Annotated in this window: 40 protein-coding genes, 1 tRNA gene and 1 pseudogene; 26 read left to right on the top strand and 16 right to left on the bottom strand. The window is 67.9% G+C overall.

What is annotated here, in order from left to right:
• Positions 1-76: 76 nt before the first annotated feature.
• Positions 77-256 carry a DUF4236 domain-containing protein gene (locus V6U86_RS31525; protein WP_101365273.1) on the bottom strand — a complete coding sequence of 60 codons (180 nt, stop codon included), beginning with the start codon at positions 254-256 and terminating at the stop codon, positions 77-79.
• A gap of 247 nt (positions 257-503) precedes the next feature.
• Between V6U86_RS31525 and V6U86_RS33455 the strand changes: the two genes are divergently transcribed.
• The 7 genes from V6U86_RS33455 (at position 504) to V6U86_RS31495 (ending at position 5,959) form a co-directional block, all read left to right on the top strand.
• A complete protein-coding gene (locus V6U86_RS33455) occupies positions 504-581 on the top strand; it encodes a putative leader peptide (RefSeq protein ID WP_349881247.1) in 78 nt (25 codons plus the stop codon).
• A 131-nt stretch (positions 582-712) separates the two neighbouring features.
• Complete coding sequence (locus tag V6U86_RS31520; protein ID WP_334509802.1) at positions 713-1,744, top strand: ABC transporter substrate-binding protein; 1,032 nt, start codon at positions 713-715, stop codon at positions 1,742-1,744.
• Entirely contained in the window at positions 1,741-2,586 is an 846-nt protein-coding gene (locus V6U86_RS31515; RefSeq protein WP_334509800.1) for an ABC transporter ATP-binding protein, read from the top strand. The genes V6U86_RS31520 and V6U86_RS31515 overlap by 4 nt, the downstream gene beginning before the upstream one ends.
• Positions 2,579-3,445 carry an ABC transporter permease gene (locus tag V6U86_RS31510; RefSeq protein ID WP_334509798.1) on the top strand — a complete coding sequence of 289 codons (867 nt, stop codon included), beginning with the start codon at positions 2,579-2,581 and terminating at the stop codon, positions 3,443-3,445. Before V6U86_RS31515 ends, V6U86_RS31510 begins: the two co-directional genes overlap by 8 nt.
• An 11-nt stretch (positions 3,446-3,456) precedes the next feature.
• Positions 3,457-4,791: an LLM class flavin-dependent oxidoreductase gene (locus tag V6U86_RS31505; protein ID WP_334509796.1), complete on the top strand. Its 1,335-nt coding sequence runs from the start codon at positions 3,457-3,459 to the stop codon at positions 4,789-4,791.
• Positions 4,788-5,351, top strand: coding sequence for a flavin reductase family protein (locus V6U86_RS31500; protein WP_334509794.1), 564 nt, complete (start codon positions 4,788-4,790; stop codon positions 5,349-5,351). The genes V6U86_RS31505 and V6U86_RS31500 overlap by 4 nt, the downstream gene beginning before the upstream one ends.
• The gene (locus V6U86_RS31495; RefSeq protein WP_334509792.1) at positions 5,348-5,959 is read left to right on the top strand and encodes a malonic semialdehyde reductase; all 612 of its coding nucleotides are present in this window, start codon (positions 5,348-5,350) and stop codon (positions 5,957-5,959) included. The genes V6U86_RS31500 and V6U86_RS31495 overlap by 4 nt, the downstream gene beginning before the upstream one ends.
• Positions 5,960-5,971: 12 nt before the next feature.
• Here V6U86_RS31495 and V6U86_RS31490 read toward each other — a convergent pair whose 3' ends face one another.
• Positions 5,972-6,427, bottom strand: a complete 456-nt coding sequence (locus V6U86_RS31490; protein ID WP_030333674.1) for an RrF2 family transcriptional regulator — start codon at positions 6,425-6,427, stop codon at positions 5,972-5,974.
• 7 nt (positions 6,428-6,434) lie between these two features.
• A complete protein-coding gene (locus tag V6U86_RS31485; protein ID WP_334509788.1) occupies positions 6,435-7,427 on the bottom strand; it encodes a helix-turn-helix transcriptional regulator in 993 nt (330 codons plus the stop codon).
• Between the two features lie 202 nt (positions 7,428-7,629).
• On the opposite strand from V6U86_RS31485, the gene V6U86_RS31480 reads away from it, so the two are divergent.
• A complete protein-coding gene (locus V6U86_RS31480; protein WP_334509786.1) occupies positions 7,630-8,406 on the top strand; it encodes a glucose 1-dehydrogenase in 777 nt (258 codons plus the stop codon).
• Between the two features lie 114 nt (positions 8,407-8,520).
• On the opposite strand, the gene V6U86_RS31475 is transcribed toward V6U86_RS31480, so the two are convergent.
• Positions 8,521-8,952 (bottom strand): SsgA family sporulation/cell division regulator, encoded by a 432-nt coding sequence (locus V6U86_RS31475; protein ID WP_007457244.1) that lies wholly within the window; start codon positions 8,950-8,952, stop codon positions 8,521-8,523.
• Between the two features lie 294 nt (positions 8,953-9,246).
• On the opposite strand from V6U86_RS31475, the gene V6U86_RS31470 reads away from it, so the two are divergent.
• Positions 9,247-9,888: a PGPGW domain-containing protein gene (locus tag V6U86_RS31470; protein WP_442935036.1), complete on the top strand. Its 642-nt coding sequence runs from the start codon at positions 9,247-9,249 to the stop codon at positions 9,886-9,888.
• 50 nt (positions 9,889-9,938) lie between these two features.
• Positions 9,939-10,010: transfer RNA gene (locus V6U86_RS31465), tRNA-Val, on the top strand.
• Positions 10,011-10,243: 233 nt separating this feature from the next.
• Here V6U86_RS31465 and V6U86_RS31460 read toward each other — a convergent pair.
• Positions 10,244-10,858, bottom strand: a complete 615-nt coding sequence (locus V6U86_RS31460) for an aminoglycoside phosphotransferase (RefSeq protein WP_334509781.1) — start codon at positions 10,856-10,858, stop codon at positions 10,244-10,246.
• Positions 10,859-11,150: 292 nt separating this feature from the next.
• On the opposite strand from V6U86_RS31460, the gene V6U86_RS31455 reads away from it, so the two are divergent.
• The 5 genes and pseudogenes from V6U86_RS31455 to V6U86_RS31435 all read left to right on the top strand — a co-directional run.
• Positions 11,151-12,980, top strand: a complete 1,830-nt coding sequence (locus tag V6U86_RS31455; protein WP_334509779.1) for an N-6 DNA methylase — start codon at positions 11,151-11,153, stop codon at positions 12,978-12,980.
• Complete coding sequence (locus tag V6U86_RS31450) at positions 12,977-14,224, top strand: restriction endonuclease subunit S (RefSeq protein WP_334509777.1); 1,248 nt, start codon at positions 12,977-12,979, stop codon at positions 14,222-14,224. The genes V6U86_RS31455 and V6U86_RS31450 overlap by 4 nt, the downstream gene beginning before the upstream one ends.
• Positions 14,221-17,157: a type I restriction endonuclease subunit R gene (locus V6U86_RS31445; protein ID WP_334509775.1), complete on the top strand. Its 2,937-nt coding sequence runs from the start codon at positions 14,221-14,223 to the stop codon at positions 17,155-17,157. Before V6U86_RS31450 ends, V6U86_RS31445 begins: the two co-directional genes overlap by 4 nt.
• Positions 17,157-17,507, top strand: a complete 351-nt coding sequence (locus tag V6U86_RS31440) for a M48 metallopeptidase family protein (RefSeq protein WP_334509773.1) — start codon at positions 17,157-17,159, stop codon at positions 17,505-17,507. The genes V6U86_RS31445 and V6U86_RS31440 overlap by 1 nt, the downstream gene beginning before the upstream one ends.
• A gap of 60 nt (positions 17,508-17,567) precedes the next feature.
• A pseudogene (locus tag V6U86_RS31435) lies at positions 17,568-17,747 on the top strand (IS256 family transposase); the annotation flags it as partial.
• Positions 17,748-17,919: 172 nt separating this feature from the next.
• Here the strand turns inward: V6U86_RS31435 and V6U86_RS31430 are convergent.
• The 5 genes from V6U86_RS31430 to V6U86_RS31410 form a co-directional block, all read right to left on the bottom strand.
• Positions 17,920-18,570, bottom strand: a complete 651-nt coding sequence (locus tag V6U86_RS31430; RefSeq protein ID WP_334509771.1) for a GNAT family N-acetyltransferase — start codon at positions 18,568-18,570, stop codon at positions 17,920-17,922.
• Between the two features lie 369 nt (positions 18,571-18,939).
• Positions 18,940-19,605, bottom strand: a complete 666-nt coding sequence (locus tag V6U86_RS31425; RefSeq protein WP_334509769.1) for a hypothetical protein — start codon at positions 19,603-19,605, stop codon at positions 18,940-18,942.
• Positions 19,606-19,637: 32 nt separating this feature from the next.
• Entirely contained in the window at positions 19,638-20,318 is a 681-nt protein-coding gene (locus V6U86_RS31420) for a GOLPH3/VPS74 family protein (protein ID WP_334509767.1), read from the bottom strand.
• Between the two features lie 11 nt (positions 20,319-20,329).
• Positions 20,330-21,343: an acetamidase/formamidase family protein gene (locus V6U86_RS31415; protein WP_334509764.1), complete on the bottom strand. Its 1,014-nt coding sequence runs from the start codon at positions 21,341-21,343 to the stop codon at positions 20,330-20,332.
• Positions 21,340-22,746 (bottom strand): APC family permease, encoded by a 1,407-nt coding sequence (locus tag V6U86_RS31410; RefSeq protein WP_334509762.1) that lies wholly within the window; start codon positions 22,744-22,746, stop codon positions 21,340-21,342. Before V6U86_RS31410 ends, V6U86_RS31415 begins: the two co-directional genes overlap by 4 nt.
• A 281-nt stretch (positions 22,747-23,027) precedes the next feature.
• Here V6U86_RS31410 and V6U86_RS31405 point away from each other — a divergent pair, with 281 nt between their 5' ends.
• From V6U86_RS31405 to V6U86_RS31395, 3 genes are all read left to right on the top strand, one after another.
• Complete coding sequence (locus V6U86_RS31405) at positions 23,028-24,260, top strand: helix-turn-helix domain-containing protein (RefSeq protein ID WP_334509760.1); 1,233 nt, start codon at positions 23,028-23,030, stop codon at positions 24,258-24,260.
• A 3-nt stretch (positions 24,261-24,263) separates the two neighbouring features.
• Positions 24,264-24,980, top strand: a complete 717-nt coding sequence (locus V6U86_RS31400; protein WP_334509758.1) for a creatininase family protein — start codon at positions 24,264-24,266, stop codon at positions 24,978-24,980.
• An 889-nt stretch (positions 24,981-25,869) separates the two neighbouring features.
• On the top strand, positions 25,870-27,057 hold the full coding sequence (locus V6U86_RS31395) for a S9 family peptidase (RefSeq protein WP_334509809.1): 1,188 nt from the start codon (positions 25,870-25,872) through the stop codon (positions 27,055-27,057).
• Here V6U86_RS31395 and V6U86_RS31390 read toward each other — a convergent pair.
• The gene (locus tag V6U86_RS31390; RefSeq protein ID WP_334509756.1) at positions 27,030-28,415 is read right to left on the bottom strand and encodes a helix-turn-helix transcriptional regulator; all 1,386 of its coding nucleotides are present in this window, start codon (positions 28,413-28,415) and stop codon (positions 27,030-27,032) included. The two genes, V6U86_RS31395 and V6U86_RS31390, sit on opposite strands and share 28 nt — an antisense overlap.
• A gap of 535 nt (positions 28,416-28,950) precedes the next feature.
• On the opposite strand from V6U86_RS31390, the gene fxlM reads away from it, so the two are divergent.
• From fxlM to V6U86_RS31365, 5 genes are all read left to right on the top strand, one after another.
• The gene (fxlM, locus tag V6U86_RS31385; protein WP_334509754.1) at positions 28,951-30,192 is read left to right on the top strand and encodes a methyltransferase, FxLD system; all 1,242 of its coding nucleotides are present in this window, start codon (positions 28,951-28,953) and stop codon (positions 30,190-30,192) included.
• Between the two features lie 12 nt (positions 30,193-30,204).
• Positions 30,205-30,360, top strand: a complete 156-nt coding sequence (fxlA, locus tag V6U86_RS31380; RefSeq protein ID WP_334509752.1) for an FxLD family lanthipeptide — start codon at positions 30,205-30,207, stop codon at positions 30,358-30,360.
• Between the two features lie 71 nt (positions 30,361-30,431).
• Positions 30,432-33,173 carry a lantibiotic dehydratase gene (locus V6U86_RS31375; RefSeq protein WP_334509750.1) on the top strand — a complete coding sequence of 914 codons (2,742 nt, stop codon included), beginning with the start codon at positions 30,432-30,434 and terminating at the stop codon, positions 33,171-33,173.
• 3 nt (positions 33,174-33,176) lie between these two features.
• Positions 33,177-34,247 carry a lanthionine synthetase C family protein gene (locus V6U86_RS31370; protein WP_334509748.1) on the top strand — a complete coding sequence of 357 codons (1,071 nt, stop codon included), beginning with the start codon at positions 33,177-33,179 and terminating at the stop codon, positions 34,245-34,247.
• 13 nt (positions 34,248-34,260) lie between these two features.
• The gene (locus V6U86_RS31365) at positions 34,261-35,058 is read left to right on the top strand and encodes a thiopeptide-type bacteriocin biosynthesis protein (protein ID WP_334509746.1); all 798 of its coding nucleotides are present in this window, start codon (positions 34,261-34,263) and stop codon (positions 35,056-35,058) included.
• Between the two features lie 262 nt (positions 35,059-35,320).
• Here V6U86_RS31365 and V6U86_RS31360 read toward each other — a convergent pair whose 3' ends face one another.
• Together V6U86_RS31360 and V6U86_RS31355 are read right to left on the bottom strand one after the other, a co-directional pair.
• On the bottom strand, positions 35,321-36,079 hold the full coding sequence (locus V6U86_RS31360; RefSeq protein ID WP_334509744.1) for a hypothetical protein: 759 nt from the start codon (positions 36,077-36,079) through the stop codon (positions 35,321-35,323).
• A 158-nt stretch (positions 36,080-36,237) separates the two neighbouring features.
• Complete coding sequence (locus tag V6U86_RS31355; protein ID WP_334509742.1) at positions 36,238-37,995, bottom strand: hypothetical protein; 1,758 nt, start codon at positions 37,993-37,995, stop codon at positions 36,238-36,240.
• 466 nt (positions 37,996-38,461) lie between these two features.
• On the opposite strand from V6U86_RS31355, the gene V6U86_RS31350 reads away from it, so the two are divergent.
• Complete coding sequence (locus tag V6U86_RS31350; RefSeq protein ID WP_334509740.1) at positions 38,462-39,232, top strand: endonuclease domain-containing protein; 771 nt, start codon at positions 38,462-38,464, stop codon at positions 39,230-39,232.
• Between the two features lie 673 nt (positions 39,233-39,905).
• On the opposite strand, the gene V6U86_RS31345 is transcribed toward V6U86_RS31350, so the two are convergent.
• Entirely contained in the window at positions 39,906-41,348 is a 1,443-nt protein-coding gene (locus V6U86_RS31345; RefSeq protein WP_334509738.1) for an argonaute/piwi family protein, read from the bottom strand.
• On the bottom strand, positions 41,348-42,799 hold the full coding sequence (locus V6U86_RS31340) for a DUF4365 domain-containing protein (RefSeq protein ID WP_334509736.1): 1,452 nt from the start codon (positions 42,797-42,799) through the stop codon (positions 41,348-41,350). The genes V6U86_RS31345 and V6U86_RS31340 overlap by 1 nt, the downstream gene beginning before the upstream one ends.
• Positions 42,800-43,278: 479 nt before the next feature.
• On the opposite strand from V6U86_RS31340, the gene V6U86_RS31335 reads away from it, so the two are divergent.
• Complete coding sequence (locus V6U86_RS31335; RefSeq protein WP_334509734.1) at positions 43,279-43,458, top strand: hypothetical protein; 180 nt, start codon at positions 43,279-43,281, stop codon at positions 43,456-43,458.
• Positions 43,459-43,548: 90 nt separating this feature from the next.
• Positions 43,549-44,007 carry a hypothetical protein gene (locus V6U86_RS31330; protein WP_334509732.1) on the top strand — a complete coding sequence of 153 codons (459 nt, stop codon included), beginning with the start codon at positions 43,549-43,551 and terminating at the stop codon, positions 44,005-44,007.
• Between the two features lie 123 nt (positions 44,008-44,130).
• On the opposite strand, the gene V6U86_RS31325 is transcribed toward V6U86_RS31330, so the two are convergent.
• A complete protein-coding gene (locus tag V6U86_RS31325; RefSeq protein WP_334509730.1) occupies positions 44,131-44,553 on the bottom strand; it encodes a hypothetical protein in 423 nt (140 codons plus the stop codon).
• Positions 44,554-45,448: the final 895 nt, after the last annotated feature.

Here is a 45,448-nt window from a genome sequence, read left to right as displayed (position 1 = left end):
ACTTCTGGGGTGGGGTGCGCAGACGCCGAGCGGGGTGCCGGTGAATCACCGGCACCCCGCTCGACCCCCGGGATGCTTACGACCGGGACTTGTCCTGCTTCCAGGACAGTGGACCCGGCAGGTCGACCCGGTGCGCCCGCGCCCTGGAGTTCCAGGACCAGCGACCGATCTTGATGCTCCACGAGGAGAAACCGTTCTCGGTGAAGTTCAGGATGAGCGGACCGAACTTCTTGCGCTTGCGAAACATGAGGCCCATCGGAGGACTCCCCTCGTCACCGTTTCCTACCGTGTCGAGATCGAACATTCCCGAACCGGCGAATTCTGAAACCCCCTCGCTGTCCGCCCTGGACGGTGGCCATCGCGTACCTGAATCTCTATCCACCAGATAGGTGTTGCGGCGCGGTAAACGCTGCTCGTGGCGCTTCGTAACATCGGCAGCGATAGAAGTCTCATCTTCTGGAAGGCCGTTGACGCCTCGTTCCGATCCCCGGCAGCATGGGGTCATGTCGCAGCGGGATGAGCTTCTCCTCACCGCTCGTGTGCACGTCGACCTGGTCCGGCACGCGAGCGCGCTCTGTTGAGCTGACCGGTCCATCCGGCTCGGCCCCAGCGCCGCACTCCCACCGCCCGCCCGCTCAACGCGGAGCAGCGTGCCCGCACGCCCTCATCCGGGCGTCCCCGCTCCCATCGTGGACAGATCAGGAGACTCCTCATGTCCCCACCCCGTCATGCCGTTCTGCGTACCCTCGCCGCCGCTGCCGCGCTGGTCGTGCTCACCGCCACCGCCGGCTGCGGCGGCGACGCCGCAGCCGGCGGCGCGCAGGCCGGCGAGCTGCGCTACCAGGGCTCGGTCGGTCAGGTCACCCTCCCCGAACTCGCCGCCGACCTCGGTTACCTCGGCGACGTCAAGCTCAAGTGGATCGGCAACGTCACCGGTGGCCCGCAGGACATCCAGGCCACCGCCACCGGGCAGAGCGACTTCGGTGGCGCGTTCAACGGCGCGATCGTCAAGCTCGCCGCCGCCAACGCACCGATCACCGCCGTGGTCAGCTACTACGGCTCGGACGCGCAGACCTTTCAGGGCTACTACGTGCTCGACGACAGCCCGATCCGCAGCCCCCGCGACCTGATCGGCAGGAAGGTCGGCATGAACACCCTCGGCGCGCACGCCGAGGCCGTGCTCAAGACCTGGCTCTCTCGCGGCGGTCTCACCCCCGCCGAGATCAAACAGGTCGAGCTGGTCGCCCTGCCACCGGTCAACACCGAGCAGTCGCTGCGTCAGCGACAGATCGACGTCGCGGTGCTCGGTGGGGTGATCCGGGACAAGGCGGTCGCCAGCGGTGGCATCCGCACCATCTTCACCGACTACGAGCTGCTCGGCGCCTTCAGCGGCGGCACCTACGTCTTCCGCGACGACTTCATCAAGCGCAACCCGGAGACGGTCAAGGCGTTCGTCACCGGGGTCGGCAAGGCCATCGAGTGGGCCCGCACCCAACCCCGGGAAACCGTGGTCGCCCGGATGCGGGACATCATCGGCAACCGGGGCCGCAACGAGGACCCGTCGCTGGTCGCGTACTGGAAGAGCAGCGGTGTCGCCGGCCGCGGCGGGGTGATCGACGAGCAGGAGTTCGGCACCTGGATCGACTGGCTCGCCGCCGAGGGCGAGCTCAAGGGCGACCGTCCGAAGCCAGACGACATCTACACCAACCGGTTCAACCCCTTCGTGGACGGTGGCAGCGCGTGAGCACCGACAAGATTCTCTTCGATCGGGTGAGCAAGACCTTCGGAGTCCGCGCCAGGCGGCGTGGCGGCGCCGGCGCGGTCACCGCGCTGGACGAGGTGACCCTCGGGGTACGCCCCGGCGAGTTCCTGGTCGTCGTCGGCCCCAGCGGCTGCGGCAAGTCCACCCTGCTCGACCTGCTCGGCGGGCTCACCGAGCCGACCGGTGGGCAGGTGCTCGTCGACGGTCGGCCGGTCACCGGTCCCGGCCTGGACCGGGGCATCGTCTTCCAGCAGTACGCGCTGCTGCCCTGGCGCACCGCCGCCGGCAACGTCGCGTTCGGTCTGGAGGCCAAGGGCGTGCCCCGGGCCGAACGCGCCGCCCTGATCGAGCACCACCTCGACCTGGTGGGCCTGCGCGGGTTCGCCGACCGCTACCCGCACGAGCTGTCCGGCGGGATGAAGCAACGGGTGGCCATCGCCCGCAGCCTCGCGTACGACCCGGACGTGCTGCTGATGGACGAGCCGTTCGCCGCCCTGGACGCGCAGACCCGCGACTCGTTGCAGGACGAGCTGGTGCGGATCTGGGCCCGCACCGGCAAGACGGTCGTGTTCATCACCCACGGCATCGACGAGGCCGTCTACCTGGGTCAGCGAGTGGCGGTGCTCACGTCCCGCCCCGGGCGGCTCAAACAGGTGATCGACATCGACCTCGGCGACCGGGACGCGGTCGAGGACGTCCGCTCCACCGACGCGTTCCGCCACCACCGCCACCAGATCTGGACCCTGCTGCGCGACGAGGTGCGGGCCGCCCAGGCGGCCGAGGGCACCGGCGTCCGCCACACCGAGGAGGCCCGCGTTGGTTGACATCGCCGAACGTCCCACCCGACTCGCCCGCCCACCCACCGTGCCCCCAGCAACGGCCGACCGTGCCACTCCCGGTCGTGCCAGTCGGCTGCTCGGCATCGGCGCGAAGGTGGTGCACCGCAGCGTCGCGGTCGCCGCGCTGGCCGCGATCTGGGAGGGCGCACCGAGGCTCGGGCTGGTGGACCGGGTCTTCCTGCCCCCGCTGTCGGAGGTGCTGGTGGCCTGGTGGGAGCTGCTGCGCAGCGGGCAGCTCGCCGAGCACGTGGGCGCGAGCCTCACCCGGTCGCTGGCCGGGCTCGGCCTGGCGGTGCTCACCGCCATCCCGCTCGGGTTGCTGATCGGCTGGTACCGGCCGCTCGCCGAGTTGCTCAGCCCGCTGCTGGAGGTCTTCCGCAACACCGCCGCGCTGGCCCTGCTGCCGGTGTTCGTGCTCATCCTCGGCCTGGGGGAGACTTCCAAGATCGCACTGGTGCTGTACGCGTGCTCCTGGCCGATCCTGCTGAACACCATCGCCGGGGTGAAGGGCGTCGACCCGCTGCTGATCCGGTCGGCCCGCTCGATGGGGCTCAACCACCTGCGGCTGTTCCAGAAGGTGATTCTGCCGGCCGCCGTGCCGACCATCTTCACCGGCGTCCGGCTGGCCGGGGCGTACTCGATCCTGGTGCTGGTGGCCGCCGAGATGGTCGGCGCGAAGGCGGGGCTCGGCTACCTCATCAACTACGCGCAGTACAACTTCGCGATCGCCGACATGTACTCGGGGATCATCACGATCTCCGCCATCGGCCTGGTCGTCAACCAACTCCTCGTCGCCCTCGAACGTCGCTTCTCCACCTGGCGCGTCGACGTCACTGCCGGATAGGACGGACACCAATGACCCGTACCCTGCACCTCAACGCGTTCCTGATGGGCGTCGGCCACCACGAGGCGGCCTGGCGGCACCCCCGCACCGACCCGCGTCGGGTCACCGACGTGCGGCACTTTCAGGAGCTGGCCCGCATCGCCGAACGCGGCACCCTCGACTCCCTCTTCCTCGCCGACGGTCTCTCGGTCGGGCCGAACCCCCGACACAACATCCAGGCCGTCTTCGAGCCACTGACCCTGCTCGCGTCGCTCGCCGCGGTGACCGAACACATCGGTCTCATCGCGACGGTCTCCACCACCTACAACGAGCCGTTCCACGTCGCCCGCAAGTTCGCCTCGCTGGATCACCTCAGCGGCGGCCGGGCCGGCTGGAACATCGTCACCTCCGCCCAGGAGCGGGAGGCGGTCAACTTCAACCGGGACAGCCACCCGGCGCACGCCGACCGGTACCGGCGGGCCGCCGAGTTCGTCGACGTGGCGGTCAAGCTCTGGGACAGCTGGGAGGACGACGCGCTGGTCTTCGACGCTGCGGCCGGGGTGTTCGCCGACACCGACCGGGTGCACGAGGTGGCGCACCGCGGGCCGGAGTTCCAGGTCCGTGGCCCGCTGAACATCCCCCGCGGGCCGCAGGGCCGACCGCTGCTGGTGCAGGCCGGATCGTCGCCGGACGGGATCGCCTTCGCCGCCCGCTACGCCGAGGCGGTCTTCACCGCGCAGCAGACCCTCGCCGACGGGCAGGGTTTCTACGCCGAGTTGCGTCGGCAGGTCGCCGCCGCCGGCCGGGACCCGGACCTGGTGAAGATCCTGCCCGGCATCGCGCCGGTGCTCGGTGGCACCGAGGCCGAGGCGCAGGCGCTCGCCACCGAGCTGGAGGAGCTGATCGTCCCCGACTACGCCCTGGCCCAGCTCTCCGGGATGCTCGGCATCGACCTGACCGGCCTGCCGCTGGACGGGCCGCTGCCGGAGTTGCCGGCCGCCGGCACCGTGCAGGCCCACCAGAGTCGCTACCAGCTCGTCACCGAGTTGGCCCGCCGGGAACAGCTCACCGTCCGGCAACTGATCGGCCGGCTCGGCGGCGGCCGGGGTCACCGGGTCGTCGCCGGTACGCCGGAGCAGGTCGCCGACCAGATCGAGCTGTGGTTCACCCAGGGTGCCGCCGACGGGTTCAACATCATGCCGCCGCACCTGCCCGGCGGGCTCGCCGACTTCGTCGACCACGTGGTGCCGGTGCTGCGCTCCCGTGGGTTGTTCCGCACCGAGTACACCGGTCGGACGCTGCGCGAGCACTACGGGCTGCCCCGACCGGCCAGCGCGTACGCCGCGTCGGCCCTGGTGCCGGCGTGACCACCGTGGAGCGGCCCTCGGCGGACATCGCCGAGCTGCGACCGGTGAACGCGGACCTGTTCCGCGCCCTGCTGCGCCGGCAGGCCAGCAGCGTCACCGTGGTCACCGCGGTCGCCCGCGCCACCGACCCGGCCTGCCTGGGTGGGATCGGCGCGCCCATCCGGGCGGGGTTCACCGCGACCTCGTTCACGTCGGTGTCGCTGGACCCGCCGCTCGTCTCGTTCTGCCTCGGGACGGCGTCGTCGAGCTGGCCGGTGCTGGCCCGCGCCGAGCACGTCGCCGTGCACCTGCTCAGCGCCGGGCAGCGGGAGGCCGCCACGGTCTTCGCCACCAGCGGCATCGACCGGTTCGCCGCCTACCCGGACTGGACGGCCGGGCCGTTCGGGCTGCCGTTGCTCGGCGGGGTGCTGGCCCGGCTGCTCTGCCGGGTGGTGCACCGGGTTCCGGCCGGCGACCACACGCTGGTGATCGCCGAACCGCTGGCGCTCGGCGACGGCGGCGACGGCCCGCCGCTCGTGCACCACCGGGGTGGCTACACCACCGCCGGTTCGCCGACGTGACGGCACCGACCGCACCGGACCTGCTCGCGTTGGACCGGGCCGCCCAGGACCTGCTGTTCCGGGCGGCCCGCACGGCCAGCACGTTCACCGACGAGCCGGTCACCGACGCCCAGGTCGCGGCGATCCACGACCTGATCCGGTACGGGCCGACCGCGTACAACGGCCAGCCGCTGCGGGTGCTGCTGCTGCGCTCGCCGGAGTCCCGGGCCCGGCTGCTGCCGTACGTCTCGTCGAGCAACCGGGCGAAGACGGCCAGCGCGCCACTGGTTGCGGTGCTCGCCGCCGACGTGGACTTCCACGAACGGCTACCCGAGCTGTACCCGCACCGGCCGCAGGCCCGCGACTGGCTCAGCGATCGCGCGGGCCGCGCCGAGCAGGCCCGCTTCAGCGCGACCCTCCAGATCGGCTACCTGCTGGTGGGCGTACGCGCCGCCGGGCTGGCCGCCGGCCCGATGGCCGGGTTCGACGCGGTCGGGGTGACCCGCGAGTTCTTCCCCGACGGCCGGCACGAGGCGCTGCTGCTGCTCAACCTGGGCCACCCCGGCCCGGACGCCTGGGCGGAGCGGCTGCCCCGACTCAGCACCGGGGAGGTGGTGTGGACGCTGTGAGCCGACCCACGGTCAGCGCGGCTCCCACGCGTCGGGCAGCGCGGTGAGTTTGCGGACGTGCGCGGGCAGTCGACCACTGACGATCTCGGCGAGGCTCACCTCGTCGACGACCCGTCGCACGGCAGCGCGCACCGCCACCCACAGGCCGGGCAGGTTCTCCGCCGAGCCTTCGTACCTTGTCTCCTCGGGGCGCAGCCCGCGTACCCCGGCCAGTGGGCCCTCCACGGCGCGCAGCACCGCGCCGACGGTCACCTCGCGTGGTGGGCGCGCCAGGGTGTAGCCGCCCTCGGCGCCGCGTTGGGCGCGGACGATGCCGGCCCGGCGCAGATCCGCCAGGACCGCTTCCAGGAACTTGCGGGGCATGTCCTGCTCCGCGGCGATGGCCTGGGTGGACAGCAGCGAAGGGTACGCGGTGGCGAGGCTCAACGCCGCCCGTACCGCGTAGTCGCCGCGCGCGGAGATCTGCACCCTGCCATCATGCCCGGCCGGTGACGCCCGGCCCTGCGGTGGGCGGCCCGGGTCTCGTGGCGTGCCCGCCGTTGGCGGATTCGCCGGGGGCGCCGGGGCGGAATCTGCCGCCGTTGGCACCGGTCGACTCGGCCGGCGGTCGAGGTCGAACCACCCGACCGGCCGGCGGTTGGTCCCGTGCGGCCCGGAACGCGCCGGGGCTGACCCCCACCTCGCGGGTGAAGAAGCGGCCGAAGTTCGTCGGTTCGGAGAAGCCGAGCTGCCGGCCGATCTCGGCGATCGGCTGGTCCGTCGTGGCGAGTAACCGGCCGGCCTGCAACGCGACCCGCTCGTCGATCACCTGCTTGGCGCTGCGACCGGTGACCGCCAGGCAGGCCCGGGTCAGGGTCCGCACCGAGCAGCCGAGCTCCACCGCGTAGTCCTCCACCCGCCGGGTGTGCGGATAGCCGTGCTCCACCTCGCGGTGGAACCGGTGGAACGTCTCGTCCTCGGGCCGGGCCGGCGACCGGTCGGCGTGGGCCAGAGCCAGCCGCAGCAGCAGCACGGCCAGTTGGTGCCGGAGCAGCACCCGCGTGGTGGGACCGTCGGGGTGCCGCCGACAGTCCACCGCCAATTGGCTCACCTCGCTGATCACCGCGTCCTCGTCCTCGCCGGCCAACTGCCGCCAGGTCGCGGCAGTGGTCAGGTCGACGTCGAAGTCGCGCAGCGCCCCGGGATCCCAGGCGACCACTGTGGCGTCGAACTGGGGGCCGGCGCAGCGCAGCACCTGACCGGGGCGCACCCGCAGCAGCGTGCCGGGCCGGCACGCCAGCAGATGAAAGTCGAGTTCCGCGTCGCCGTGCCCACGCGTGGTGAGAATCAACAGCTCCCGCTCGACGATCACCGGCCGACGCCAGCCCGGATCACCGGCAAGATCGGCCAGCGCGAACGTGGCTATCTCGTCGGCTACGGGAGACGCCGTTCCGATCGATGGCGCGGGGGAGGGATCGGTGGAGACCATCGCCTGCGACGGTAGCCCGAACCGCAGGTCACCGCATCCCCGTCCACGTTCGTGCCGGAATCCGCGGTGCGCACCGGGCTTGTCCCGGTCCTGGCGGCCAGGCTACGTTACCCGGCGGTAGCGCCATCGGTCCGCGGCCCACCCGGCACCCGCCGGACACCCGACCGAGCGGCGGCCCCCGCCGACTCGCGATGGGATGGGCATGACGCAGCTGTTCTCGGTCGAAGGTAAGACGGTCCTGGTCACCGGCGGGTCGCGGGGGATCGGGCTGATGATCGCCCAGGGCTTCGTCCGGGCCGGCGCACACGTGATCATTTCGTCGCGCAAGGCGGACGCCTGCGCGGCGGTCGCCTCCACCCTCTCCGCCGAGGGTCGCTGCGAGGCCATCCCCGCCGACCTCAGCGGCGACGCCGGCGCCGAGACGCTGGCCGCCGCCGTGCGCGAGCGTTTCGGCCGCCTCGACGTGCTGGTCAACAACGCCGGCGCGACCTGGGGAGCACCGCTGGAGGACTACCCCGAGGCCGCGTTCGACAAGCTCTGGGCGGTCAACGTCAAGGCCGTCTTCCGGCTCACCACCGCGCTGCTGCCGGCGCTGCGCGCCGCCGCCAGCGCCGACGACCCGGCCCGCGTGATCAACATCGGGTCGATCGACGGCATCCGCGTGCCATCCATGGAGGTGTACGCGTACTCGGCCACCAAGGCGGCAGTGCACATGCTCACCCGCAGCCTCGCCCACCAACTCGCCGGTGAGCAGATCACCGTCAACGCGATCGCGCCCGGTCCGTTCGAGAGCAAGATGATGGCGTTCGCGCTCGACGACCCGGCCAGCCGGGCCGCCATCGAGCAGCAGGTGCCGCTGGGCCGCATCGGGCGCCCCGAGGACATGGCCGGCACGGCCATCTACCTCTCGTCGCGCGCCGGCGCGTACCTCACCGGCGCGGTCATTCCCGTCGACGGCGGCATCACCACGCACGGCTGAGCACCGGCCGACCCGGGGCGCGCTGTCCGCGTACTCCCAGGGTGTGTGCCGGGGCCGCGCGGACTCGGCAGATCCGCGCGGCCCCGGTGTGGCCGGTGTTGCCCGTTCGGGCGGTCAGCGACCAGCGAGCAGCCGGTTCACCGCCGTGTCGACGTCCAGGTGCTCGGCCTCACGGCCGCGCGGGACGACGACGTAGGTCCGTCGAAGGAAACGCACCAGGACGCTGCGCGGCACCTCGAAGAGGGCGTTGCCGTCCGGTGACGAGAGGGCCAGCGCGACGAAGTCGCCGCGCGGTGTGGCCCAGGGCCAGACCCGCACATCCCCGATGCCGGCCGGCTCGTCCAGGCCGGTGACCAGTAGTTCGCGAGCGAACGACCAACTCACCGCCTCGCCCCCGGCCGATTCGGCATGGAACAGGACATGGACCGCATACGGGTCAGCAGGGTCGTAACGCAGACTGGCACGCACCGGCAAGGCGGTGGCGTCAGGTGCGACGAGCCTTAGCGACGTCTCGACCTCTACGGTCGTCGGTCGGATGACACTCATGGACGTTCTCCCCCCGGCACCGCTGCGGAACGCGCGTGTCCCGCTTTTCCCATACTCAGGTGCTACTCCTGGCTACGCTCCGCCATACGCTGACTTCACCCAGTGGTGGGAAGGGGGACGGAAAGGCCGCGTGAATGTGAGCATTCATGTAGAATTTCCGGTTCTGCCCAGTGCGTGATCCCGCCCGGTATCGGGTGGCTCAGTCGTCGACTTACTCCGGTAACGTCCAGTCGGCCGTTGCAGTGACGGGCCCGAGCGACACTGGGGGGTGAAATGGTGACGAAGCAATCCTCAGTGGATGCGGCGGCGGCGCCCGGCCCGCCGAAAGTCGCGGTCCGAGCAGCCGAAAAGCGGGGGTACGGAGTGCCGATGGAGCAGCCCGAACGGGCCGGTCGGCCGGCGTCCGACGCCGGTCGTTCCGGTGGCGATGGCACCGGTCGCGGCGGCGACGGCGGTGCCGGTCGCGGTGGCGGCACCGGGACTGGTCGCGACGCCGGTGCCGGTGGTGGTGGAATCGCCGTGCAGGACCCGCCGCGCCGCCCCCGCTGGCGCGAGCGGATCTCACTGACCCTCGACCTCATCCGCGCCAACCCCACCGGTCGGATCGCACTCAAGATCTTCATCGCGATCGCCGGGGCGCTGGTGGTGACCATCGGCATCGCCCTCATCCCGCTTCCCGGGCCGGGCTGGCTGCTGGTGATCGCCGGCCTGGGCATCTGGGCCGTCGAATACCACTGGGCGCGACGGCTGCTCGCCTTCACCCGCCGCCACGTCCACGGATGGACGCGCTGGGTGACGAGACAGTCGCTGGTGGTGCGAACCGTGCTCGGTGTTGTCGGCCTGGTCTTCGTGGCCACGGTGGTCTGGCTGTCCCTCAAGTACAGCCTCGGCATCGACGTGGTGGCCGAGGCGATGCAGTACCTCGCGACGCACTGACCCCGGATTTCCGGTCCGGTTCCACGATCGGGTAGAGTCAGTGGCGCTGAGGGCGATTAGCTCAGTGGGAGAGCGCTTCGTTCACACCGAAGAGGTCGCTGGTTCGATACCAGCATCGCCCACTCTCAGTTTGTGCAGGTCAGAAGCCCGTTGCCGGAGTAGACGGTAACGGGCTTTGCTGTATGTGCTGCTTACATTGGGAGCAGATTGGGAGCAGCGTGGCTGGTTCTGGGGCCGGACTGCCATTAACCCGCCTGGCTGCGTGGCCTGATGCGACCCCGAGTGGGACTGCTGGCTGGTTGAGGAACTGGCCCTACCGCTCCCGGTGCCCACCTCACGAGGACATGCCCCCAGGCTATGGCTCGCGGGCTGACTGGTGGCCGTCCGTCCGGTGATCCGCCCATTCGCCGGTCCACATCGCGAGGTCGTATACCCAACGCTCGGTGCTCTGCCGGGACTTCGCAGCCCACTTCATCGCGTTGCTTGTCGCGAAGTCGTCGAGGACCTGATGGTCAGTCGCTGTCCATGCGGGAACCTGCGCTAACCACTCTTCCGCCTGTTTGGCGCTGTGGCCGCTACCGATCAGCCATGGGACGAGCAGCGCGAGTTCGACCCATGCGGCGGCCTTGGTTGTCCACGCCCAGTCGACGATGCGTAGGCCGACCGGTGTCACGATCAGGTTGGTCGGGTTGAGGTCGCAGTGGATAAGTGTCTCGCCCTCCATGGCAGGGTGCGTGAACCCGAGTCGGGCTGCCGGGGTGAACCACGTCTGGTCGGGTGCCGGCGACTCTTGGAGTGCTGTCAGGGTGGCTAGGAGCAGGTCGAGGTCGCTGCTGCCGGGTGACAAGTCGGGGTGGTGACCGGGAAGGTGCTCGGTCCCCACCACCAGCCAGCCATCGGATTCGAACTGCCACAGGACTGCGGGCGGGTGCCGGCGCTCGTGATGAGCCAGGAGCTTCGTGCCGTCCACGCTGGAAAGGAATCGGAGGCTGTAGGGCGAACCGGAGTTCCTGGGGTTGCACTGGAACTTCTCGCGGCCTGGCAGGAGGAAGACCCGGAGCCGTACGTCGACCGCTCTTCAATTACGAGCGGGTGGCGCAGACCCTGGATGATGGCATCTCGCGGACGCTCACGGCTGAGGTGGGCGCGCCTGATGCTGGTCAGCCGACGCTGGTCCAACGACGGCGAGCTGTGGTTGTGAGCTGGGGCAGTCTCGGCGCGCCGAGTTGACCGAGGTTTGCGATATCACAAAGATGGCAAACATGACATCTGTGGCGGCGGTGCCGGACGTACTCCGGGCCATCAGGGCTAATCTTGAGCTCACCCAGACGGAGCTCGCGGAACGACTCGGCGTGTCGTATGCGACCGTCAACCGTTGGGAGGGCGGCGACGGCAGCACCAAGCCCCAAAAGGTCAAGCTGGCGAGCATCCTGGCGCTGGCTGAGGAGGCTGGCATCGACTTCGCCGACCCTGGTGATTCCGCCATTGTCAAGTCGGGGCGGCGTAGTCGCGCGGCCAAGGGCGACACCAAGACGACCAAGCCCATGGAGCAGATGCTCTGGGACGCCGCCTGTTCTATCCGTGGTGAGAAGGACGCGGCCAAGTTCAAGGACTACCTCCTGCCGTTGCTCTTCCTGAAGCGTCTATCCGACGTCTTCGACGACGAAATCTCCCGCCTGGCCGACGAGTTCGGTGACCGCGAGGTTGCGCTGGAGATCGTGGAGGAGGACAAGGAGTTGCTGCGCTTCTACCTCCCGAAGGAGGCGCGTTGGAGTGTGATCTCCGGGCGTGAGTCGTACGACTGGCCCCCGGACGATCGCGGCCGTTCGACAACTCCAAAGGACATCGGGGAGCACCTGACCAAGGCGGTCCGTGCCGTGGTCCGCTACAACCCGAGCCTCAGTGGGGTCATCGACGTCGTCGACTTCGCTGCCGAACGAAACGGCGAGCGTGACATCAACCCGGCCAAGCTGCGGGGGGTGGTCGAGGCGTTCTCCGACCCGCGCTACCGTCTCGGCCTGGCCGACGTGCAGCCCGACTTCCTCGGGCGCGCCTACGAGTACCTGCTGCGGAAGTTCGCTGAGGGATCGGGCCAGTCGGCAGGCGAATTCTTCACGCCGACCGAGGTGGGCTTCCTCATGGCGCGCATCCTTCGTCCGCGGCCGGGCGAGACCTGCCACGACTACGCCTGCGGCTCTGGTGGCCTACTGATCAAGCTGCAGCTCATTGCCCGTGAGCTTGACCCGACGAGCAAGGTGCCGCTCAAGATGTTCGGCCAGGAGCTCCAGGCTGAAAGCTACGCCGTGGTGCGGATGAACACGATCATCCATGACATGGACGTCGACCTGCAGCGGGGCGACACCATGATCAACCCGAAGTTCCGGGATTCCGTCGGCGGTCTCCAGCAGTTCGACATCGTCGTCGCCAATCCGATGTGGAATCAGACTTTCTCGCCCGACATCCTCGAGGACGACCCCTATGACCGCTTCGCCAAGGCGGGTGGCGTCACCTCCGGCAAGGGCGACTGGCCATGGCTCCAGCACACCCTGGCGGTCATGAACGACGGCGGCCGAGCTGCCGTGGTCCTTGATACCGGCGCGATGACGCGCGGGTCGGGATCAAAGAATGACGACAAGGAGCGCAACATCCGTAAGTGGTTCGTGGACCGGGATTTCATCGAGGGTGTCGTCCTGCTGCCCGATAACCTCTTCTACAACACCAGCGCTGCAGGAATCATCGTCATCCTCAACAAGCGCAAGCCGGCCACCCGCAAGGGAAAGGTCCTCATGCTCAACGCCAGCCGACGCTTCACGAAGGGGCGGCCGAAGAACTTCCTCGACAGTGCCGATGTGGTCGAACTGGCTCGCATTTACCAGGCGGCCGAACCTGTCGAGGGCGAGTTCGCTGTCGTCGAGGCCGCCGAGTTGGTGAACGCCGACTACAACCTGAGCCCGTCACGCTGGATTGCACGAGCTGCGGATGTCGAGAAGCGTTCGATCCCGGAGCTCCTGGACAATCTTCGAACTCTCGACCAGCAGCTAACAGCGCTCAACGCCATCGTCTATAGCCTCGTGAAGCAGGTGGCGAAGTGACCACCGAGTGGGTGGAGCAGCCGTTCATCGAGGTCGCTGACTACGGCGTCGGCAGGACACCCGCGCGCGCGAACGCAGCTTTCTGGGCAGCGACGGAGGAGCCCACACCGTGGGTCACCATCTCAGACATGCCCGCCTACGGCGTGGTGGCATCGACCAAGGAGAGCATCAGTGGGGAGGCGTTCGACCGGGTCTTTGGTGGCTCCGTAACACCGGCGGGCACCCTGATCATGAGCTTCAAGCTGACGATCGGTCGGATCGCGACGCTTGGTATCCCGGCGGTGCACAACGAGGCAATCATCTCGATATACCCGAAGCCCGGCATGGACCAGCGTTTCCTCGGGTATTACTTGTCGCAAGTCGACTACACGCAGTTTCAAGACCGGCAGATCAAGGGAAACACGCTCAACAAGTCAAAGATCGACCGCATCCCTGTACCAGTGCCGCCCGAGGGTGAGCAAAAGGCTATCGCCGACGTCCTGGATGCGGTCCGCGACCTGATCGCGCTCGAACAAGATGCAGTCACTGTCACCCGTCGGCTGATCCGCTCAATCGGTCAAGTGGTCCTCTCGACGGAGGAGGGCAGGCAGCTCGACGACTGGATGTACGAGCGCATCGGCGATCGACACGATGTCTCCTCTGGCGGTACGCCTTCTCGGTCGGTGCCCGTGTACTGGAACGGCGGGACCATCCCGTGGGTCAAGACGACCGAAGTCAACTACTCGGTCATCACCGATACCTCTGAGCGCATCACTCAGCGGGGTCTCGATGAGTCGGCGGCGAAGATCCTTCCGGCTGGCACCGTGGTTCTGGCCATGTACGGCCAGGGAGTCACGCGCGGCAAGGTCGCCATCCTGGGTATAGACGCTGCGACGAACCAGGCGTGCGCCGCGATCCAGGCGAACGATGACGCGGTCGAAGGGCGCTTCCTCTACCAGTACCTGGCGTTCAAGTACGAGGAGCTGCGGCGGTTGGCTCATGGCGGACAGCAGCAGAACCTCAACCTCGACATCGTTCGCGACTTCCCGATTGCGTACCCCGCAAGCAAGGAAACGCAGATCGAGATCGCAGAGGTGTTCGAGGCCCTAGACCGCAAGTTGAATCTCCACAAATCCCGGCTGCGCGCGCTAGAAGTTCTCTTCGAGACCGTCCTCGCACAGCTCATGTCGGGCGAGGTGCGTGTCAATGACCTCGAAGAAGCGGACCTTGGTGTGCAGCGCGAGCTAGAGGAGGCGACCGCATGACCACTCTCAAGATCAGCGAGGCGCGCACCGCGCAGTTCCCTATGGTCGCTCACGCCCATGGGGTCGGCTGGAACATCGTTGAGCCGGTGGATGCAGAGGTGCTCCGGCGCGGACGCGAGAACATGCTCCTCACGTCGGTGCTGGAGGACAAGCTGCTGGAGTTCAACCCGTGGCTGACGCCTGACCAGGCGCGCTCCATCGTCGAGACCATCGAGGCGCTGCCGGCCACCATCGAGGGCAACTGGGAAATCTTGCGCTGGATGCGCGGCGAGCACAAGTGGTACGACGAGAACGAGAAGCTCAGCCGTTCGGTCCAGCTCATCGACTTCGAGTGCCCGGATAACAACGAGCTTCAGGCCACCTGGGAATGGAAAATCGAGCCGGTCGCGCGCAAGGGCAACCGTGCCGACGTCATCTTCGTGGTCAACGGCCTCCCGGCAGCCATCGTGGAGCACAAGAGCCCGACCTCGGGTGATGCCTTGTCCCGTGGCGTCACCCAGCTGCGCCGCTACGAGCAGGAGACGCCCGAGCTGCTCGCTCAGACCCAGCTCTACAACGTCACCCACATGCTGGGCTACTGGTACGGCGTCACCTGGAACGTCTCGCGGCGCTTCATCTTCAAGTGGAAGTACGCCGAGGACGAGAGCTACAAGAGCGCCGTCGAGGCCTTCTTCGAGCCGCATGCGTTCCTGCGAACCCTCAAGGACTGGATCCTCTTCTACGTTGAGGACTCCGAGACCCGGAAGTCGGTTCTCCGCGAGCACCAGCGCAAGGCCGTCGATAAGGTCGTCGCTCGCTGCGCCGACCCGACAAAAAATCGCGGCCTCATCTGGCACACCCAGGGGTCGGGCAAGACCTTCACGCTCCTGACCGCTGCCCGCCAGATCCTTGAGGACAAGGCACGCTTCGCCAACGCAACGGTCATCCTCGTCGTGGACCGCAACGAGCTGGAGGGCCAGCTCAAGGGCTGGGTGGAGCGGCTGCTCGGTGAGATGCAGGCGAGTGACATCGCCGTGCGTCGTGCGGACAGCAAGGCCGACCTGCAGGACATCTTCGACTCGGACTTTCGGGGCCTGGTGGTCTCGATGATCCACAAGTTCGAGGAGATCAAGGCCAACTCTTCGACGCGGGACAACATCTACGTCTTCATTGACGAGGCGCACCGGTCGGTGGCCGCCGACCTCGGCACCTACCTGATGGCCGCCGTCCAGAACGCGACGATCATCGGCTTCACGGGTACGCCGGTCGGCGACAGCAAGGCGGGCTCAGGTTCGTTCAAGATTTTCGGCCGCGACGACGAGGACGGCTTCCTCGACAAGTACTCGATCATTGAGTCGATCGAGGACGAGACGACCCTTCCGATCCGTTACAAGCTCGCCCCGTCGAGCATGCGCCTGCCAGCCAAGGACCTCGAAGAGCAGTTCTATGCTCTGGCCGGCGAGGAGGACATCACCGACGTCGACGAGCTCAACAAGGTGCTGGAGCGGGCGGTCAACCTGCGGGCGTTCCTCGGAGCAGAGGACCGGGTCGACCGGGTCGCTGAGTTTGTCGCCGGGCACTTCAAGGAAAACGTCCTGCCGCTCGGCTACAAGGCGTTCGTGGTGGCTGTCGACCGCGAAACCTGCGCCAAGTACAAGGTGGCTCTTGATCGCTACCTGCCGCCGGAGTGGTCGGAGGTCGTCTACTCCAAAAACGTCAACGACGTCGTCGACCGCCCTGTCGTGGCCGAGCTCCAGATCTCTGAGACGCGCGAGGAGGAGGTCCGCAAGTTCTTCAAGAAACCGGGCCAGGAGCCCAAGATCCTCATCGTCACCGACAAGCTCCTGACCGGCTATGACGCCCCGGTGCTCTACGTCATGTACCTGGACAAGCCGATGCGCAACCACGTGCTGCTCCAGTCGCTGGCTCGGGTCAACCGTCCGTACATCGATAACCAGAACGTCAGCAAGAAGGTTGGCCTGGTCGTCGACTTCGTCAGCGTCCTCGAAAACATGAAGAAGGCGCTGACGATCGACGCCGGTGCGGTCAAGGGTGCGCTCGAGGATCTCGACATCCTCATGGTCGACCTGCACCAGAAGGTCGGCGCAGCCGCGGCCGAGTACCTGCAGGCCGACGGTAGCCAAACCCCCGACGCTCAGCTCGAAGCGGCGGTCTTCGGTCGGTTCATCGACCCGGCGGCTCGCAAGGTTTTCTACGACGCCTACAAGGACATCGAGACGCTCTGGGAAATCCTGTCGCCCGACCCTGGCCTGCGTGACCACATCCGGACCTACAAGGACCTGTCCAAGCTCTACGCGGCGGTGCGCGCCAACTACACCGATTCCGGTAGCTTCCTTGGCGACCTGGAGCACAAGACGCGCAAGCTCATACAGGACAGCGCCACCCAGGACGGGCTCGGTCGCTTCTCCAAGGTCGTCGACTTCGACGTCGAGACGCTGGAGCAGCTCAAGAGCGAAGCGGGTCCGGACGAGGGTAAGGTGTACAACCTTCTCCGTGGTCTCCGGAAGGAGATGGAGGAGGACCCGGCTGGCGCCGTGGTGCTGCAGAGCATAAAGGAGCGGGCAGACCGGGTCATGCAGAACCTCGAGGACCGCAAGATCAACGGCATCGCCGCCATGGTCCAGCTGGAGGCGCTTGTCCAGGAGAAGGCCAGGGCGAAGAAGAAGGCCAAGGAGAGCGGCCTCACCGATCTTGGCTTTGCCATCTACTGGGTGATCGCTCAGGACGAGGGTGCCAAGAAGGCGTCGTTCGACTCGATGACTGCCTCGCGGGAGATCGAGACAGCGCTCGGCAAGTTCCCAAACTGGCGGGAGAACCCTGACGAGAAGCGTCGTCTCCGAGCTGGCCTCTACAAGCCGCTCCTGGCGCTCGGCAAGGAGGAACGGGCGGCCGTCATCGAGCGGATCATGCAGGTTCTGGAGCTGGCGAGCTGATGGTCACCAAGTCGTCGCTCTACCCCGAGCAGCAGCTTCGCCGTCGGGCGATGGCATGGGCTGTCAAGCTCAAGGTCAACCCGGAGCAGGTCCAGATTAGGCGCCTACCGGGCAAGTGGGGGTCGTGCGCGCCCGATGGCGTCGTGACCCTTGCGGAGGATCTCGCTACTGAGGCCGAGGACTTCCAGGACTACGTCATCGTTCACGAGCTGCTGCACCTCAAGTACCGCGACCACGGCAAGCAGTTCAAAGCGATGATGAACGCCCTCGTACCCAACTGGCGGGATCTGGAGCAGAGCAGCAAGCATTCAACGGAACGGCAAATGGATCGGCGAGGTGAAGGCGCATGACCACGGTGGTGTGTCCGGCCTGACCTGCCGGGCGTTGTGCCTCGTGAGGAGGGTGCCGTGATGACCGCGACATTGAACGACCGGACCGGACCTAGGAAGCGGCCCGAGCCGTCGGCTGAGGCGAAGGCCGCCGCCGAGCTGGTCCGGGCCGCGACGGAACTGACCGGCCCGGACGGGCTGGTCAAGCAACTGACCAAGAGGGTCATGGAGACGGCGCTGAACGAGGAGATGACCGAATACCCTCGCGCTGTAGTTCCTGGGCTTGAGTTCTGGGATCAGCGGGGCGCGAGGGCATCGCGGCGGGCGGGCGAGGCTCGTCGCGGTCGTCCGGGGGCGGCACGGTTTCGTCCAAGGTCACGTGTGACACGGCGCAGGGTCGGCCACGGTGCGGTTCGTGAGGCCATCGCACGGGTCAAGCGCCTAGGCCTCTGGCCTGCGAGCCACCTGCAGCGTTGACGGTGTCCAGGGGTTGAGGGCCCGACGTAGGGGTGCGGCGCATCGGGGTGACGGCCGGGCCGTCGGGCAGCCGGATGGGTACCTGCGGGGTGTAGCCGTAGCGGGCGTAGACGTCTTGGCGCTCGCCGGTGGCGTCGGTCCACGAGGGCAGGTCGACGTGGTCGAGTCTGTCGCGGTGGTGGGCGAGCATCGCCGCGCCGATGCCTTGCCGCTGTGCGGCGGGCGCGACTGCGAGGAACGCCAGGTGGTAGTGCGGTTCGGTGGGCCGGCGCGCGCTGAGCAGCCCGTCGAGGATCTCGAACCGCTCAGCATGGTCGCCGGCCGCGTCGGCGAGGCGGCTGCGGTAGTTCGCTGGTGGTGGGATGCTGCGGTAGCGGTGGAAGCCGACTGCGGCGGCGTTGAGGTCGTCGGTGACGTGGGTGTCGCCGTAGAACATGGCGTGTTCCACCCAGATCACCGCCACCTCGGCGAGGATGCGGCGCCGGTGGGTCGCCTCGGGCACCAGCCAGGCGGCCAGCGGGTCGGGGTGCAGGGCGTCGGCGATGAGCCCGGCGACCTTGTCCTTGTCGGTCCAGCGGGCGGCGCGGATGCGAGCAGTGACGTCCATGAGAGTCCCTTCACAGGTCGGAAGCGGATGGGAGTTGCCGTCTAGATCGGCGGCGCGGTGTCAGGGCGTGTTGGTGGTGCTCGTGCGGGTGTGGATGGTGAACAGCAGGTAGTCCTCGACGTCGCCGGTGCGGGGGTGGCCGCGCTGTGATGGCGTGAAGTGGGCGCGTTCGTAGGCGAGGACCTCGCCGGTGCGGGGGTGCAGGATGAGCAGGCCGCGGGTGGTGCCGTCGTCGCCGGTGGCGCTGATGCCGGCACCGGTGCGCCCGGCGCGGGTCTCGTACCGCGGGGTGGTAGGTGAGCCCGTTGGTGTGGCTCAACAGGGTGAGGATCGCGGTGCGGGCGTCGCGGTTGGGTGTGGGCCATGACGTCAGGCTGGCGATGGCGTGCAGGACTGCCGGTGCGCCGAGGAACGGCGGCGAGATGCTGCTGATCTGTGCGGTGAGGCGGTGGTGTCGACGGCGATGGGGCCGATGGTTCCGTCGAGCGTGCCCGGCTGGTAGGTCTCGTCGGTGGTGGGTTGTGGGCCGGGCGGGTGGCGCAGGCTGACGGCCCGTCCGGAGCCGTTGTCGGCTCGCCAGTGCCGCTCTTCGAAGACCACGACGGTGCTGGTCGCGCGTCCTGCGTCGATCTGGGTGTCGGCGGCCCATTGCCGTATCAGCACGAACGAGAACCGTCCTGGGACGTCGCAGTGCGCGTCGGCGGCGACCTGGGGGAGCACGTGGTTGGCTGGCCGCGGTGCGGGTAGGGCGGTGGGTGGCGTCGCAGCGGTCCGTGCGGCGAGGGCGCGCAGTTCGGCGGCGGTCAGTAGCGCGGGGATCTCGCACGGTGGGGTACTTGTTCGGGCGGGTGAGGTGACCTGCCAGCGGCTGCTCTGCGGTGCGGGGGTGTGCGTGGCGGCCCATCCGGGCACGAGGGCGGCAGCGGCGAGCAGGGATAGCGCGGACAGCGCGGCAGCGATCCTGACGGCGGGCCGCCGATGCCAGTGGGCCGGCAGATTCGTGGGCGTCGAGGGTGGGTGAGGTGGGTGAATCACGGTCGATGGCTCCGGGAGTCTGTGGCGGGGGGTCAGCGGTATGCGGCGGTGGCGAGGTCACCGACCGCGGCGTCGACCGCGGCGGTGATGTCGCGTACGGGCCGGTAGTGCTGCTCGGCGATGGCCCGCAGCTGGGCGGCGACGGCGTTGGTGTCGTCGAGGTAGAGGTGGGTGGCGAGGCCGAGGACGGCGACGAGGCCGGCGAGGGCGGCGCTGTGGTTGTCCGGCGGCTCCCGGCCTGCGGCGAGATACCGCAGCCTGGATCGGGCCACGACCGCCCATTTGGTGTCGGTGGCGAGGTAGACGTCGGTGCGGGCGAGCCCGCCGAGCCGGCGGCGGCTGGTGCGGTGCAGGATCCCGCCGGCGTGCAGGCCGGCGCGGGTGCGTTCGTACAGGTCCTCGGCGAACCATGTCAGCCATCCCCGCAGGGTCGGGGCGGGGTTGGCGCGTACTGAGGCGATAGCGGCGTCGGCGACCAGGTCGCCGACGGGCCGATCGAGGCGGAGCCGGATCCGCCGGTCGGCGGCCGGGCGGGTGCCATCGTCTGGGTCGTCGAGCGTAATCCGCCCGGCCAGGAAGAGGTCGGTCAGGACCGCGCCGGCCATGCCGAGGGCGAGGGCTTGGCGGTGGATGTGGGGTTGGCCGGTGTCGTCGTTGTGGCCGAGCAGGAACAACTCGTCCCGCAACGGCAGCTGGGGAATCGACGCGGTCATCTCGGCAGCTCCTACCGCAGCCCGGCCGCACGCTGGCGCAGCCGGGCGTGCACTCCCGTGTAGGCGGCGCTCGGGTGCGGAAGCAGCGCCTTGTCGACGGCGGCCAGGACCGTGTAGTTCGGGTCGCACACGTTGCCGATCGGTGCCCTGCCGGCCTGCGAGATCAGTTGGTAGGCGTCGAGTTCTTCCAAACCGGTGAGCGTGCTGGTCCAGCCGACCAGGTCGCGGTGGGCGATCCGGTAGGCGTCCTCCAGGGGCCGGGCGCAGCCGACCGACATGATCGACGTGTCGGTCTCCAGTCGGGGCCACACCGTCCGGGTGCCCTTGATGACCTCGATGACCAGGGTGGTGGTCGTGGCGATCTCCACCCCGACCCCGCAGGCCTCACCCTCGCCCTGGCGTGCGTGTCCGTCGCCGAGGGCGAGCATCGCCCCGTGCACGTTCACCCCCAGATAGAGGGTGGCCCCGGCGCGCACCTGCGGGGTATCCAGGTTTCCGCCGTGGGAGTCAGGGACGATCGTGGATCGGGCCTCGAACCCGCCAGGAGCGACCCCGATCGTGCCGATCATCGGGTCCAGCGGCAGCTTCACCCAGTGGTCGCTGGCCGTGGCGTGGAATCCGACCGTGCCGGCGTGCCGGTCGATGTCGTACACCCACACCCGCTCCTGCAGCGGTTCTTGCAGCGTCGCGGTATGGGCGGTGGAGGTCAGCGCCCCGAAGTGCGGGAACGTCGAGGACACACCCCAGCCCCGGGCGGGGACGATCGAGGCGAGATGGATGGCGAGGGTGTCACCGGGCTCGGCGTTCTCGACGAAGAACGGCCCGGACACCGGATTCAGGTAGGGCATGCGGCACACCTGCGACGGCAGGTCCGCCGGACCGCGCACGAGGCCGCCGAAGCAGTCCTCGGTGTGCACCTGCAGCACGTCGCCGGAGCGGACGTGGGCCACCGGCATCCGCCCGCCGAAGGTGTAGGCCAACTCGTCGCGGGCCGGCCGGTAGGTGATCGTGTCCATGGCGGTCACACCCGTTCCACGTGGCGGGCCTGCGGCTGCGCGGGCGCCAAACCAGACAGCGCGGGCCGGCGGCCGGACAGGTAGAGGCCGGCGAGAATGACCATGCCGAGGGCGAGCCAGGCCAGGCCGAGGCGCTGCGCGGCGATGTTGGCGTTGATCACCACGTAGGCGAGGATCGCGAACCCGATACCGGGCATGACTAGATGCGCCCACCAGTTGCCGCTGCGCCGGCGGATGAGGTGGTGCACCACTACGGAGACGTGCAGGACAAGGAAGGCGACCATCGCCCCGAAGTTGATCAGCGACGACAGCAGCGTGATCCCGTCGGTGCGGGTGGCCATGTACAGGCCGAGCACCAGGGACACGAGGCCGGTGAGCAGGGTCGCGTTGATCGGCACGTTCCGGCGGATCGACACCTTCGCCAAGAAGGCGGGCAGTTGCCGGTCCCGGGCCATCGCGTACAGCAGGCGTGAGGTGGCGACCTGGGCGACCATCGAGTTCGGCAGGCCCCACGCGATCGCCGTCGCCACCGCGCACAGGGTCGCCAACCAGCCCCCGCCGGCCACGGCTGCGGCGTCGTAGAAGGCGGTGCCGTTCACGTCGCCCTCCGTGCGGAGGGTGCCGGGGTTCGGGACGAGCATCGCGGCCAGCCACGTCTGAGCGATGAACAGCACGCCGGCCAGGACGAGCACGGCGGCCATCGCCCGGCCGATCTGCCGGGAACCGCCCTTGGTCTCCTCGGCCAACATGCTGATCCCGTCGAAGCCGAGGAAGGACAACACCGCGATCGACACCGCACCCGCCACCAGGGACCAGGTGAACGTGTCGGCGTTGTAGAAGGCGTCCCAACTGAACCGGCCCCTACCCGAGGCGAGAGCCCAACCGGCGACCGCGAGGAAGACCGCCAGGACGATCAACTCACCGATCAGCATCACGCGGGTCACCATCGCGGTCATGCGGATGCCGACCGAGTTGACGACCGTGTTGACCGCGACGAACCCGAGCAGCCACAACCACACCGGCACCACGGGCACGGTGGCGTGCATCGCCACCGACGCCACCAGATACAGCAGACCCGGCACGAGCACGTAGTCCAGCAGGATCACCCAGCCGGCCAGGAAACCGACCGGCGCGCTGATGCCCCGGCCGGCGTAGTTGTAGACGCTGCCCGACATCGGGAACGCCTTAACCATCTGCGCGTACGAGAACGCGGTGAACACCAACGCCACCACACCGACCGCGTACGCCAGAGCCACCATGCCGCCGGAGCCGGCGTACACGCTGCCGAAGATCGCCATCGGCGCGATCGGCACCATGTACACCAGCCCGTACGCGACCAAGTCTCGAAGCTGAAGCTGGCGGCTCAGTTCCTGTCGATACCCATATCGGGATAGGTCATTCTGGAGACTCATCACACTCCTCAAATATTTGCGCCCTGGCCAATCTCGCGCTTGCAGCTAAACCGTCAGCGAAGGCAACTACCTAGTCGCTCCTAAATGGCTGCTAATGATTTCGACCAGCAGGCGGATCGGTGCCTCAGCAACGAGATTTGCTCACCGAGACAGATGAGTCGATAGCGTTGATGCGGACACAGGGTGTTGTCCGCATGCAACTGTCCGCGTAGCGTTCGACCACGTATGGTCAGACCCTTCCGGATGCGGCAGTGACGGACACACAGCACCCAGGAGTACCGGTGGCACAAACTCCACGACGGCTGACCCCGCATCGATCGGCGCTGCATGGATTCGGTGCCGCGCTTCGGCAGTGGCGCGAGCGCCGCGGGCTGTCTCAGCGTGCTCTAGGCAGGCTGGTGCACGTTAGTGGGGACCTCATCGGCAAAGTGGAGAAGGCCGAACGTTGGCCGTCCTCCCGCTTCGTTGAGTCGTGTGAGGGCGCACTGCAGACAGATGGCGAGCTGGCCCGTTTCCTGTCAGACCTCGAGAGTGAGCGTCGCCTCACCAGCGTCGGCTACCGCTTGGTCGACGGCGCGGAGGGCCAACTCCGGGCCTCCATCGATCATCCCGACAAGCCCGACCTGCTCCGTTCGTGGCACGAGCAGCTCGCCGGTCTGGCCATTGCCGGAAACCGCACCGGATACGCCGGGATGGCGTCCACCGCCCATGCACAGATCAGCGTCGCCGCCGCCATCGGGCGGCGGAGCCGTTCAGCCGACCGCCGAGACGTACTCATCGCGCAGGCACTGTGGGCGGAGTTCCTCAGCTGGATCGATGAGCAGAGTGACGCCGCCGAGGCTGACGCCTGGTTGCGGCGCGCGCAGCAGCACGCCGTCGAAGCTAACGCGCCGACGCTGACAAGCTACGTCCTGATGAGGCAGAGCCAACGCGCCCTTGAGCGCTTCGACCCGCGTAATGCCATCGCCTTAGCGCAGCGGGCGCTGGAGGAGGTTCGGTTACCCGGCCGTATCCGCGCACTACTGCTGATCCGCCAGGCCCAGGCCTACGCGATGGGAGGTGACCAGAACGCCTGCGCAGCCAGCATCGACAAGGCACACAGGGTCGCCGGCAGCGACGACTGGGGTTCGGAGCTGCCGATCGATGTAGGCGTCCACTGCGATTCGGTGTACGTGGCTGCTCACGAAGCGCAATGCCGTCTTCTCCTCGGTCAACCGGCGGCTGCAGCCAATCTCTATGAGCAGCTCCTGCGCCATTGGCCAGCTCAGTGGCGCGTCGACGAGGCCCTTTGGCGGTCGGCCCTGTCCAGCGCCTACGTCAGCATTGGCGATATCGAGCGCGCGGCGACCGAGGCCGCCAACGCCCTGGCGTTGGCTACAGGCACCTCTTCCGCGCGGGCTTTGCGCTGGTTGAACCCGACGGCGGTGGCCCTTCGACAGCAGCAAGCCGTTCCAGAGGCGGCGGCCTTCGTGCTCGCCTATCGGCAGACGACCCTCGAAGCATGTAACCATTAGTCCGTGGATCTGATCACCACGGCGACGAGCACCGACGAGTCCGAGCTTGGGGCGTCCGTCGCGGTCCTCCCAGTCGGGAGTTTCGAGCAACACGGCGCTTACCTGCCGCTGCTGACGGACACCATCGTGGCATGCGCGATCGCGAAGGCCGTCGCCGAGCGCTACGGCCTCTTTTTGTTGCCGCCGGTCACGATCTCCTGTTCCCATGAGCACGCGGGGTGGCGTGGAACGGTCAGTATCAGCGCCACCACCCTCGCCGCCGTGGTCGTTGATATCGCCGGCTCCCTGCAAAAATCGGGCATCGATCAGCTCGCTGTGATCAACGGCCATGGAGGGAACTACGCGCTTGCCAACGTCGTTCAGGAAGCCAATGTCGCTGGACCGAGGATGACTCTGTTTCCCGCTCGGGCCGACTGGGACGACGCGCGAGTTGCCGCCGGCCTGCACAGCACAGCTCATCAGGACATGCATGCTGGTGAGCTCGAGGTTTCGCTGCTTCTGCACGTTGCGCCCGAGGTGGTTCGTGATGGCTTCCAGCATGCCGACCACCTAGCGGACGACCGACGTCACCTCCTCACGCGGGGCATGAGTGGCTACACCAGCAGCGGCGTCATCGGTCTGCCGTCCCACGCCACTGCTGCCAAGGGCGAAGCCGTACTTGAAGAACTTGTTCGCTCCTTCGCCGACCATTACGGCCTTCTGCCGGGCGCCAAAACATGATCAAAAATGATGCTGGACGAGAGCGGTTGTCCGCGTCGGCATGGCCGCGGGAGCGATCGGGCGGAGGCAATTTGTGGGGTGATCCGGGGGAGGGACAAGGCGCTCGGACGTAGAGTCGGCCACGTCTAGACACTCACACCGGCCCAAGGATTAGCCCCTGCAGGTGGTTGCGCCGGTGTCCCGCCGACGGCTGACGAGCCCGCCGTCGTCCGGCCCGCCGGAAGTTGTTCGAGGAGGATTCGTGAGGCTGGGCGACAGGGTCGCTGAAGTGTCGGTGGACGACGCCGTCCGCGCCTCGGTGAGCTACGACCAACTGCTTACCGGTGATCGCGGCCTGTTTTGGCTGGAGACTCGCCCCGACGCTGGCGGGGGTACGACGGTGACACAGTGGCGGCCCGGCGAGGGCACGCGTGATGTAAGTCCGAAGGGCTTTGATGTCGCCAGCGGCGTTCACGCGTACGGTGGCGGATCGTTTGCTGTCGTACAGGAGACGTTGTGGTGCGTCGGCGGAGATGGCCTCTACCGGAGCCGTCGTCGCGACGATCAACTCGAATTGATCGTCCCTGGATCCTTCGGTGACCTGACGGTCGGCGACGGCGAGTTGCTGGCTGTGCGGGAGTCGGGTCAGGGTGACGAACTCGTCGCGGTGTCACTCACCGCTGCTCCGAAGGTTCGGACTCTCGTCTCGTCCCCGGGGTTTCTCGGTGCCCCTCGGCCAGGTCCGGGTTGGTTGGCCTGGACTGCGTGGAGTGAGCGCGACATGCCGTGGGACGCCTGTGAAATATGGGTGGCGTCCTACTCGCCAGGTGGTCAGGTCGGCGGCGCAGTGAGACTGGCCGGCGGTCCGGAGGAGTCTGCGGTGGAGCCGCAGTGGGGACCCGACGGGGCGTTGTACTTCGTGTCGGACCGCAGTGGCTGGTGGAACCTCTACCGGTGGGACGGCCACCGGGTGGAGGCGGTGGCGCCGATCGCGGGTGAGTGCGCTGCGGAGCCGTGGGAGCTGGGATACGCGTCGTATGGCTTCCTCGACGACGGCCGGATCGTCGTGGCGGTGCAGGAGGGGCCGCGACACCGCCTCGTCGTTATCGAGCCCGACGGCACTATCCGCCCGGTCGACCTTCCGTACACGTCGATCAAGCCGTACCTGGCCGTTCGAGGGACGACGGTGGCGTTGATCGGATCGTCGCCGACTGCGGCCCCGCAGGTCGCGCTCGTGGACCTGGCGGGCACCGACCCTGAGGTAGAGGTGCTTGCCAGGCCGGAGCACGCCGGACTCGACGGGGCGGGCGTTTCGACGCCGACGGAGCTGCGCGTTCGAGTGGCCAGTGGTCGGGAGGTGCTTGCCCTGGTGTATCCGCCGACGGGTGCGGCGGCGGACTGGCAGGCGTCGGTGATCGTTCGGGCGCATCCGGGGCCTACCGCGTCCTGCCTGCTGCGACTGGATTGGCAGGCGCAGTTCTTGACCAGTCGCGGGTTCGCCGTCGTTGATGTCGACTACCTCGGTAGCACCGGTTACGGCCGGGTGTTCCGGGAATCGCTGTACGGCCTATGGGGTCTGGACGACGTCGATGACTGCGCGGCGGTGGCGGTACACCTGCTGGCGACGGGGCGGGCGGTGCCGGGGCAGGTGTTCATCCGTGGTGCCAGCGCGGGCGGCTATACCGCGTTGCACGCGGTGGCACAGGACGGCCCGTTCGCCGCTGCCACGGCCGTGTCGGCGATCGTGGATCCTGACCGGTGGGCGCAGACGGTGCCCCGATTCCAGCGGGCGCACGCGATGCGGCTGCGAGGTGGTGCCGGCCGGGTCCGTGCCGCTGCTGTCCAACGGCCGGTGCTGCTCATTCATGGCACCGCCGACGAGGTCGCCGTAGTCGAGGACGTCCGCGACCTTGCCGAGGAGTTGACGTCTCTCGGTATGGCGCCCGAGGTGTTGCTTCTTGCTGATGTCGGCCACTACGTGGCGTCGTCCCATAGAGCGGGCGCGGCGCTGGAGGCGGAGCTGGCTCACTACCGCTCGGTGATGGCGGATGCCGCCAACCATCAACGGGGTTACACAGAGGCCAGCGGTAGTCGGTGACGCACATACTCGTTGAACTCGCGGACCTCCGGCTCGCACCGGTAGGGCTCGAGGTCTGCCTGTACCTCGACGATGCGCTGCAGGCAGCGGTGTGAGGTGGTTCGTGCGGCGTGGTCGACTGCCTCGCGTGCGGTGGCGCAGGCTTCGTCGATGCGGCCGGCGGCGGCCAACGACGAGGCCAGGAGCGCGGTGTCAATGGCGAGTCTCCGGACATGGGTGGGGCTCAGGGCGGTGAGGGCGTTACCCAGGTGCCGTTGGGTTTGCTGCGGTCGGCCCAGGTCGTGGAAGCAGTGGGCGATCTCGTCGGCGAGGTAGGCCGCGTCGAAATATCGGATCCACGCCGGCTCGTCGTCGGGCTTGCTACGGGCCAGTTCCCTCTCCGCGATGTCGAGGTGGGTCAGGCAGTCGTCTTCGCGTCCAAGGCGGGCGTGCGTGCGCGCCACCACCGCTTGCAGCGCGGCTGTCACAGCGGGCGTCGCCTGGGTCTCGCTTCCTCTCACCGCCGTCAACGCCATCCTGCGTGCCGGCTCGGGGTGCCCGCAGTGCAGCGCGAGGTGGCCGATGTTCACGGCTAGTAGGTAGCTGCCGTAAAGGCGGTCGCCAGCAGCTTCCGTCAGACGTAGAGCGCGAAGATAGCGGCGCTGAGCGAGGCCATGGGCGCCCGTGTCGACCGCCTGGTACCCGCAGAGCTCGAAGAATCCCGCCGCCAGCGTGTAGAGGTGCCGGCCGACAGCTTCGGAGGTGGGGGTGTTCGCCAACAGCCGGTTCAGTTCGCCTTCGACGTACCGCTGCACCTGCGCGTGGACTCGTCCGGCGCCGTGAGTGTGGTCCAACTGCCGGAATATCGCCAGAGCGGTCTCCGCCGCATGAAGATCCTCTTCGTCAACCTGGTCAGGCGAGCCGGGTCGTCCGACCACGGGCGGCCGGGGGTCCGCCGCAGCGTTCAGCCAGTCAAGGGCGGCGCGACCGAGGACACCGGGTTGGAAGGGAACACGGACGACCATGCCCGCCACCCCGGGCTTCTCCTTCAATTGGGTGGGCAGCAGGGTGTCTGGGTTGCCAGAACCGCTCGGGGAAGTTGCCCGCATGTTCTGGCTGTTGCGACTTCCCTCGAGAAGAGGTAGCAGGCGGGTCAAGGCCCCTCCGGCTTCCAACGCCCTGTCGCAGGCCTCGACGAATTCCCGGGATGGGAAACGGTCCGCTGTCTCGATCCGACGCACCAGGTCGGCGCTGAAGCGGATCATCGCGCCGAGTCGCGCCTGGGAGAGGTTGGCCCGCTCCCGCAGCCGACGTAGCTCTGCACCGAAGAAGTGGCGCTCGGACAGGGACGGCTGGAGCATCCGCGGGGTCTGGCCCATAGCACCGCCTCCTCGTGACTGTTCGCACCACTATGGCAATGATCAGTGTGACTATCGCGCACATAGGGTCACTCGGTGTTCAGCGCGGCGCAACCACGAACACCGAGATGCGTATGTACGAGAGACGCTCACCGATGGCGCACATGCGGACAGCCGCTTCGTCCGCATGCTCGGCATTCACTCCACCGACTCGCCGGGCGATTGTGGAGACATGCCGTTGGCTGCTCGTCGGATCCGCCATCGACTTAGCACGGGAGGCTGCAGTGCAGCAGGAGTCCGCTCCGCGCCGCGATCTTGGTACAAGGGCTGCGCCCCGGCCTTCCCGCCACACGAACGATCATGCTCATGGGCATCTGGGCGCTTACCCGGGCATCCATGATCGCCAGCAGGATGCGAGCTTCGACCGGCACCACATCGACTTGAGATACCCGTGTGACTTGGCGAGTCCAGCGGCTTGACGCTCTGTTGAGCCCGAGAAGAGCGGTACGGCGGACCACTCGATCGGGAGGTCCTGATGGAGAGGGAGAGAACCCGAATGAGTGTCGACACGGCGAGCGGCGAGGACCTCCACGCCGCAATGGTCAATCAGCTCGTCGCTGATCATATGGAGAAAGGGCTGGTCATGCGGCCCGAGGTGGAGGCGGCGCTACGGTCCGTGCCACGTCATCTGTTCACTCCGGATGCCGCGCTTACGGAGGCGTACCGGGCCGACCAGGCCGTGGTGACCAAGCGGATCGGCGACGAGGCGGTCAGTTCGGTGTCGGCGCCGTGGCTCATTGCGGAGATGCTCGGTCAGGCAGCCGACGCCGTCAACGGCGGGTTGGCGTGTCGGCACGTCTTGGAGATCGGTTCCGGCGGATACAACGCCGCGCTGCTGCGAGAGCTGGTCGGCCCCGAGGGCTCGGTCACGACCGTAGACATCGATCGTGAGGTAACTGACCGGGCCACCGCCTGCCTCACCGCGGCGGGTTACGACGACGTGGCCGTGGTGTGCGCGGACGCCGAGCAACCGGTCAACCCGGGCCGCACATACGACCTGATCATCGTCACGGTCGGCGCCTGGGACATTTCCCCGGCCTGGACCGCGCAGCTCGCCGAGAACGGAACGCTCGTCGTGCCGCTACGGACGTTCGGGATGACTCGCTCATGGGCGATGCGTCGGACCGGCGATCGGCTGGTCAGCCACAGTCAGCGGTTGTGCGGGTTCGTGTCGATGCAGGGCGCCGGGGCGCATGACGTGCGGTACGTCGATATCACTGACGGGGTGCACCTGCGGCTGGACGAGGACCAGCAGGTCGATCGTCACGCTGTTAAAGAGCTGTTGGCGCAGCCGCAGACGCAGGCATGGGCCGGAGTGAGCCTGCCCCCTCGTACCGTCCTGGCTGACCTCGACCTGTGGCTGGCGACCCGCATCACCGATGCGGGACAGCAGTTCGTCGTTCTCACGGCACAGCAGGAGGCCGTGGATGCCGGCGTCGTCGCCCCGGCGTGGCGCTTCGGCACACCGGCCGCCCTGACCAACGGCGCGTTCTGCTACCGCTCGACGCTGCGCTGGAACGACTACGACATGTTTGACCTCGGCGCCTGTGCACATGGGCCCGACGCCGCGTCGGCGGCCGGTCGGATGGTCGGACAGATGCGCGCGTGGCTGGATTCGGGCAGCCCTTCACCGGTGCTGCACGTCCTGCCCACTGGTACTCCCGACGGCGACCTGCCGGCCGGGACGGTGTTGAACAAGCGGCATTGCCGCTTCGTCCTCACCTTCACCCCCGCATAGAAGGGAAAGCACGTGAACGACACCGACACCTCGGAGTTCGCCCTGGACGTCAGCCTGGTCGACGCCGGCCCCACCTCGGGCGGCTACGCCACCTCCACCAACGACGGGTGCGGCTCCGGCAACACCGGCTCCAACGCCTGCACCACAAAGTGCGACGGCGGCAACTGACCCATCCGTTCCTCTCACGATCGGGCCCGGCGGCGTCGAGCACGCCGGGCCCGACGATTCGGTGGTGCCTCATGTTTCCCGCAGCTGGTGCGGCGCTGATCAGAATCGCCGCCTACCCCAAGGGCCTCGTTCTGCCGCCCTGGCCAGACATGGCCCACGGTCATCCGGATCAGTGGCGTGAGTGGCTGGACAAGACGTGGACGCTGCCTGGATTCGCGGCAGCCGTTACCGGCGCGGCACCGCAGCTCGCCGACCAGATTCAACGCGCTCTGAGCGGGGAACCCATGCCACCGCAGCGGCTGCGGCGCCTGGTGCAATCAGCGGTCCGGTACCTGCTGCGCTGGACCACCCGAGCGACCCCGTTCGGCACCTTCGCCGGCGTCGCCCCGGTCCAGTTCGGCGCTCGCGCGGCAGTCCGCCTGGGCGACGCCCATCGCGCGGTCCCCCGCCCCGACGGCCAGTTCATCGCCGAGCACACCACGCGGGCCGAACACGACCTGGCCACCCTGCGCACCGCCCCCGTCGTGACGAACTCATTGGGATACCGGCGCGGCGACAGGTGGGTGCTGCCCTGCGCCCGCGCCAGCGCCGATCGGCGGTGGGACGTCGAGATCCGCCTGACCAGCCCAATCCGAGCCGCGATCCAGGCGGCGCGGTCCCCGGTCAGGTTCGCCGACCTCGCCGAGACGATCGCTGTACCTGCCAGCATCGCCGACGCCGAGCGGCTGCTGGCCGACCTGGTTCACACCGGGGTGCTGCTGTCGGCTCTCCGCCCGCCCATGACCGCCACAGACCCGGCCGCTCAGGTCGCCCGCCACTGCCTCATTCCGGAGCCGAGCAGCCGGACCGCCGTCGATCTACGTGCCGACATCGCCGTGACCCTGCCCCCGCCGGTCCTGCACGAGGCGGAGCGGGCCGCGTCGACCCTCGTGGCGGTAGCGCCACCACCTACCCCCGGATGGACCGAGTACCACAACGCGTTCATCGAGCGATGGGGTCCCGGAGGGGCTGTTCCCATCCGTGAGGTGCTGAACGTGCTGGGCTTCCCGGCCGGCTACCGGGGATCCACTCGCCGCGCCCCAGCGCTATTCACCGCCCGCGACCGCCTGCTCGGCCAGCTCGCGCAGCAGGCCGCACTCGACGGCTGCACCGAAGTGGTGCTCGACGACGCGCTGATCGACCGGCTCCGCGGGAATGACGACCGGCCGCCAATCCCGCACACCGAACTACGGTTCACCCTCGCCGCCGATACCCCGCACGATCTCGACCGTGGCGCCTTCACCCTGACGGTACTCAGCGGATCCCGCCACGCCGGCGTCGCCGCGGCCCGGTTCCTACACCTGCTCACCTCCGCCGAACTCGCCGGATTCCAGCAGGTCTACCAGCATCTGCCGACCGCCCTGCCCGGCGCGGCCCCACTCCAGATGTCCGGACCACCCCTTGACGCCCGCCTCACCGCAGTAGCCCGGACGCCCGAGCTGCTGCCCGTCCTCCCTGTCGGCGAATTCCACCCGGCACCGCCGTACACGATCGAGGACCTGGCGGTGACCGGCGACGGACGCCGGTTGTGGCTGGTATCGCTGACCACCGGTCAGCCCCTCGAACCGTTGCTGTTCAACAGCGTCCTGCTGCCCACGCTGCAGCAGCCGCTGATGCGGTTCCTGGCCGAGATCTGGACCTCATGGACGGCACCATGCAGCCGGTTCGACTGGGGACACGCCAGCGGCCTGCCGTTCCTACCCCGCCTGCGACGGGGACACACCATCGTGCACCCCGCCCGCTGGATCATCGACCACACCGCGCTTCCCGCTCAGGGGACAGAATGGGCGCAATGGTGTGACGCCTGGCAACGACACCGCCTCCAACGGCACATCCCGGAGCAGGTCCTGGTCGGCGATGACGACATACGCCTACGCCTTGACCTGGACAACCCCGCCCACCTGGCGGTCCTACGCGACCACCTCGAACGGCATCCCCGCACCGTGATCACCGAGGCCCCAGGGCCAGCGGGCTGGATCGACGACCGCCCCGCCGAACTCCTGCTCACCCTCACCCACCCCACGCCGGCCGTCAGACCAGCCCGACCAGCCCGACCAGCCACCACTGTCCAGCACTGGCCAGGGCAGTCACGGTGGATCGAAGCACACCTACACGGTCGGCTCGACGACATCCTGACCGACCTCGCCCGCCGCCCCGCCGACCACCTCCCAGCCGGCTGGTGGTTCCTGAGGTATCCCCACCCCGAGCCGCACCTCCGGCTACGCATCCCGCTTCCGAATACCGGCCGGTTCGCCGACACCACCCGCCACCTCGCCCGCTGGGTGCAGCACCTGCACGACGACGCCGTCGTTCACGATTACAGCCTGCACCCGTACCGTCCCGAAACCCGCCACGGCGCCGCAGCGACCCTCGCCGCCGCCGAGCGGGTGTTCGCCGCCGACTCCCGCGCCGCCCTGCACCGGCTCACCGGAGACCGCCAAGCCGCCACCGCCGCCGGGATGATCACCATCGTCGAAGGCTTCATCGGCGACGGGCCACGCTGGCTCGCCACCCACGTCCCTCACCAGACCGGCCCCCGCCTCGACCCCGCCCAGCTCGAACACGCCCGACGCCCAGTGCATGACGAGCGGCTCGCGGCAGCGCTGGCCGCCTACCGCTCCATGGTCGCCGACGACGGGCTCGACCCCGACGACGTGCTCGGCGACCTGCTGCACCTGCACCACGCCCGCATGATCGGCGTCGACCCCACCTCCGAACAGCACTGCCTGCGGCTGGCCCGCACCATCGCCCGCACCACCCTCGTGGGGGCGTAAGCCGTGACCACGGGACAGTCCCTCGCCGACGGCGCGGCCGGCATCGCCCTGCTGCACCTCGAAACCGGCAACCGGCCGGCAGCATACGAGGCACTGCGCGACGCCACCGACGGTGGCGTGAGCATCAGCGACGGAGCCAGCCTGTTCTACGGCGCCCCCGCACTCGCCTTCGTCCTCGCCACCACCGACCACCCCGGGCTCGCCCAGGCACGAGCGGCCACCGCCGACGGCACCGCCACAGTGACCCGCCGACGGCTCGACACTGCCCACCGCCGTATCGACCGCCACGAGCAGCCGCACTACGCCGAGTACGACCTCATCCGCGGATTGACCGGACTCGGCGTCGTCCTACGCCGGCTCGGCGACCACCAGCTGCTCCGTCAGGTCCTGGACTACCTCGTCCGGCTCACCGAGCCGTGCGACGAACTGCCCGGCTGGTGGTGCTGGAACGGGTCCGAACGCCGCCAGCCACCGCCCCTAGGCGGTCACGCGAACCTCGGTATGGCGCACGGCATCACCGGTCCCTTGGCTCTGCTCGCCCTCACCCTCCGCGACGGCATCACCGTCGCCGGACACACCACGGCGATCGACCGCATCAGCCGATGGCTGGACGCCTGGCAGCAGCACACCGACGGCACGATCTGGTGGCCGCAAACCATCACGCTCACCGACCTACACCGCGGAACACCGGCCCAGCGAACCCCGCTGCGGCCGTCCTGGTGCTACGGCAGCCCCGGCATCGCTCGCGCCCAGCAACTCGCCGCACAAGCCCTGCACGACACCACCCGCCAGCATCTCGCCGAGACCGCGTTCACCACCTGCGTCACCGACCCCGAACAACTCCGGCGGCTCACCGACCGGGGCCTGTGCCACGGCACCGCTGGCCTGCTGGCCACCGCCCGCCGCATCGCTTCCGACGCCCTCACCCCCATACCCCTCGATCTCGTCAACGATCTCCACCGGCATGCCATCCCCGCCACCAACGAGCCTGAGGGCTTCCTCGACGGGAAGGCAGGAGCCGATCTCCTCACCGCCGCCACCACCGCCTGGGACGCCTGTCTCCTGCTCACCTAAGGAAAGAGCCACCGTGGACAACACCACCTGGCACCAAGTCAACATCACCCTCCCCGGCCAGACCACCCGGGAGCGCGAGCAACAGGCGGTCATCCACCTCAGCCGAGTGCTTCCCGCCGCTGAAACCGCCGGCTTGATCGCCTGCTGGTGGTTCATCCGCAAGGGCGCCTGGCGCATCCGCTACCTCCCCACATACAGCCCAGACAGCGGTGACCAGGTCCGCCGGCTACTCACCGAAGGGGCCAACTGGACCAGCGACATCTACGAACCCGAAACCCATGCCTTCGGCGGCCACGACGCCATGACCACCGCCCACATGCTGTTCCACCACGACAGCCGCCACATCCTCACCTACCTCCACCAGCACCCCACCACCCGGCGCGAACACTCACTGATCTTGTGCACCACCCTGATGCGCGCAGCAGGGCTGGACCTCAACGAGCAAGGCGACGTATGGACACAAGTCGTCGCGCATCGCGCCGCATACCTCAACCAGGCTTCCCCAACCGATGTCCCCAGGTGGGAGAGGTTCACGGGAGAGGTTCGGAGACTGCTGCTCGGTGTGCCTCGCGCCACCGGTGACTGGCACACCGCATTCGCGAACGCCGGCGCAGCCCTACACCGCCAACGGGGAAGGGGCACCCTCACCCGTGGCCTGCGGGCAGTAATCGCACTGCACGTGATCTTCCACTGGAACAGGCTCGGCATACCCGCCACCACCCAGGCCACCCTCGCCCAAGCGGCCCAGGAAGCCATCTTCGGAGTACCCGATCCGCACCTGCCAGAACCCGGGTGGACGCACCAGGAATGAGTGGAGGAAGGCGCCCATGCCCGAGAAGGTGATCACTACTACGTGTCCCGGGAGACGGCCGAGGAGTCGACCATCCCGCAGCTTGCCGCCGGCGAGTACGACACCCTCTTCGGCGCAGAGCGGCACATCTGACGTTCGGGCTACCTACCTACGGGCCGAGCCTTGACCTGCGATGCAGGCCAGGCAGGGGGTTGGCGTTCCCGCAGCCGTCACGAGCGTGTGCCAGGTCAGTGGCCGATACCCAGGCCAACGGCGGCGGTCATCACATTGTGAACAAGGTGCGGGAGAGGCGCTTCCAGGCTGCTGTGGCGAAGCGGCGAAAGCGGAGCTTAAGCGGAACATGAGGGTTCTCTGCGCGCTCTATGATCTTTCTGAGGAGCGCCTGGCGAAGTCGGAAGCGGTGCTGCCGATACTTCGAGCGCACCTTCGAGGACGCGTGCGACAGGCGGAGGTACTCCGCGATCAGCGGCGCGAGCGGAATTTTGGTCATAACCAGCTCGTCGCGTGCAGGCTTGTCTCGGCCCTTACGCGTCCAGCGCAGGCCATGGCCATCGGTGAAAGTGACGACGATCTCTACGGGCGGCACCGTGCGCGTGGTTTGAAGTGAAACGAGGTTTACGTACCAACGCCTCGGCGTGTCGAACTCGTGAACCGCCGTTTTTACCTCGCTCGGCTTCAGTTCAAGGATGCCGTCCGGGTATTCAAGTCCGTCGTCCCGGGCGAATTTGAAGCGGATCCAGAGGTCCGAGATCGTGTGGGGGCTGTTGTTCGTGATGCTGTACCTGACGCCAAGCCAACCCTGCTCACGATCCCCGAGGGGATCCACCGTGGTCAGAACGAGCCACGCCTGCGCGCTCTGAGCGTCGAGTTTGTCCTCGCGTCTGAGCCGTTGGTCATGGCGCCACACCATGAATGCGACGATGACGGCAAGTGCGGCGAAGACGGCGGCACCGAACGTCGACCATGCCTCGAGCTTGTCGGTCCAGTTTGGCGTTTCAGCGGCGGCAGCATAGGGGTTCATTGCGACCAGCGTACGAAGTGGTCGCCGACGAGGTCTTGGGCGATTGCGGACGCCGGCCCGGCGTGGCGAGCTGGAGGTCGGCTCCTCTACGCCTGCGGGTGCGGTGAGTCGGCGCCGTTGTGTCGCGCTCCTGCTGGAGCCGGCTACGACTGTCACGATCATTCTAGGAAGCCGAAGCCCTCGGCCATGCGTCGCAGGGCATCGGTGATGAGGTCGTCGACCTGCGGTGGCGGTACCGGCGCGGAAGTGACGGCGATCGACATCTGGGGGAGCGAGTCTCGGGTGGGCTCGCCGAAGGTGGTTAGGTCGATCAGTTCCTGGAGGTCACGGGCGCGATTGTTAGGCGGGGTGTTGGCCTGCTCGGCTTGAAGGTGGAGTTCCGTGACGGTTGGGCCGGCGGGGAGTTGGTCCTGCGGGTCCGCGGTCACGGCGAGCGGGAGGTGATGGTGCGCTGTGGTCCAGGCTGCGGTGTAGAAGCGCTGTAGGTCCTGCAGACCCAGCCGGGTGAATCCGTTGGTTGGTGCGTCGCCTGGAGTTGGCAGGGCGGTGATGTCGATCCGTAGGTCGACGATAGCCACGATGGTGGGCTGTAGGCCGTCGGGTAGCTGGAACCGTGCCCAGAGCCCGAGGGCGGTGCGTCCGGACTCGCCGGTGAAGCGAAGACGGTAGTTGGCGAAGCGCCGGTCGTTGTAGCCGTCGTCGTCCGGGGTGCGCTCCCAGCTCTCAGGGTCGGTGGACAGGCCCATGCGACGGGCCATCGCTGTCGCAAGCGCGGGAAGCGGACCGGCGGCCAGGGCGGCAAGCAGACGCTTACGGCCTGCTCCGTCGATAGCACGCTCGGCATGCTGCCATAGCATTCGCACCGCGCACCGCAGCCGGAGGTCCATACAGTCGCCGGTGGAGGCCCACCGGTCCAGCTCGCGCGTCTCGAAGCTGAAGCGCAGCTGCGGTTGCCAGCGCCAGAGCCCCTCGTCGCCGCGCACGAGTTCGCCCGGCCCCCACTGGCCTCCGTCGAGGACAATGTTGCGAGAAGCCGCGCCGATGAATGGAGGCGACGCGGACCGGACCGGGTAGCCGACGTCGGTGAGCTGCCCCGGGCTCGACGCCCGCAGCGCGTCCCAGATGGTGGCGTCCATCGCGACCGGGTCGTGCCGTGCCTGGGCGCAGATCACCGCCTCGGGCTGCCCGAGGCCGCCTTCGAAGTGCTGTACCCAGCCGGGGCCGTCGTCGTAGACCTCACTGGTGGGTTCGCCGAGAACCTGTTGGCCGCCGGCTGCTTGGTAGACCGCACGGAATGCCCGTTGATTGCCCGGCGGCCCTTGGCCGACCTGAATGGTGGGCGGGCGGAGGGCATCATCGATGCGGTTCAAGGTGGTGAAGGTCTTCGCGAGCACGTCCGCTGACGAGATGAGATGGGAGAAGCCCTGCCGCACCTCGGGGTAGGCGTCGAGGTACATCGACAGTGAGTTGGCGTCCCACAGGGCGATGTCTTTGAGGCCGAGCCGATCGGCGTATCCGCGCAGCAGGGTGTGTATGCGGTCGATGCCGCCGTTGGAGGGCGCACTGGACAGCCGCACGTTTGTGGCGATGATCAGGTACTCCGGGCGGCGACCTGCGGTCACACGCCGCCGGGTCGGATCGAGCCACGCGTCGAGTTCGGGTTTGATCTGCTGTCGGAGCCACTCGGCGTCCTTGTTTCCGTACCCACTGCGGCGGTACTTCGCCTGCAGCACTCCGTAGCCGTTCCAGCGACCGCTCGCCCCGGCGTGGGTGAGTGGGCCCTCGAAGGTCGCCTCGCGCCCTCCGTCGGGACCGTCACCGAACGCCTGGATACCGACTCCGAGGACATGGACGGCCAGTGCGCGGCACAGGTCCTCGAAGGGACGCTCTCCCAGTTGGTTCAACTCGTGCATCACCGGACCATCATCCGGCCTCCGGTGATGGAGGGGCGGCAGCACCCGTGCCGATCGGATCGCGTCCGCATCCTCGGCGCCTGCCTGCTGGGGCCGGCGTAGTCGCGCGGGATCGGTCATCACCAGCGACTGGTCTCGGCGAGCCTCTCCGAGTTGGCATCCAGTGAGATGTCGGACCGACTGGCTACTCTGCTGGCGCTGCGGAGGCTATCGATCCCGTGCGGGAGTTCCCATGCAAGGTCAGAGCTTTAAGTTGGACGTACATCTCGGTGACCATTCCCTCGAAGGCTCCACCCTGACCTGCTGGAAGCAGTTTGGCGGGAAGGAGACCTGGTCCCTCGACCTCCCAACAGTGCTTTGGATCCTAGAAAGAGTCGCGGCCGGCGAGGGCGATGCGCGGGAGATCCGAGACGATCTTCTTCAGGCAACAAGGTGGGAGAGCGCCTGCTGTAGCTCTTGCGACCTGGCGATGTCCCACTACGCCGAGGCCCGCCGCGGCCATGAGCAGATTGTCCAGCGGTGGAGGGAAGAGCAGCAGCCGCTGAAACCTGACAGCTACCTCTACCTCTTGAACAAAGGCAAGATCCACAGGTCGAGCTGCCGACGCCCACCCCGCCCGGCACCGCCGCAGTTTCCCGAGGACTTGCACGCCTTCGGGGTGCTGCTCGAAGGACATGGTGGCGACCTGGAACAAGTCCTCAACTTTGTTGCTGGCCAGGCAACGGGTGGCGCGCGCAAGATCGGCTCGTCGGAGGTGGTCGCGATGTTGGCGCGGGACGGCGTCGCGGCGGTGAAGAGCCGACTCTGCGGTGCGTGTAAGCCTCGTCTACCTGACCTTGACCCGGCCACACCCGAAGGTAGACCGGCGTGCTGGGCGTGGGTTATGCCCTCACACGACGCCATGGCGGCGGCCGGAGTTGCCCCGGCGACGGTCGGCCCCTACGTGCTGCCCTATCAGCGGGCTGCCTACGCCGAGTTGAAGCGTTGGCACGAGGGCCGCTGCGCGGTTTGCGGGCAGGGTCATACAGTCGGCAAGTTGGTGAGGGACCATGATCATGCAAGCGGGCTGATTCGCGGCCTGCTTTGCTCATCGTGTAACACCGCCGAGGGCCGGGCCGATTCGCTGTTATTCGACAACTACCGTCGCCGACCGCCCTCGGTGATCCTGGGGATCGAAGTGCTCTATCTACCTGCCGGCTTCAAGCCGGGAACGCACCATCTCGGTGTCCCAGCCCGGTGAGTGAGGGCGGGACGGAAATCCCAGGCCGTGGAGTACCAGCAAGCAGCCCGTTACGGCGCAGCTGTCCGCAAGCGACACGTACCCGGGGCCACTGATCGCTACCAAGCTGCCCCGGCTGACACCGGAGCTACCGGACTTCGAACCAGAGACCTCCGTCTTCGAGGAGGTAGCAGTCGAGACCTTGCTCCTGACGGAGCCGTCGCAGCCGCTTGGCCAGTTGTACAGCCGTGTCGATCAAGGATGAGGCAACTCGGTTCCGATCCGTGACAGGACGGGTTCCATTGCCGCCCACATCGTCGCGCTGGCCTCTCGAGCGCCTTCGCGTCTGGCCTATGTTGTGCCGGCGAGCTAACCGGCGGCGAGCCCCAGCCCTGGCAGAAGCCAGGGCAGCCAGCCGCTCATGGAGTTAGCCAACTGCCCAGGTTGCATGGGGTCCCGGGGCGGCCCGATGTGCACACGGTGCTGTGGCACGGGTAGCGCCTCGCGGGCTGGTGGGGTGGCAGGTCACCGATTTTGGGGCGGGAGCGGTCGAGTCGCCTGGCTAGGTAGTTAGTTCCAATGCAAAACCGCCCGCGCACTGCCCCAGGCGGCCCCGCCGGTCCCAGCGTCCAACGGCGGTACCGCCTGGCGGTGAGCGGCTCGCGTCGCCCCTCGGAACTCGCAGTCGGCCGGACTACATGTATTGGGCGTACCGCGTCGCGATTTCCTCGGTCGGGTTGCAGAACCGGAGAATCTGTTTGACCTGGTCGGCCGTGCGGAGGGTGATGGGGAACCGGCCGTCGAGTTGTGACTGGTTCCAGTTCATCTTGCTCAGGGCGAGGATCTCGGTGGCGAGTTCGTGTGGGCTGATGGTGAGTCTTGCTGGGCGGAGACCGACCGGTCGGGGGACATACATTCCTGGGTAGGTGGAGTAGAAGTCGACGCTGCCTTTTGTGTAGACGAGGTGTTCCGTCGCCGAGAGGGTCATGAACGTTCCCCGCAGCGGCGGGGCGGCACCGGGGCGGAACAGCAGGGTGTCCTCGCTGTTGGTGATCCAGATGAGGTCGAGGGCGTGTAGTTCCCGATCGTCGGCCGCGGCCGTGAAGCCGTCGACCTCGTTGGGGTTGAACCGGGACGACTTGTGGATGGCCACACGCGCGGGGAGGGTGCGATGTTCCCGCTTGTAGACGGCAAGGGCGTTGAGGAGCAGGTTCTTGGCGTCGGAGGCGAGAAGGTGGGGTTGTTTGTCGTCGCGGCTGACGTGTGCTGTTCCGCCTCGAACGATGACGCCGTCGCCGCGCTCGTTGAAGATGTGGGCGACCGCGGTGTCGAGGGCCTCGGAGGATGAGGTGCGGTAGAAGGAGATACCCACGTAGCAGGTGGCCAGGTCGGTTGACGTCCGTCGCAGACGCCACGGAACTCCGCCGGCCTTGTAGTAGAGCGCGACGTGCAGGTTCCATGCTCGGGTCGCCTCGTCCTGTCGACTGCGACGTGGGGGAGGCGGTGCTGATTCGTCCCAGGTGCTGCGCCGAAGGATCTGGAGCGGTTTGCCGAGGCGCAGCGCCCGGGCTTTGAGCAGGTCGTGGAAATTGGCGATGACGGGTGCATTACCTCGGCCGCGCCGACGGCTGGTGTCATGGTCGTCAGCCTTCGGCGCGGAGGCGAGGTGCACGTCGTCGAGGGTGTCGGGGCGGGCCACGACGATGACATCGACCCTGTTGTCCTCCGCGATCGCCTCCAGCTCGTCCATGTAGGCGTCGACCATGGCCTTCACCGCCAGTTCCCCGGGCAGGCTGGCCGCCTTCTCGAGTGCGCGAGGGGACACCTCGCGGCAGTTGCGGCCGGCGAAGGTCAGGGTGGTGAAGAGGCCGACCTGGGCGTCGCATCCGGGGAAGGCGGGAAACAGATGTGGGTACCTCGCGTCCTTGGCGTCGATCGGCTGTCGGCAGCGATCGATCCACCGTCGGAGGCCGTCGAGGTGATCTCGGGGCCCGACCAGGCCGAGCCGCATGGTGGTTGGGGCGCCGTCGAGTCCGAGGTCGGCCGGACCGTAGGCCGCTATGCCGAACCGAGGATCGACGTGCCGCCCGCCACCGCCGAACTCCAGCTCAGGCTCGTTGAGAACGTCGATCTGCATCAGTCACTACTCCGGCTGTCATGGCCTCGGGGACGTGGCGCTCGCTTCGTCGCTCGCCGGGGCGAGCGGAGGTTCTTCGACTGGGCCGGAGGGTCGGCGGCCGCGGTCATCTCGCTGAGCAGCGAGAGAAGGTCGTCCTGGTCCACCGGGACCCGGTTCAGCGCTCTGTCCCCGCCGGCGTTAACCCGGTCGTCGGTGGGATCGTCGGCGCCAGTGCCAGGAGCTGGTCCCCACCAGTCGTCGTCGATGCCGCGGTCAACCTCGAAGGTCAGCAACTTGCCGAAGGTGAGCAGAGAGCGGGCGCTCAGGAGGTCGCCCTGGAAGTAGCCTTCCCACATTCGGGTCCAGCCGAGGACCGAGGGGTGTCGTTCCAGCCGTTTGATGCCGGCGAGCAGCCCGTCGGCGAAGGATGACTCCTTCCAACCGTCGTGAGTGAAGCAGTAGTCGATGTCGAGGTGGCAGAGCCATTGCCCATCGATCCGCCGGAATCGTGGGTTGACGGCGGCGTGGTGGTAGTAGCTCACCCGCTCGGGCTCGGCCTTGGAGTAGTGGGGCCCGAACACCGTACGGCCGCGTCTGCCGTTGCCTCGGCCGACCACTCGAGGAGCCAGATCGCGAGTGGCACGGAAGTGGAGGTGATGCCGGTCCTGGTGCCACTGGACATCGCGCCTGCGGTCATTCACGAGCGTTCGGCGCAGCAGGTCGCCGAACTGATGCAGCCGATCGTCATCATCGCTGTTGGCCCACTCGGCGGTGTCGTGCCGTTCGACTCCGCCATCACATAGCCCGCGAAGTGGCTGGTTGCGCAGGTCTCCGAAGCTGATGACCATCTTGTCGTGCAGGATCCAGGCCGTCCCCTCGCCCGGTGCTTCCCGCAGAATCTCCCAGGCTGAGCGGTAGCCCTCAACGACGGCCGGTGCGACGAAGATGTGGTCGGGGAATCCTTCGACGGGTAACAGGTTCGAGGTCAGCAGTTCCTTCTTCGGCGGCGGGGGCAGGAAGAGACCAGAGTCGCGGGGCACGCCGATGCGGAGCATCGCTGGGGCGGCGGACTTGTCGAAGACATGTGTTTGCTTGTTGACGGTCACCGTCCCTTCGGTGCGTCGCCGGGGGTCACTGAACTCCGCTCGGATGTCTACCCACCAGGCCAAGTCCTCCGCCGGCCGGGAGAGCACCACGATGACCGGAGCGTTGCCGCCGAGCCAGTAGTCGAGGTCCTCCGGCCGCGGCGTCCACTGGAAGCTCTCCGATGTCTCGAAGGTGTGAGGACGGTTGCTGGCCTTGCTTTGCACCATGATGATGCGGTTGAGCGCGTTACCGTCGGCGACGAGTTCGATCTCCCCGTCGATGCCGTGGTCCACCCGCCTGTCGTGGTACAGGAAGCCCATCTCGTTGACTCGGCGGCTGATCATCGAGACCCCGCCCTCGCCGATCAAGGTCTGCTGACTCACCCTTTTGCCCCGCTTGAGCGGCACGTCCATCACCCCACGTCTCTGCCTAACCCGCCCGCCGCCGAGGACGTACGACACCCCTTCAATTATCGGAGGCCAGTACGACAGTTCCGAACTTTGGCCGACCAGGGCCATTCTCGGCCTTATCGGTGCGGCACCGTCGGGTCTCCGAGGGCCATGGTTTCGCCGGAACAACTCTGCGTCACCGGACGCTGGGATACGTGGTGATCTCGCTGTCGCCCTCGACCGCCCGAGCCGGATGACTTGAGGGCGACGCCCTGGCGACGCTGACTGTGAAGGCGTGGGTATCTCGGGAAGCAGTCGGCCCGCCACTACGAGCGCCGTTGAGATACCTCTTCTCCCAGCGTGCGCTGACGTTGCCCAGCGCACGAACGTCGTGTCGCAGGGTCAAGCCGCACCCCGTGTGACTAGACTCGGCGCTCGAACAAGCGTGCTATCTCTGGGGGTGTTCATGTCCAGTGGGCCTGTGGATCTTCCGGCCCAACCGTGCCGAGACCGACCACGATCGGCCAGATGAGCACGCCGATAAGCCGGTCCACGCCGTGGGGAGGCAGCCCGACGACGTTGGTCGGGTCGAGGTCGTGCTCGGGGACGGCGCTCGTGTGCAGGCGTACCGCCACGAGGTCGTCCTCGGGTGATTCGGCGACACGTATCGGCACCCCGAAGGAGCAGCAGCCATCGCTCGTCGATCTGGTGGCGAGCGGCGTACAAAGGATGGCGGGCTTTCCGTGGCAGTGGATGACGGCCTGGTGGAACGCCTCGCGACGTGGTCGCCTTGGCTGCCGTTCGCCAACGCGGTCGTCCACGCGCCGCGCCTGCCGGGCGTCTATCTTGTACGGCAGGATGCCGACGGAGGGCTGATCTACGTCGGGATGGCCGGCGAGCGAAACGGGCAGGGCATCCGAGGACGATTGACCGTCTACCAGCGAGGCAAGGGTGCCGTCAGCGGGCTGGGCGAGGCGGTCCTCGACCGAGCACTTGCCGACCCGGACTTCGTGCGGCAACGCCTCGACGAACTGGTGAGCGGAACAGCGAAGCGGGCTACGGTCTGGGCGCAGGATGCCATCGCTTGGGCCGATCTGCACGTGAGGTGGGCTGTAACGGAGGACAAATTTGCAGCTGCGACACTGGAGCGGACAGTGCTCGATGCCTTGAGGACGCTGCCGCTCTGGAATCGAGCACGCTGAACTGCGGTCGCCCCCGTTCGGCCACGCTGCCCTTATTACGCGAGGTTGCCGCAGCACCTCACCCTGGCTCTGGACAGCCTCGTCAGCCTGCGGCCTGTCGACGGTGACCGCGGCGGACGGGCTCTACCGCTGGTCGGCGGGTCGCTCGTCAGACCTGGCCAGCCGCCCGCCGACGACGTTGAGTTCGGCGGTGAGCCCCCTGCACCGGGGTGCAGGGGGCTGCGCCGGGCCCGGTGTGACTCCCCGCATGGGCAAGCCCAGATACCGGCCGTCAGCCGTTCGGTGGCGCGTTAGTACGGTACGCGAGTACACCAGCGTTCTTCCGCTGATGGCCACCGGCTTGCTGTTCTCGTTGGTCCTGACATCCGCGCCGATGCCGACGATCGCGTCGGCGGCGTCAGCGGGATCCTCGCCGATTCGCTCGGTGGCCAACTTGCACGCCATGCCGAGCGCTGCCACCAGGCGTTCCACCTCCGGCAAGGTGATGGTCACCGGCTCGGCTTCGGCTATGACTTCGCAGTAGGTGGCGGCGGTGTCACCACTCACGCTGGTTGATTGTCACCGTCTTGCGGGACGGGCCGAACCGCGTGACCGGGCACTACGAGCTCCAGAATCCGCAGCGCCGCCGTGCGCCGGTCGGGGTCGCTGGTGCGCAGTGCCGTCACCGTTACGTACGAGATCACGACCCAACGGGCGAGCCCTGCGAGCAGGAGGCGGCCTAACACGCCAGCGAGGGACGAGGAAAGGGCAGCCGACACGGTATCCCCCTCGGGATTCACGTGCCGGGCGTCCCATTTCCGGCGGTGACGAGCGGCCCCGTCTCAGACGGTCAGTTGTCCTCGCAGCCTATCAAGCACCGCCCAAATTTCTCTCCACCCGGATCGCCGGCGGCCGGACTGCCTTCCCCCGGCGGAGATAGGCCGCCTCCATCTCCCGACAGAGAGTCGTGGAGATCGCGAAGCCGTGATGGCCCCGCCAGCACGCCAGATCACTGGCAGCCTCGGCCATGTCGGCATCAACGAACGCACCGAGCCGCCAACCCACCGACCTGCTACTCGGGTCGCCAGGTGCTGCTCCGTGTGCCGGAACCCAGCCGTCCACGACCACGCCCCCAGCGGCATCGTAGAGACGTACCAGGACGTTGCTGCATTCCGGACAGACAACTTCGCCGATGCACCGTTGACTCTCGTGACGAGTGTCGCCGCATAGAGCGGCCCTTGCTGGCTCGACCAAAACTGCATCTCCAGCACGTTAGCCATCGAGCGGCCCAGTCGCTTGACGATGAGGCCGGAAGCGGAGCAGTTCTTGCCGCTGGCACGTGGTGCCCCCTCTTGACCGGCCAGGCCCCGTCGTCGCGTCCTGCCAACTGCCAGCCAAACTAAGGGACGTCTCGTAACCCCGGTGTCTGTCTGCTAAGGATGATCATCGAGGATGCCTGGGT

The sequence above is a fragment of the Micromonospora sp. CPCC 205558 genome, assembly GCF_036902955.1.
GTDB lineage: Bacteria > Actinomycetota > Actinomycetes > Mycobacteriales > Micromonosporaceae > Micromonospora.
This window is presented reverse-complemented; position numbering and strand designations above follow the sequence as displayed.

What these genes read in the sequence shown, in the direction of transcription:
- V6U86_RS31360 (WP_334509744.1), bottom strand. Translation starts at nt 36,079, where the DNA reads ATGAACCCCTATGCTGCCGCCGCTGAAACGCCAAACTGGACCGACAAG.
- V6U86_RS31505 (WP_334509796.1), top strand. Translation starts at nt 3,457, where the DNA reads ATGACCCGTACCCTGCACCTCAACGCGTTCCTGATGGGCGTCGGCCAC.
- V6U86_RS31375 (WP_334509750.1), top strand. Translation starts at nt 30,432, where the DNA reads ATGTTTCCCGCAGCTGGTGCGGCGCTGATCAGAATCGCCGCCTACCCC.
- fxlM (WP_334509754.1), top strand. Translation starts at nt 28,951, where the DNA reads ATGAGTGTCGACACGGCGAGCGGCGAGGACCTCCACGCCGCAATGGTC.
- V6U86_RS31520 (WP_334509802.1), top strand. Translation starts at nt 713, where the DNA reads ATGTCCCCACCCCGTCATGCCGTTCTGCGTACCCTCGCCGCCGCTGCC.
- V6U86_RS31350 (WP_334509740.1), top strand. Translation starts at nt 38,462, where the DNA reads ATGTCCCACTACGCCGAGGCCCGCCGCGGCCATGAGCAGATTGTCCAG.
- V6U86_RS33455 (WP_349881247.1), top strand. Translation starts at nt 504, where the DNA reads ATGTCGCAGCGGGATGAGCTTCTCCTCACCGCTCGTGTGCACGTCGAC.
- V6U86_RS31475 (WP_007457244.1), bottom strand. Translation starts at nt 8,952, where the DNA reads ATGAGTGTCATCCGACCGACGACCGTAGAGGTCGAGACGTCGCTAAGG.
- V6U86_RS31410 (WP_334509762.1), bottom strand. Translation starts at nt 22,746, where the DNA reads ATGAGTCTCCAGAATGACCTATCCCGATATGGGTATCGACAGGAACTG.
- V6U86_RS31390 (WP_334509756.1), bottom strand. Translation starts at nt 28,415, where the DNA reads ATGGGCCAGACCCCGCGGATGCTCCAGCCGTCCCTGTCCGAGCGCCAC.
- V6U86_RS31525 (WP_101365273.1), bottom strand. Translation starts at nt 256, where the DNA reads ATGGGCCTCATGTTTCGCAAGCGCAAGAAGTTCGGTCCGCTCATCCTG.
- V6U86_RS31440 (WP_334509773.1), top strand. Translation starts at nt 17,157, where the DNA reads ATGGTCACCAAGTCGTCGCTCTACCCCGAGCAGCAGCTTCGCCGTCGG.
- V6U86_RS31485 (WP_334509788.1), bottom strand. Translation starts at nt 7,427, where the DNA reads ATGGTCTCCACCGATCCCTCCCCCGCGCCATCGATCGGAACGGCGTCT.
- V6U86_RS31455 (WP_334509779.1), top strand. Translation starts at nt 11,151, where the DNA reads ATGACATCTGTGGCGGCGGTGCCGGACGTACTCCGGGCCATCAGGGCT.
- V6U86_RS31345 (WP_334509738.1), bottom strand. Translation starts at nt 41,348, where the DNA reads ATGCAGATCGACGTTCTCAACGAGCCTGAGCTGGAGTTCGGCGGTGGC.
- V6U86_RS31420 (WP_334509767.1), bottom strand. Translation starts at nt 20,318, where the DNA reads ATGACCGCGTCGATTCCCCAGCTGCCGTTGCGGGACGAGTTGTTCCTG.
- V6U86_RS31430 (WP_334509771.1), bottom strand. Translation starts at nt 18,570, where the DNA reads ATGGACGTCACTGCTCGCATCCGCGCCGCCCGCTGGACCGACAAGGAC.
- V6U86_RS31480 (WP_334509786.1), top strand. Translation starts at nt 7,630, where the DNA reads ATGACGCAGCTGTTCTCGGTCGAAGGTAAGACGGTCCTGGTCACCGGC.
- V6U86_RS31445 (WP_334509775.1), top strand. Translation starts at nt 14,221, where the DNA reads ATGACCACTCTCAAGATCAGCGAGGCGCGCACCGCGCAGTTCCCTATG.